This window comes from Vagococcus coleopterorum (genome assembly GCF_011303955.1).
GTDB lineage: Bacteria > Bacillota > Bacilli > Lactobacillales > Vagococcaceae > Vagococcus_D > Vagococcus_D coleopterorum.
The window spans coordinates 518,379-576,049 of the sequence record NZ_CP049886.1 but is presented as its reverse complement, the minus strand read 5'-3'; the positions used below and the strand labels follow the sequence as shown (position 1 = coordinate 576,049).

The following is a 57,671-nucleotide window of genomic DNA, read 5'->3' as shown; positions in this document are numbered from 1 at the left end:
TGGCGCTTCGCTCATAATTTCAAAAATTGTGTGGTTGTAATAATCTAGTCCACGTACCATGCGATGATCAATTGTATACTCGACATTCAAAGCATCTAACATCGTTGTTACTTGTTTGAAAAATGCTGATGACTCTTCAGACAAATAATCTAAGATAGATGGTGCATTGACTACAATTTCCTTATCTTTTGGATCTTTACTATCTAGTACGCGCAACGGATTTTCAACTAAACGCTTTTGTGAGTCAGCACTTAGGTTTTCTTTGAAGGGAGTTAAGTAATCAACTAACGCTTGGCGATATGTCTCGCGATCTTCTTTAGAGCCAAGTGAATTAATCACCAGATTTAAATGCTTAATTCCTAGCTGTTTATAAAAATCCAATGCCATCAACATTGTTTCTACATCTGTGGCGGGGTTCTCACTTCCGAAAACCTCAACGCCTAACTGATGAAATTGGCGTAAGCGTCCTGCCTGCGGTCTTTCATAACGGAACATCGGTCCCATATAATATGTTTTAAATGGTTTTTGAAATTCTGGGCCAAACAGTTTATTTTCAACAAACGTTCTTACCACGGGTGCTGTACCTTCAGGGCGTAACGTAATGTGACGATCACCTTTATCATAAAAATCATACATTTCTTTAGAAACAATATCAGTTGTATCACCCACGCTTCGCGAAATCACATCATAGTGTTCAAAAATTGGCGTGCGGACTTCATGGAACTCATAACGCTTGAATGTTTCACGGGCAACACTCTCGATAAATTGCCATTTTTCAACTGCTCCCGGTAAAATATCCGCTGTTCCTTTTGGTTTTTGATAAGCCATTGTTAACTCCCTCTTTTCTCGAATTGTATAAAAAAAGCCCTTGAATAATTATAAACAAGGACGAATGATGTCATACGTGGTACCACCTAGATTGAAAGATTTCTCTTTCCACTTAACGATTAACGCTCGTAACGGGACAACTTGATTATCCATCTCCAGAGTGTCTTTCATATTCTGACTTGTCTTAATCACTTTCAGCCAAGGTGATTTTCTCTTTAGAGACCACAAAATACTACTAGCTCTTTCATTGATTTTATATATTATCTTATATTAAAAAAATACTAAAAAAAACGCGAAAAGTCAAGAAAACACAGTCTTAGCTATCGATAAATACTTACATTCTGGAAAGTGACTCGAGAAATTGTTCATATTGCTATTTTTTTGATATAATTTCTCTATTAGACCGACAAGATTGAGAGGTGCCCCATGGAACTACCCGAAAAACAAAATCAAATCAAATTACTGTTTCTAACATCAATGGCTCTACTAGCGATTGCTTTATTAGTAACACTTGGGTTATCTTTTAGCAACTTAAACCCAACTAAAAATGTGATTATTTTATCTGAAACCGCAGAAATTAAATCCTCTCCATCAAAGAACGCCAAAACAATTCAAGAACTTCATCAAGGAGATATGTTACAAGTTTCCAACCAAAAACAGCATTGGTATAAAGTCAAAACTGACAAAAAACAAACCGGTTGGCTTAAAACCACTCAAACAAATTTTGGTGAGCCAATGCCTGGAACAAAACAAAATGCTGTCATCAGCGAGAAGAAAGTCCCTTTAACTCTAAAACCTAACAATGAAAGCAACGTCATCCAAACCTTAAAAAAGGGTTCTAAAGTTATTGTGACTGCTGAATTAACTGGCTGGACCCAAATTACCTACAATAAAGTACAAGGATGGGTGCCTAGCACATCGCTTAAAAAGCATGGTAAAAAAGATGGAGAAGCCGCACTTGAAAACAAGGTTTATACTCGTCAAAAAGGAACGGCCATTAGAAAAGAACCCAAGCAAACAAGTGACACTCTATCCGTTGCACCCTATGGCGAGAAGTTAATATTCTTATCTCAAGTTGATGATTGGTATCAGGTGCTTACTGATGATAAAAAAGTTGGTTATGTCCCTAACTGGGTTGCGACATTCTCTAAACCTAGTAAAACTGATCCTTACCAAATCAGTCCGTTAGCTGATAAAACAATCGTTTTAGACCCTGGGCACGGCGGAAAAGATAAAGGTGCTACAAGTAATAACGGTGAAGTGAAAGAAGCAACCTTGACTTTGGCCACTGCTAACTACATAAAAAAAGCACTTGAAGAAACCGGTGCAAAAGTCTTACTTACTAGAACTGATGACAGTGAACCAAAAATGCCTAATAAAAAGAAAGGGGCTAAATTTGATCTCGTGATCAGCTTACATTATGACTCAAGCGGAACAGATGATGGTGCTACAGGAACAACCGTTTATTACCACCATGCCAGCGATCAAGTACTTGCGCAAGCCGTTAATACTGAATTAGCCCAAGTACTGACAATTCCTAATCGTGGTATCGAAGCGGGGACCGCAGAGGACGCTCCAGATGGAGAATCCTCAAGTTTACGTTTGGACCTAGGCTATATGAATAATGACAGTGATGTTCGAGAATTCATTACGAAGACCTATCAAGAAGATTTAGCTAAATCTTTAACAAAAGGTTTAATGACTTATTACGAAATTAGATAATAAAAGAAGCAGCGCAATTGCGCTGCTTCTTTTATTTGTTTTCAGTATCTAAAATAATTGTTGTTGGACCATCATTTACCAAACTAACTGACATATCAGCGCCAAACTGACCTTCTGACACTTCTAATCCTTGACCACGAAGACCTTCATTAAAATAATCATATAATTTTGTTGCCTCATTTGGTCTTGCTGCATCGACAAAGCTTGGGCGATTTCCTTTTTTAGTATTCGCTAATAGAGTGAATTGGGAAACTGACAGAACTTCGCCTGATACTTCAGAGATATCATGATTCATTTTCCCTTCAGCATCTTCAAAAATTCGCATTTTAGCAATTTTATTCACTAAATAATCCGCATCTGCTTGCGTGTCTCCTGTTTTCACACCTACTAATAACAAAAAACCTTGTCCAATTTTTGCAATTGTTTGTTCTTCAACAACAACCGATGCTGATGTTACTTTTTGAATAACTACTTTCATATCACTTACTCCTTATCCTTTCATCCGTTTAACATTATGGACGTCTGGCACACTTTTAATTTTATCAACTAATCGTTCTAGGTGAGCTAAGTTTTGAATGGTCACCGTTAAATGAATTGTCGCCATTTTATTTTTGCTCGGTTTAGCTTCGACGCTCACAAGCTGTTTAGCTGTATTGCTAACAACTTGTAAAATATCATTTAATAACCCTACACGATTATACCCATACACCTCTAAGTCTGCCTGATAATCTTTGTTATGAATAGATTCAGAATCTTCCCATTCAACATCGATCAATCTTTCCGCCGCATGTTCATCTTGTACAATGTTTGGGCAATCGCTACGATGAATCGAGATCCCTCGGCCTTTGGTAATATAACCCACAATGTCATCTCCGGGAAGAGGATTACAGCATCGACTAATCCGCGTTAAAAGATTTTCCACTCCTTGAATAACGATACCATCCTCATGGCGAACTTTTATTTTACTAGGATTTTGTTTAGACCCTTGCGCTAACAATTTTTCTGTCACATGCGCTTGTTTTTCTTCTTCTCGTTGAGCACGTTCTTCTTCCGTCAAACGATTAGCAACCATTAAGGCAGTCACTTCTCCAAAGCCAATGGCAGCGTATACTTCATCTTCCGTTGTCATATTAAAACGACTTAATAATTGTTCAAATTTTTCCTTAGTTAATATTTCTTTTGGAACAAAATTCAACTCTTTAAGCTGCTTTTCTAAGGCTTCTTTCCCTTTTACAATTGTTTCTTCACGGTCTTGACTCTTAAAGAAGCGTTTTATTTTATTTCTAGCTCTTGATGTTGCTACCATTTTTAACCAATCACGACTCGGACCAAACGAATGACCTGAAGTGATAATTTCAATGATATCGCCATTTTTCAACTTATAATCCAAGGGAACTATTTTACCATTCACTTTAGCACCAGTTGTTTTATTACCAATTTCTGTATGGATGTTATAAGCAAAGTCTAACGGTACTGAGCCTTTCGGCAACTCTGAAACATCCCCTTTAGGTGTAAACACATATACTTTATCACTAAAAATATCGCCTTTTACACTCTCCATGAAATCTGATGCGTCATGGCTTTCGTTTTGCAGTTCGATAATTTCCTGGAACCAACTTAATTCTTTACGGTCTTTATCCACTAACGGTTTTTCTATCTTCCCAGCTTTATATGCCCAGTGAGCAGCCACCCCATATTCGGCAATCTCATGCATCTCTTCCGTTCTAATCTGAACTTCAACTGGATTCCCTTCGGAGCCAATAACCGTTGTATGCAACGATTGATACATATTGGCCTTTGGCATAGCAATATAATCTTTAAACCGACCAGGTAACGGTTTCCATTGTGTATGGATTGCACCTAAAACAGCATAACAATCTTTAATTGTTTCAACAATGACACGAATTGCTAACAAATCATATATCTCATTAAATTCTTTTTTTTGATTTTTCATTTTCAAATAAATTGAATAGATGTGTTTCGGACGCCCGTAAACTTCTCCTTCAATCCCTAACTCTTCTAACGCTTGTCGAATCACTTCCACAGAGTCAGCAATATATAATTCTCGCTCATCTCGTTTTGAGTCCATCAAATTAACAATACGATAATATTGATTTGGGTTTAAATATCTTAAGGCAGTATCTTCCAGTTCCCACTTGATTGTACTGATACCCAAACGGTGAGCTAATGGCGCATAAATTTCTAACGTTTCTTTTGAAATACGGCGTTGCTTATCTTCACGTAAATGTTTTAATGTTCGCATATTGTGTAGACGGTCAGCTAATTTAACCATGATAACACGTAAATCTTGTGCCATTGCTAGCAACATTTTACGATGATTTTCTGCTAGCTGTTCTTCATGTGATCGATATTTAATCTTACCAAGCTTCGTCACACCATCAACTAGCATAGCCACATCCGCACCAAATTCTTCCGTTAACTCAGCTAACGTTACATCGGTATCTTCAACCACATCATGTAAGAAGCCCGTTGCAACCGTGTAAGGGTCCATTTTCAAGTCAGCTAATATTCCTGCCACCTGAATCGGATGAATGATATACGGTTCACCTGATTGTCTAAATTGTTCAGCATGAGCTTTTTCAGCGAAGTGACAGGCCTTTTCAACAAATGCCACATCGGCTTCTTCCATATATTGACTCACTAACTCAATGACTTCTTGCCCTGTATAAATTGTCTCTTTTGACATATTGCCACTCCCTTTCTTGCTCTAGCTTTTATTTTAATTATCTTTATTATACAGCAATACCGTATTTATTGAAATTAGGACTCTTCTAGCATAAGTTATTTTAAAAACTTACGAATAAGACTGTCTTTTCTTTTGCTATAAGGAGCTGACATAATCGGCAAAATAAATTTAGGCTGTCTTTTTAAAACTGCTTTCTCATGAGAAAACTCTTTAAAACTTTGAATACCATGATAAGATCCCATTCCCGATTGCCCGACGCCACCAAAAGGTAAATGATGATTAGCTAAATGGAGAATCGTATCATTAATAGTCGCACCTCCAAATTGAACAGCGTTTAACAATAACGACTCCTCACTTCTTTCACCCACAAATGGATAAAAAGCTAATGGTGATTCTCCCGAACGAATAAAATCCAAGGCCTCTTCTAATGTTTCATAGGTCATCACAGGTAATATTGGCCCAAATAGCTCTTCTTTCATCGAAGCTAGTGGCTGAGTAATTTCTGCCTGAATAACTGTTGGCCCTATATATTTTTCCGACGCTTTGACTTCTCCACCATACACAACAAAGGAATTGTCTTCCTCAATTAACCGAGCTAAACGTTCGACTGTTTGTGAATTGACTAGCCTGCCGTAATCTTCTGAAGAAAAAGGATTCTTCCCGTACATTTTTTCGGTTTCTTTTATTAACTCAGACTTAAATAATTCCACTGATTCTTTAGGAACCAGACAATAATCTGGCGCAACACACGTTTGACCTACATTAAGAAATTTCCCCCAGGCCACGCGTTGAGCTGCCCGTTTAATATCAGCTGTTTGAGTAATGAGAGCTGGACTCTTACCGCCTAGTTCCAATGTCACCGGCGTTAGATGCTGACTTGCTGCCTTTAAAATACTTTTACCCACGGTTGCGCTTCCTGTAAAGAAAATTTTATCAAATCGTTCTGTCAAAAGCAGTTGATTACGCTCTTTATTACCTTCATAGAAATAGATCCAATTTGAGTTTAAATACTGCTGACTTAACTTGGTTAATACAGCGTTAAAATTTGGTGTTCGTTCTGACAAAGCAACCATTGCAACATTCCCAGCGGAAACTGCCCCCACAAGCGGATCTAAAGATAGTAGCAATGGGTAATTAAAGGCATTAATTATCAATGTTTGACCATACGGCATCGCCTGAGTCCAACTTTTTCCAGGCCATAAATAAAGTGGTGTCTTTTTTCTTTGTCGTTGACTCCATTTTTGTGTTTTTTTCAAAGTTAGCTGAAGACTTTGATAAACTAACCCTAACTCTGATAAATAAGATTCCTCTGGTGCCTTACCTAAATCTAAGGTTAAGCTGCTTAATAAGATTTCTTCATTATCACGTAACATAGTATCTAACAACCGCAACTGATCTAGTCTATTTGAAACAACTAGCGTCTCACCCGTCTCAAAATACTTTTTTTGATTTTTATAAACCGTTGATAACTCTGTCATCAGAGTCCCTCCTTTACTATTTATTTCTACGCAAAAAGCCGAGTTATCCTCGACTTATGTTAACAACTCTAACTGATAACTGATAGCACTTAATAAATAAAATGGCGCAGTTTCTGTCCTTAAAATCCGTGGTCCTAATGCGCAGACTTTTCCACCTGCCGTTTCAAAACTACCTACTTCTTGTGGAGTCAGACCGCCTTCAGGCCCAAAAACAACCAAAATAGATTCACCAGGTTTAACAACTGACAGTGTTTTAACTAACTGACCTTGTTCACCAGACTTCGCCGCCTCTTCATAGGCAATTAGAACATGATCATAGTCTTTTGCAAGCTCTAACAGTTCTTTTTCCGATGTTAGTAACTTAACTGTAGGTTGAAATTGGCGATGAGATTGTTCCGCTGCTTCTTTGGCAATTTTAACTAAGCGATCACCTTTTTTTGCTAGTTTCTTAGCATCCCATTTAACAACTGAAGATTTAGCTGGAAACCCAACAAATTCCGATGCGCCTAATTCCGTCCCTTTTTGTACAACCAACTCTAATTTATCCCCTTTAGGATATCCACTAGCAATCGTCACATGAACAGGTAGTTCTTTGTTCTGTGATTCCTTTGAAATTTCTTTAAATTCAACATCTTCTTCAGAAATATTAATAATTTCCCCAATAATCGCCCGTTGATCTGTAAATACTAAAAAACAGTGATCTTTCACTTTCATGCGCATCACATTAACAGCGTGGTGATAGTCATCCCCTGTTAACTTAAAACCATTTTCTTGGGCATCTGCATATGACTGTGTGACAAAGTAACGTTGCATAGTTATTCTCCTTCAAGAGGTTTTGTTAAAATAATGCCGAACCAATCTGCTTGTTGAAGGACTTCTGTCACTTCAAAACCGATGGCCGTTAACGCAGCTAAAACTTCCGCTTTTTTATCTTCAATAATTCCTGATACGATAAATTTACCACCTGGCTTAACTAAGTTCCATGCATCTGGAATCAATCTTAAAATAATATCCGCTAAAATGTTAGCTACAATAACATCCGCTTGAATATCAATACCTTTCAACAAATCATTTGCGCTAACTTTCACGTCAGCTGCTACCGGATTCATATCCATATTTTCTTGAGCTGCTGCCACAGCAACTTCATCTAAATCGTACGCATGAACCTCTTTTGCACCAAAGTGTTTACTAGCGATACTCAAAACGCCTGAACCCGTCCCAACATCCAGAACTGTTTCGCCACCACGCAACACAATTTCAAGGGCATGAAGACTTACCATTGTCGTTGGGTGTGTCCCCGTACCAAAAGCCATTCCTGGATCTAACTTAATAATTTTTTCATCAGCTGATTTCGCTTCATATTCTTCCCAGTTCGGAACAATCGTTAAATAACGACTAATGTTAACAGGGTGATAATATTTCTTCCAAGCAGTCGCCCAATCTGATTCAGCAACTTCACTCATTTCAATTTTATTTTCACCAATTGCTAAACCATATTCTGGTAATTTTGCAATTCGTTCTTTGATTGCCGGTAAGATTTCTGGTAAGAAAATTGTCTCAGGGAAATACGCTTTAACAATTGCCCCTTCTTTGACATGGTTTAAATTTTCTTTATCCAGTAATTCGCCATAAGCATCTTCCACATAATTTTGCACATCTAAAGCATCCTCAATCGCGACGCCGCTTGCTCCCATTTCAACCATTAGCGCTGAGATTGCTTCAACCGCTTCACTTGCTGTTGTAATTTTTAGTTCTGTCCACTTCATTGTTATACACTCCTAATATTTGGGATAAGCAATATAGTCTGTTGACTGATTCGCTTTTTCTAATAATGCATCAAATTCTGTTTGGTTCCAGTTCAACTCGAAGACTTCAGCAGCATCATCATCTAAGAAATCTAACAAATCACTTTCACCTTCAGTTAATACTTGACCTAAGTATTTTCCTAAAGCGACTAGCACGGCTTTTTTAATTCCTTTTTTACCTTCATAAGGAATTAGCGTTAGATACTCTTCGGCATTTGGCGTGAATTTATCTGGATTATATAACATCAAGCTATCTTCAAATTCAATAATATCTTCAGCAGTCTGAACACCCTCAGCATCATCAATCACTTGCTCGCCTTTATTCTCTGCATAAATAACAGCAATCACTTCAACAGTATGATTTTTGGTATTCCAATCAATAGCAAAATCATAATCCCCTAAGTTTTTTTCTAATTGCGCTTCTAAGAAGTACAACATATTTTCTTTTTTCATATTATTTTCTCCTCTAAGTAGCTGATAAACTCCCAGCATTCTGAACTCTTTATATTATAACGATTTACAATGGAAAAGGCGACCTTTACTAATTAAATCCAACAATTTATTTTGCTAATCACAAATTAACTCTGTGTTATAATTAAAATAAGAAAACACAAGGAGGTAATACCTTATGACTCAACCTCTTGCTTACCGAATGAGACCTAGAAATTTATCTGAAGTGATTGGTCAACAACATTTAGTTGGAAAAGGAAAAATTATCGAACGTATGGTTAGCGCCAAAATGCTGTCATCTATGATTTTGTACGGACCACCTGGAACAGGCAAAACCAGCATCGCCAGTGCGATTGCTGGTTCCACAAAATATGCTTTCAGAATGTTGAATGCCGCGACCGACACAAAAAAAGATTTGCAAGTAGTAGCCGAAGAAGCTCGCATGAGCGGAACCGTTATTTTATTACTTGATGAGGTTCATCGTCTAGATAAAACCAAACAAGACTTTTTACTACCTCACTTAGAAAATGGCCGAATCATTTTAATTGGGGCGACTACTGAGAATCCTTATATTAGTATCAACCCTGCCATCCGCAGTCGTGCACAAATTTTTGAAGTAAAACCATTAACAGAAGAAAATATTCATCATGCTTTAATCCAAGCTTTAGCAGATGACGAGCGCGGTCTTGGTCAATATGATGTTGAACTTGATGAAATGGCACTCGTCCACTTATCACGCGCTACAAATGGCGACTTAAGAAGCGCTTTAAACAGTTTAGAATTAGCTGTTAAATCAACGCCCCCTAATACTGACGGAAAAATAAGTATTAGTTTAGCAATTATTGAAGAATGCGTACAATTAAAATCAATGAGCCATGATAAAAATGGCGATGCCCATTATGATGTTATTTCAGCTTTGCAAAAATCAATTCGCGGAAGTGATGTCAACGCAGCACTTCACTATTTAGGACGATTAGTCGAAGCTGGCGATATGTTAATTATTTGTCGTCGGTTGATGGTTATCGCTTATGAAGACATCGGTTTAGGAAATCCTGCGGCGGCTGCCAGAACAGTTACAGCTGTTCAAGCTGCAGAAAAACTAGGTTTCCCAGAAGCTCGCATCCCATTAGCCAATGCGGTTGTCGACTTATGCTTATCCCCTAAATCTAATTCAAGTTATACAGCATTAGATGCTGCTATCGCAGACATTCGTTCAGGAAATACCGGTGATATTCCCGATCATTTAAAAGATAGTCATTACCAAGGGGCTAAAGCTTTAAACCGTGGTGTAGATTACCAGTACCCACATGCAACAGAGCAAGGTTGGTTGTCACAACAATATCTACCTGACAAAATTAAAAAGGCCCGCTATTATGAACCTAAACATACAGGTAAATATGAACAAGCCTTAGCTAGTCGATACGAAGAAATAAACCGTCTAAACAAACAATAAAAGAAACCCTTTCCATTGTTGATTTAAAGGGATTATGCTATTATGAGGGTGGGTAATCTGTGATGTGCGAATCGCGCCACTCTGTGTTGACCGAACATTTTTTAGTATTATGCCGGGATTCAACGAATTTAGGAATAAAACAAGCCTTTTCACTTGGTAGTTTGACGACTAGATAGCGAAGCCCACCTGCAAACTCGCGGGATCAATACTACGGAACGATCAACGGCATCGACGGATCTTACCCATTTTTATTTTAAAGGAGTTTTACTTATGCTTTCCATTATATTAATCATTTCAATCATTTTGTTATTAGCGATTGGTTTCTTTTTAACTCGTAAAGGAACGACCTTCATCAGCGTCTTAGCACCTGATGACAAAAAAGAAATGGCAACTAAAACCATTCTTTCATTCGGGAAAGCAACATTAGCATTAAGCATCCTAGGTTTAATTTGCTTAATTATCAACCAACAAACAATTACATTAATTTTTATTAGTTTAATGATGGTGATTTCAGCCATTTTTAGTATTAAATTAGCTAAACAATTATCCTAAAAACGAGGTGTTCACATGGTCCAAAAATTCCAAACAATTTTAGTTGCCGTAGATGGTTCTGAAGAAGCTGAATTAGCTTTTAAAAAGGCCGTCAACGTTGCCAAACGTAATCAAGCAAAATTAGTGCTGGCTCACATTATCGATACGCGTGCTTTTCAAACTATTTCATCTTTCGATGATGATTTAGCGGACCAAGCAACAGCGGTTGCAAAGGCAACCCTAGAACAATTAGTTGCTTATGCGAAAGATCACGGGCTATCAAAAGTGGAAGCTGTCGTGGAATACGGCACCCCAAAAACACTGATTGCTAAACAACTACCAAAAGATTATCAAGTTGATTTAATTGTTATTGGCGCAACTGGATTAAATACAGTTGAACGTCTATTAATAGGATCCGTTTCTGAATACGTCATTCGTCATGCAAAATGCGATGTCTTAGTTGTGAGAACTGACTTAGATAATAAATAGATAAAAAAAAGACCAAGTAGCTAAGCTACTTGGTCTTTTTTTATCTTTTATTTTAACGCTTCAACATCGCGAGCAATCATAACTTCTTCATCAGTTGGGATTAATAATACTTTAACTTTTGAATCATCAGTTGAAATTTCAACTTCTTTACCACGAACATTGTTTTTAGCAGGGTCAACTTCACAGCCAAACCATGTAATACCATTAATAATTTGTTCACGTACTTCAACACCATTTTCACCAATACCAGCAGTGAAGACAATAGCATCCACACCGTTCATCGCAGCGATGTAGCTACCGATGTATTTTTGGACACGGTTGTTAAAGATTTCTAGTGCTAATTTAGCATTATCTGAATCTGAATCTTCAACTTCACGCATATCACTTGATACGCCTGATAAGCCTAATAAACCAGATTTTTTGTTTAAGACATCGATCATTTCTTTAATGTCTGTCATACCTTCTTTTTCCATTAAGTATGGTAATAGTGAAGCATCGATATCACCAGCACGAGTTCCCATAGTTACACCTGCAAGTGGTGTGAATCCCATAGAAGTATCGATTGACTTACCACCATCAACAGCAGTGATTGACGCTCCATTACCTAAGTGACAAGTAATGATTTTAAGATCTTTAATATCTTTACCTAACATATCAGCAGCACGATCAGCTACATAACGGTGGCTAGTACCGTGAGCTCCGTATTTACGAGCTTGATATTTATCGTAGTATTCCATTGGGATACTGTATAGGTAGTTTACTGGAGGCATAGTTGTGTGGAATGATGTATCAAATACAGCAACGTTTACCGCACCTGGAACTAATTTTTGGAAAATACGGATAACTTTTGCTTCAGCTGGGTTGTGTAATGGTGCAAACTCAGCAAGAGCTTCGATTTTAAGTAAGGCTGCTTCGTCGATTAAAGCTGACTCTTTAAAGTCTTCCCCACCGGCAACAACACGGTGACCAGCACCTGTAATTTCATCAAATGATGCAATGATGTTTAACTCCATCATTTTATCGAAAATACGGTTTACTGCAAATTCGTGATCGTTAATATCTAATGTTTCGTTGAATTTTTGACCTTCACCGTATTTAATTGTGAAGATTGAATCGTTAAGACCGATTCTTTCTACGATACCTGAAGCGATAACTTCTTCTTGTGGCATTTCGAATAATTGCCATTTTAAACTTGAACTACCTGCATTGATTGCGATTGTTTTTGACATGTTTAAAACACTCCCTTATTTTTAATTTAAATTTTTGTTTTTCCATTCAGATACTTCTTTAAAAAACTGTTGCATTTGTTGCGCATCTTTTAACGATGGGACATCTGCTAACAGGACTTCCTTCGCTTGACGACTCTCTTCACCATGATTTTGAATGATGATGATTGATTTACGAGAATCTTTGTTTTTGAATAAAGCTGTCGGTAATTGTAAGATTCCTTGCAGATAAACTTTATCCGTAATCCACTCTTTAATCTTATCAGCTTGCTCAGTTTCCAAGAAGTTACTCGGCACTAAGAAGACCCCGAAGCCACCACCTTTAACGTAAGCCATGCTTTGTTCCATCAATAAATGATGGGCATATGAATGACCCTCTGCTACACCTGTCACAAAATTTTGCGCGTTTTCATCATCTGGATAATATCCAATTGGTAAATCTGCAATTGCAAAATCACTTGGTTCAAGCAACAGATTTTGTAAACTGTCTTGATGGAAAAGTTGAATTTCTTGTTCTAAAATCTGGCTGTTTAATGCAGTAATTGTCAATAATGTATCATCAACATCCACACCAGTTCCCCAAACTTTATAACCTGCTAATTCTAAGTTCGTCATAACAGTCATCATTAAATTTCCCATACCTGCTGTTAAGTCTAATAGCGTCAGACGTTTGTCATCCCCTAATAACTGCTCTGCTAAATAAACAAATAGGAAACCTAGTGAGTCGGGTGTTAGTTGGTGATTTGGCTGTAGCGGTTCCGCCATCGTTCCTTTTAACAAGACTAACTGCGTTACTTTTCGACGTTCTTCCTTAGCTAAATCCAAATTCTTAAACTCTGTGTAAAGTTCCGTTAATTTGGTTGCTGTTTCTGCATTAGGCAAACCATCTTGAACCTGAACTTGATAGTTATTAACAAGATTACCCGCCACTTCGATATAGCTATCGATAAATGTCGAATTTAGTGAACCTTGCATTAACGTCACACATTGATCAAGCAATTCAAATCCTTTTTCTACCTTGTTTTGAGGCATTTTTCCCACCTCTTTCTTCAATGTATTGTAACAATTTCTATTCCTTGTCTATTCTAGCTAAATCAGCACGATTATTCAAGGGATTTCAAGTTTTTATCATCATTAACTCATGATTTTAACTTTCTGTATTAGCACAAAACTAGTACACCATATCGAAACTGTATCACTCGCTTATTTCACAGAGTATTTAATGGCATCTTGATAAAGTGGAACTAATGATAAATAGGTTTCAGAAATGTAGTCTAGGGCTTTAGCAGGCTGTGATAACAGCGTCTCTGTTTTTAATAACACGCGACCAATTTGAAACTCACCTTTTTTGACATCACGCCAACGCTCCAACCCTTTGATTAAATTATCTGTATTAAATTCATGGTAGTTGTTCACAGTATGATCAAAGTTTAAAACAGTTCCTTCAGGCAATCCCTCAAATAAACTTGGCTGTTTTAAAAATGAATCAGCCATTTCTTTTTCATTGACTGGATTATCAATAAATGATAACCACATCACTAGGTAATCTTCCGTAATCCCTAATGTAAAATGCGGATATTTTTTATAGCCACGTTTATCGCCACCCATTGCACTCCATGTGAAATCTGGTGCATTCGTGGTACGACGACGATGTTGAGCAATGTGGACCAATAACTCTTCATCTAGCTCAGGTGCTAACTTTGAAACAACATAATCATCTACACTTTGAAATTTCGGTTGAATAACACGACGAATTTCTGCCATACGTGGTTCTAATCCCTCAACCTGAAAGACATTAAAATCTTCTTTAGTAAACATCTCTACCATTATTTCCCCACCTTTTCTTTTTACTTCTATCACTTTAGTCTAACAAAAAAAGCCCTCCTAATAAAGGAGGAGCTGTTTTTATTTTAAAGCTGCTTCAACATCAGAAATCATCAATTCTGTACATTCAATACCGCCACCGGATAAGTACCAAACATCAGGAGTTAGAGAGATGACTTTCTCATTTTTTCCTGCGGTTGTTTGTTTAACTAATTCATTTTCTGCAACATTGTTTTTTGATAAATCTCCACCAATCGCTTTTGTACGATCAATAACGAAGATAACATCGGGATTTTTATCTAAAACGTATTCATAACTCACGTCATTCCCATGTGTCGAAGCTTCTATGTTAGGATCTACAGCTGGGAACCCAAATGTATCATGAATAATCCCAAAACGTGATTGTTCCCCATAAGCTGATAATTTCCCTTCATTAACTAATGTTACCAACGATTTCAAACCACTTGCAGATGCTTTCTCGTTGATTGTAGCAATGTCTTTTTCAAGTGTTTCAATTTTTTCTTTCGCAATATCTGTTGCATCAAAAATTGTTGCTAACGTATTGATATTAGCCTTTGTCGACTCCCACGTTTTTGTATTATCAACAGATAAATATAAAACAGGAGCGATGGCCTCTAAATCCTCTTTGAAACTTTCTTGCCTACCAGAAATGATAATCAAATCTGGTTTTAATTGATTAATTTTTTCCAAGTCAGGTTCTTTCATTCCGCCAACTGATTCAACTTCTTTGAAACTATCTAAATACGCTGGAATACTTTTAGTCGGTGCTCCAATAACCACATCTGATTTCCCTAAAGATTTAATCGTATCTAATGAGCCCATATCAAAAACAACGACTTTCTCTGGATTCATAGGTACTGAAACTTCTCCTGTACTATCTGTAACAGTTACTGAGTTAGATGATCGTTCTTTTGAACCTTCCTCTGTTGTTCCGCAACCAATTAAAACAAGTAAACTTAAAAACAACATGCTTAATACTCTAAACAATTTGTTAGTCATTCTTCTCTACCTCTTTCTATTTTTTTGTTTCCCTTTTTTAAGGATTTGAAACCACTAAGATTCATTGAAGTATAAACAGAAGCGTTTACCTTCTAGTTCACAAACACGGATGTTCATTTCATATAGACTGTCTAAAACGTCTTTATTAATGACTTCATCCGTAGGACCTTGCTTGAACACTCGGCCATGTTTCATTGCAACGATTTGATCAGCATAACTTGCAGCAAAATTAATATCATGTAAAACAATAACCACAGTTTTTCCATGATTATCGACTAAATCTCGTAATGTTTTCATCATTTGAACAGCATAATTCATATCTAAGTTATTCAGCGGCTCATCTAATAAAATATAATCCGTATCTTGAGCCAATACCATCGCAATATAAGCACGTTGCAACTGACCACCTGACAAAGTGTCAATTTCTTCATTTTGTAACTCAACCAAGCCCAAATGTTCTAAGGATTGATCAATGATTGTTTGATCTTCTTTTGTTAATCGACCCTTACTATATGGAAATCGTCCAAAAGCCACTAAATCCCTGACTGTTATTTTTAAAGAAATGGCATTAGCTTGCTTTAAAATTGACAGTTTCTTAGCTAATTCATTTTGTTTCCAACTAGCAACCTCATCACCGTCAATGTAAATTTCACCCGTGTCTTTTTCTATCAACCGACTCATCATTGAAAGCAACGTACTTTTCCCGGCCCCGTTAGGTCCAATAAAAGCCGTTAACTTCCCTTTCTCTAAAGGAACGTCAACATCAGACACAACTATTTTTTTACCATAATTTTTAGACACTTTTTTAATATCCATCTATGTCGTCTTCCTTTCCTTTAAAATTTTAACAACAAAATAAATACCACCGATAAATTCAATCACTACACTCATCGTTGTATTCCATTTAAAGACTTGCTCTACAAAGAATTGACCTACAACTAATAGTAAAATACCAATTAAACTACCCACTATAAACAAAATGTGATGACGATAGGTTTTAATAAATTGATACGTTAAATTCGCAACAATAAATCCTAAAAATGTCACTGGACCAACCAGTGCAGTAGAAATAGCGATTAATAAGCTAATCGCCATTAACAAGCTGATTTGCAACCGTTTCACATTAATGCCTAAGCTGATAGCTTGTGATTTACCAAGGTGTAAGACATCTAACTTAGGTGATAATTTCCAAAGGAACAAGACCACCACCAAAGTAATAACACTTCCTATTTGCAATAAAGAAACATCCACGTTTGCAAAGCTTGCAAACAGCTTCCCTTGCAACTTATCGTATTCATTCGGATCTAGCATCACTTGCATGAAAGAACTTAAGCTTCCAAAAAAAGTTCCTAAAATCATACCCACCATCAGCAATAAGTATAAGTTCTCTTGTTCTCGACTAATCAAAAAGAAAAACAAAATAGTGCTAACTCCTACCATTAATAAGACATTAATAGCAAACATCAAAAAATTATTTTGCATTAACTCAATATGTTGATTGCCAAAGAAAAAGAATAAGCCTGTTTGCAGCACAATATATAAGGAATCAAACCCTAAAATACTTGGTGTTAAAAAGTGATTTTGCGTTAAGGTTTGAAAACTAATTGTCGCAAACGCCGTTGAAATACCAACTAATATAAAAGCCAATAACTTTTTACCTCTAAGCTGTAAGGCAAACTCCCAGTTGCCATATGTGTTATATGTTAAAAATAGCCAAGAAAAAATACCCACAACTAGAACTAAACAAAGAATCTTTAATAAAATAGATTGTTTTAAAGAGCTCATTTTTTAGCCCCCTTTAACAATAAAATAATAAAAATAACGCTACCAATCACTCCTACTGTCAAACTAACAGGAACCTCATATGGCGCAATCACTAATCGTGAAATGATATCACAAATAATTAGAAAGCAACTTCCTGCTCCTGCGGTAACCCAAATAGTTTGCTTCATTTGATCTCCAAAATACAAAGAAACAATATTCGGAATGATAACTCCTAAGAATGGCAAACCACCAATTGTCACTAAAATCAAGCTACTCGCCAAGGCAACCAACCCTAAACCAAAAAGTTGAATGACTTGATAATTCAAACCAATTCCCGTCGCGAGATCTTTTCCCATCCCAGCAATCGTAAAGTGATAGGCATAGAAGTAAGCCACAATTAGCAATGGTACGGTTAAATAGATTAACTCATATCCGCCACGTGACAGTACTGAAAAATTACCTTGTAGCCATGATGACATATTTTGAATCAACTCTAATTGATAAGCAAAGAAAGTAACCACAGACCCCACAATGTTCCCAAACATTAAACCTACAAGGGGAACCATCACTTGATTTTTTTGAGGTAATCTTTGGATCAACTGGATAAATAACACGGTTCCTAAAAATGCAAAGATAAATGCCACAAATGAGCGCACTAATGTTGAGCCATTTGGAAAAAAGACCATCGCTACTAAAATACCAAGACGAGCACTATCCATTGTCCCCGCAGTTGTTGGCGATACAAATTTATTTTGAGTCAAATGTTGCATGATTAATCCACAAACAGCACTTGTCGCACCGGCGATAATCAAACTAACCGTTCTTGGCACACGTGTCGACCATAACACCAATGATTGATTATCATTGAGCTGAAAAACATCTGACACCGGGATACTTTGAACCCCAATAAACAATGATACTCCCGCCAACGACAACAGCATCACAAGTAAACTATATTTTTTCATAAGAGAATCCTCTTCAAAATCCGTAATTGAGAATGATTTTCAATCTCATAATTAGTTTATTTGAAATGAGAGATAAAAACAAGAGGTTATCTCTGATTTCTCACAAAACTATTACTTATATAAGGCTATCTGACAAGAATTCAGCCCATATGCTATACTGAAGTTAATAAATAACAAAGGAGACGCTTAAATGTGCCCCAAAGACGTGAATGATTACCTTGAAAAAGGTCTTTACGGTTCCCCTCAAATTAAACCTGAAGAAAAAAATACTTACCTCGGAACTTTCAGAGAACGTATCTATCTCGCCATGACTGTTAGCGAGATGAAAAAAAACGAAAATGTCACTCTATTAAAAAAATATTTACAAGATAATCCTGGCCACCAACTTCTATTAAATGGAGATTTAGATTTCTCTGATCAAAGTGTCTACATGGCTGTTGCCCAAAAAAATAATATTTCCTTTAAAATTGTCGATACTGATAAAGACTTAACTTTAGAAGATATTGGCCTTGTTTACGCAACAAATGAAGCAGTTAATCAAGAAAATATCTCAATTGAGCGATTCAAATCAAAAACTACAACCGAGAAGAATACGTTAGAAGATGAACCAACAGAAAATTTTTTCAAGCGGATTTGGATGAAATTATTCAAAAAATAAAAAGCCCTTAAAAGGGCTTTTTATTTTTGTTTTAAATCTAAACTAATCGTTTCAAATGTCCTTGGATCAAGATTGGTCACTGTCACACCTAGCAACCTAATGCTTTGATTGCTTTCAGCAAACTCTTCCCAAATCAATTGAGCATGAAAAAAAATATCCTCAGCAGTCTCTACATACTCAGACAACGTCCGTCGTCGAGTAATCGTTTCGTAATTATCATATCTTACTTTTAAAACAACCGTCTGCCCATGTTTTTGATGATTTTTTAACGCCTTGGACACGTCGTTAGACAACTCTCTCAATTGTAATATTACCTGGTTTTCACTAATTAAAGGTTTACTATATGTATTTTCCCGACCTATCGATTTTCGTTGACGATTCGGGTTAACAGGAGCATTGTGAATCCCGCGTACTTTTCGATAAAGTTCATATCCCATCTTCCCAAATTCTTGAATCAAAGACATTTCTTCAACCTTATACAAGTCTGAACCTGTAAAAATACCCAATTCATGCATTTTGATAACTGTTTTTTTACCTACACCATGAAACTTTTCAATTGGCATCTCTTTTAAAAAGGCTTCAGCATCTTCGGGTAACACTAATGTTAACCCTTTAGGTTTTTCAAAATCCGAGGCTAGCTTTGCCAAGAATTTATTATAACTAACACCGGCCGAACAAGTTAACTGAAGTTCCTCCCAGATGTCCCTTTGAATCATTCTAGCGATTTTAATCGCACTCGTTGAGCCAACTTTATTTTCTGTCACATCTAAGTAAGCTTCGTCAAATGCCAATGGCTCTATGATATCCGTATAACGATGAAAAATTTTGTGAATCTGAGCGGATATTTCTTTGTAATGAGAAATGTCCCCAGGAATAAAATTAGCTTTAGGACATAGTTCATAGGCTTTTTGCGCGCTCATAGCTGAATGTATACCATACTCACGAGCAGCATAGTTGGCTGTTGTGACAACCCCTTTACCGCCTGTCTCTTTAGGGTGACGTGCAATGACTAAGGGTTGCCCTTTTAATTCCGGGTGATCACGTTCTTCCACCGATGCATAAAAGGCATCCATATCTAAATGAATTATTTTTCGAGACACATCATTCTTCAGCGGGAATCTTAACTCATTCGCCATTGTACTCACCTCTTCTCAATTACCATTATATGCGAATGTACGTTCTTTTTCAAACGAAAGAAAAGACCTGAAAGTCAGGTCTTATTTATCTAGAATACTTCCAATTTTAGTTGTCATCAAATCAATAGCGACTTGATTTGAGCCACCTTCTGGAATAATAATATCAGCGAACTTTTTAGTGGGTTCAATAAATTGTGTAAACATCGGTTTTACAACTGTTAAATATTGATCAATAACAGAATCTAAGGTACGGCCACGTTCTTCCATATCTCGTTTAATACGACGGATAATACGAATATCATCTTCGGTATCCACATAAACCTTAATATCCATTAAATCACGTAGGTGTTCATCTTCTAAAATCAAAATTCCTTCGACAATAATTACTTCTTTAGGTTCTTGATGAACGACTTTATCGCTTCGAGTATGAGCTTCATAATCATAAACCGGTTTATCTACCGCTTTATAGTTAATTAGATCCGTCAGTTGCTCAATCAACAATTCTGTATCAAAGGCAAACGGGTGATCATAATTAGTTTTCAATCGGTCTTCATAGCTTAAATGGCTTTGATTTTTATAATAGGCATCCTGTTCAAATAACATAATAGAATGATCTTTAAATTCATTTAAAATCGCTTTGCTAACACTTGTTTTTCCACTACCAGAACCGCCAGTAACACCGATGACGATTGGTTTCTTTGCTTCGCTCATCCTATTAAACCCTTCTTTCATTGAACTGTATTATCTCTATCTATACTAAGCTATCAAGCTTCTTTTTTCAATCACAAATTTAATATCTCCGCTTTTTTATCAAAAAATAGGCTATTCATTTACGTCTGATTATTAGCCATAAAAATAACAGATTTATTGAGGGTTAGGGTTGAAGAATGGCCTTAAAGATTCTAATTCATTTATCGTTAACGGTCTTGCCTCACCCACAAGTAAATCATCAGGTAAATTTAGCGGCCCTAACGCAATGCGTTTTAAGAACGTCACTTTGCCATCACGAGTTAAAAACATCTTTTTAACTTGGTGGAATTTTCCTTCTTGTATTTCAACACGCGCTTCACTAACCTCTTTTGAACTACTTATTATTTTTAAAATAACCGGCTTACAAGTTGTCCCATCATGAAATTTGATTCCTTCTAAAAAAGCTTCCTGATCATTCTTTGTTAAAGAAGTGTTGACCTGAACACGATAGATTTTAGTGACTTTCTTATCTCCCATTGCTAACTCATACGCCAATTGACCGTTATCCGTTAACAATGTTAACCCTTCTGTATCTCGGTCTAAACGTCCAACAGGAAATAAACCCGTCACCTCTATCCCTTGAGCTTTAACACTATCCAAAACTGTTTGATGCTCCGCATCGCTTACTGCTGTCACTACTCCCTGCGGCTTGTTTAATATAATATAGCGATGAGGGTCTCCCGATAGCTGTTGCAAACCAACATAAATTCGGTCTAATCCTGGATCAACATTGTAGTGACCGCATCGAATAATTTCATCATTAACCATAACTTCACCCGTTAATAACGTACGTTTCACTGATTTACGTGAGCCGATTTTATTTTCTTCTAACAGCTTATCTAAGCGCATGTTAATCCCTTTCAAAAAAACGCCCACCAGTTGATGAACGTTTTGTTTTTATTTCATTAATAAACCAGTCATTCTTTGGATGCAGAATGCTACGGTTCCGCTCGTATCATCTTGCTCTTTTTCTGACAGATCAAAAGCTTCACAATCAACTTTACCAGATTCTGGATCAATAGCATCGACCATTTTTTGACAAGCGACAACATATTCTGCATATGATTTTTCTAATTTCTTATGGATCCCCATTACTTTGACAGGTGGTTTTTGACCATTAATCATTGTTGAAAGTTCTTTATACTTAGCGGTTCCTTCTGAAAACTTTTCATGAACCTCAGCTAACGTGCCTTTGGTTAATTTTGTTTCATCTGTATCTAAAGCCGTTCTTACTTCTTCAAAGTAAGGATGCATTTCTGTTCCGATTTCTTCTGTTTCTGTTACCACTTTATTGATTACTTGAACGTATTGTCCTAAATTTGGTTTCATCGACAAATCCTCTTTTCTATTAGTTATCTTCCTCTTATATATTACACTGTTTCTTTGTATAAAAAAAGCTCCCTAGTGAAATTCACTAGGGATACTCATTATTTATAAATTGTTTTTCTTTGTACAAATTTAACGATTTCTACAATCGGAATGATTGATAATGATGCACCAAAGACAACTGCCCATTGGTAACCATCTAAATGACTTACACTGAATAAATCATTAAATCCTGGAATCACAATCGTTGCTGCTAATAATGTGAATGATAAAAGAATCGCGTAGTTAAAGAACTTATTACGGAAAGCTCCCACTTTAAACAACGATTCGTGAACCGATTTCACGTTAAACGCATGGAACAATTGGATTAATCCCAATGTTGCATATGACATAGTCAAAGCATCACCATGAATGGCATTATAATCTCCTGTGTGGACTGGATATGAAATAGCAAACCAATAAACACCAAGTGTAATTGCCGCTTCAAGAATACCTTGATAGATAATACTACTCATAACCCCACCAGATAAGAAGTTCGAGTCACGTCCACGAGGTGCGTGATCCATCACATCTTTTTCAGCTGGTTCTAAACCTAAGGCAATCGCAGGGAAGGTATCTGTCACAACGTTAATCCACAATAAGTGAACTGGTAACAAGGTATCCCAACCTAATAATGTTGCAATGAATAAAGTAAGTACTTCACCTAAATTGGCTGCTAATAAGTATTGAACTGTTTTTTGGATGTTAGAAAATACTTTACGTCCTTCTTCAACCGCTACAATAATAGTTGAGAAGTTATCATCTGCAAGAACCATGTCGCTGGCACCTTTTGAAACTTCCGTCCCAGTGATACCCATCCCAATACCAATATCGGCTGCTTTTAAAGCAGGGGCATCATTGACACCGTCACCAGTCATAGCAACTACTTTGCCAGCATCTTGCCAAGCTTTTACAATTCTCACCTTATGTTGTGGTGATACACGGGCATAAACTGAGTATTTTGTTACTAACTTGTCAAAATCAACATCCGAAATCTCGTTTAATTCGGCACCCGTAATAACTGCATCCTCTTGATTTTCACCAAGAATACCTAAACGTTTTGCAATTGCTGTGGCCGTATCACGGTGATCACCTGTAATCATAATCGGACGAATACCGGCTTCTTTAGCAACCTTAACGGCTTTAGCTGCTTCTGCACGCTCAGGATCAATCATACCGACTAAACCAGAGAATACTAACTCTTTTTCAAGTTCTTCTGATGTAATATCAGTTGGCATTGTATCAACGAAACGATACGCCATCGCCAACACACGTAATGCTTGTTTACCTAATCCTGTGTTAGTTTCTAAAACTAACTGACGTTGAGCTTCATCCATAGGAACAATCTTGTCATCTAAGTCATAAAACGCACAACGTTTTAACAATTCATCTGGTGCCCCTTTAGTAGTAATGGCAAAACGACCATCTGGTAATTCATGAACAGTTGTCATTAATTTACGAACTGAATCGAATGGTAATTCAGCCACACGTGGTTCTGAAACAACTTTTTCACGAACATCAAACCCTTTATCTAAACCAAACTGAACTAAGGCCGTTTCAGTTGGATCTCCAATTAGTTCGCCTTCTGAAGAAAACTTCGTATCATTACAGTAATTCATAATTTTCAACGTTTTATTTGTATCTGATAATTCTGTTGCCGCATCTTTTAATTCATTATTTGAAAAGATTTTTTCAACTGTCATTTGGTTCAATGTTAACGTACCTGTTTTATCTGAACAAATAATATCAGTACTACCAAGTGTTTCCACAGCTGGTAATTTACGAACTAAGGCATTTCTTTTAGCCATTTTTTGTGTACCTAAGGCTAGGACAATTGTGACAATTGCTGGCAAACCTTCAGGAATTGCTGCTACAGCAAGTGAAACTGATGTTAATAATAACTCAACCCATGTATGATCACCTTTCATCATTCCCACACCAAACATGATGACACAGATTGCTAGGATAGCAACTGTCAGGGTTTTTCCTAATGAGTTTAAGTTTTGTTTTAACGGCGTGTCTGTTTCATCGGCTTGTGCTAACATGCTGGCAATTTTACCAACTTCAGTGTGCATACCTGTGCCCACAACAACACCTGTCCCACGACCATAAGTTACATTACTATTCATATAAGCCATGTTGATACGATCGCCAATTGGCACATCGTCACCTTCTAAAGCTACGGCTTCTTTTTCTGAAGGAACTGATTCACCCGTTAAAGCTGCTTCTTCAATTTTTAAAGAGTTCGATTCAAACAAACGTAAATCTGCCGGAATCACATCTCCCGCTTCTAAAGCGACGATATCACCTGGCACTAACTCTGTACTCTTAATAGAGTTAATGTGTCCATCACGTAATGCGTTTGCGTTCGGTGTCGACATGCTTTTCAGTGCTTCGATTGCCTGTTCAGCCTTCGCTTCTTGAACCACGCCGAAAATTGCCATAATGACAATCACGACTAAAATCATAATCGCCTCTACTTTATCTCCAGTGAAGAAAGAAATTAAAGCTGCTGCAATTAAAACCATAATCATGAAGTCTTTAAATTGGTCTAAAAATTTTGAAAATAAAGATTTCTTTTTTCCTGCATCTAGTTCATTGTAGCCATATTCGTACAAGCGTTTTTTAGCTTGCTCAGAAGTCAGTCCTTCTTCGGATGCGTGCACTACTCTAAAGACATCTGCAATTTTTTTGTTATAGAATGATTCATTTGATTGAACTTTCTTTTCTTCTGCCATTTTTCTTCCCCCTAGTAATCGTCCAATCCACAAGCAAATAAAAAGAGACTCATGTATGCTAAAGAAGCACACACAAGTCTCACTAATTAAGACAACACCAGAAAATATTGTTTTCAGTGATGGTGATGTTGTCACGGCAATGCCGCCAGTTACTCCCTTATGGATATGTCACCATAAGTATAAACAATTTTCAGAAAACATGCAATATTTTGTCTTTACTGAACATTAATAACTTATTTAATTATCTTGCTCCACCATAAATGGTGTCCAAAAATCATTAGCTGTCCCTTGTTCCATCCCTTTAACAAATTTTTGTCGGACATCCGGATAAGTTTCTGAAATTCTGGATACAAAGCGCTTCACTTCTTCGCGCTTTGTTTTTTTATCAACTGGGCATGGGTTGAAAATAATCGGCAATTCTTCACGATTGACCAAACGAATAATTTCTTTTTCTTCCAAATACAACAGTGGACGAATCATCGTAATATCCGCACGACTTAGATACGTACGTGGTTCAAAACTTGCCATCTTCCCATGAAACAAAAAGTTCATAAAATAGGTTTCAATCGCATCATCTAAATGGTGACCTAATGCCAATTTATTGCAGCCTAAGTCTTTTGCCGCCTTATTCAAAATCCCTCTTCTCAAATTAGCACATAGGGCACACGGCGATTTTTCCTCTCTAATATCAAAAACGATTGTAGCAATATTCGTAGGAACCACTTCTAGTTGATATCCTAATTCTTCAACAAACTTTTCCATGGGCGAAATATCCATTCCCATTGCCATATCTAAACTAATAGGAACTATATCAAAATCAAAGCCAAGACGTTTTTCTCGTCGAATTCGGTCTAAAAAATAAAGTAGCGAGGTGCTATCTTTTCCACCACTCATCCCAATAGCTACTTTATCACCTGGTTCAATCATGCCATGATTTAAAATTGCTTTACGAATTGGATTATAAAAATGTTGATTATCTTTTTTTATAAACGCCATACTTAACTCCTTTAACTTAAATAGGAAAAGAAACCATCATCCACAGACAATAGTTTCTAGCCTACTTTATTTTTTCCAAAAAGTATCCGTTGGTGTAATCGGCAAGTGACGCTTGTGAGCTGTTTTGGCATACCAACCCTCAATCGTTTTCGCTGCTTCTTCAGAAATCTCACGGCCTTCTAAATAAGCATCAATTTCAAGGTACGTTACACCTAACGCAACTTCATCAGCAATCATTGGTTTGTTTTCTTCTAAATCAGCCGTTGGAACTTTTTCGTATAGGGACTTGTCAGCTCCTAATTCCTTCAACAACTCTTTACCTTGTCCTTTTGTTAGGCCGGCTAACGGCAAAATATCTGCCCCGCCATCACCAAATTTGGTAAAGAAACCAGTCACACTTTCAGCAGCATGATCAGTCCCGATAACAGCACCACTATTATGACCAGCGACTGCATATTGGACGATCATCCTTTGACGGGCTTTTATGTTTCCTTTATTAAAATCAGAAATAGTTTGTCCTGCTTCGGCTAACTCAGACATCGTTCCCATAACCGCTTCTTTAATATTTACTGTAAGAGATTGATCTGGCTCAATAAATGCCAGTGCTTTTTGAGCGTCTGATTCATCTGCTTGCTCTCCATACGGCAAGCGAATAGCGATAAACTGGTAAGCATTATCTCCTGTCTCATCGCGCAATTCTGTCATAGCAAGTTGAGCTAATCGGCCGGCCAAAGTCGAATCTTGTCCACCGCTGATGCCCAACACTAACGTTTTTAGAAATGGATAGGACAATAAATATTCTTTTAAAAAGTCAATACGTTCTCGAATTTCAGCTCCAGCATCGATCGTTGCTTTAACACCTAGCACCTGACTGATTTCTTTTTGCATAGACATAATGACACCTCACAAATTTATTTTTACAAATCTTTTACTTTATTACGGACTTCAGCAATGCATGCCATTTTTTGATCATATGCTGCTTGAGATAAATCAACTGGATACAATTGCGGGTTAAGAACACGTTTGTATTCCTCCCAAAGGCTATCATAATTGGCAATCGCTGTCTTTTTAATTTCAGCTAAAGTTGGTTGTTTATATATTAATTTACCATCTGTATAAATATCCATTAACAATGGACGCGCAATAAAGTTAGTCACCGTTTTATTAATATAAGTATGAACTGGGTGGAACATATAGAGTTCATCTAATTCACGAGGATCCTCTTCCCATAAAGAAATGTAATCCCCTTCTGATTTACCATTCTCTTTTTGAGTGATTCTCCAAATTTGTTTTTTACCAGGTGTCGAAACTTTTTCTGCATTTCCTGATAACTTGATCGTGTCGACCATTTGACCATTGTCATCTTCAATAGACACCAATTTATATACAGCTCCTAATGCTGGTTGATCATACGCTGTGATTAACTTAGTTCCAACACCCCACACATCAATTTTGGCGTGTTGCATTTTCAAGTTCAAAATTGTGTCTTCATCTAAATCATTTGATGCGTATATTTTTGCGTCTGGATAGCCTGCTTCATCTAGTTGTTTACGAACTTTTTTAGAAATATATGCCATGTCGCCACTATCTAATCGAACACCTTTGAAATTGATTTTATCTCCCATTTCATCAGCAATTTTGATGGCATTTGGCACACCAGATTTCAACGTATCATATGTATCTACTAAAAAGACACAGTCTTTGTGTGTTTCAGCATACGCTTTGAACGCTTGGTAATCATCACGATAAGATTGTACTAATGAGTGAGCGTGTGTCCCGCTTGTAGGGATACCAAAAACCTTGCCAGCTCGGACATTACTAGTTGCATCACACCCACCAATATAAGCCGCACGCGTTCCCCAAAAAGCTGCATCTAGTTCTTGTGCTCGGCGAGAACCAAACTCCATTAATAATTCATCTCCAACAACTGATTTAATGCGGGCAGCTTTTGTTGCAATCAAGGTTTGGAAATTCACAATATTTAAAATAGCTGTTTCTACTAATTGACATTGTGCCAAAGGCCCTTCAACTTGGACTAATGGCTCATTATGAAAAACTAATTCACCTTCAGCAACCGCACGAACTGTACAGTCGAATTTAAAGTTTTTTAAATAGGTTAGAAACTCTTCTGGATATTCTTCAACTTCACGTAAGTAAGCAATATCTGAGTCTGTAAATGTTAATTGTTCAAAGTATTCAATTAAACGTTCCAAGCCTGCAAAAACAGCGTAGCCGTTATTGAATGGTAACTTTCTAAAATAACATTCAAATACCGAGTGACGTTCAGCACGCCCTAATTCCCAGTAGGTTTTCATCATATTTATTTGGTACAAGTCTGTATGTAACGTCAAGCTATCATCAGTGTATTTCGTCATTTCTTACAAGCTCCATTTCCATCTGTTTAATCAGATTAAAAAGTTTTATTAATATTATTGTACCACTTTCACAAATGAGCACAATCGAAAAGAACTAATGCCACAACAAAAAAACCTATCTCACAAGGAGATAGGTTTCAAACTTTTTAAATAAAAATTATTTAAGAGTGATTGTAGCGCCAACTTCTTCTAAAGCAGCTTTAAGTGCTTCAGCTTCTGCTTTATCAACGCCTTCTTTAACTGGTGCAGGAGCGCCATCAACTACAGCTTTAGCTTCTTTTAAGCCAAGACCAGTTGCTTCACGAACTGCTTTGATAACTTTAACTTTTTGATCTCCAGCTGCAGTTAATTCTACAGTGAATTCAGTTTGCTCTTCAGCAGATGCTACAGCAGCACCAGCAGCAGCTACAGGAGCAGCAGCAGATACGCCAAATTCTTCTTCAATTGCTTTTACTAAGTCGTTTAATTCTAAAATGCTTGATTCTTTTAAATCAGCAACGATTTGTTCAATGTTTAATGCCATTTTAAATTCCTCCATATAGGTTTTATAGTTTTTGTTTTTTTTGTGTTACATGTTAAAAAGCTAGGCTGCAATTAAGCAACTTCTTCTTCTTTTGATTCTGCCACAGCATTGATAGCGTACGCCACGTTGCGGACAGGAGCTTGTAGTACTGAAAGTAGCATTGAAAGCATACCTTCGCGACTTGGTAGTGATGCCAAAGCTTTAATATCTTCAACTGAAGATACGCTACCTTCGATAACGCCGCCTTTAATTTCTAATGCTTCTGCATCTTTCGAGAAATCATTCATGATTTTCGCTGGTGCAACCACGTCTTCATTACTGAAGGCAACCGCAGTAGGTCCAGTGAAAACTTCACCCATTCCTTCTAATCCAGCTGCTTCAGCTGCACGAGATAAGATAGAGTTTTTGATAACTTTCATTTCAACATTTGCATCACGTAATTGTTTACGTAAGTTTGTTACTTCTTCAACGGTTAAACCACGGTAATCTACTACGATTACTGAAGCTGCCTCTTTGAATTTAGCAGAAACTTCTTCAACAAGTTGCGCTTTTTTAGCAATAATTGCTTCGCTCATTTTAATTTCACCTCCTGAGTTTTTGATGGTGGAGCCTTCTTACCCGAAGGTACAAAAAAACTCCATGCCACCTTGGACATAGAGGGACTATTGACTAATCAATATTGTCCTCGGTAGGAAATTAAGGCAATGCCACCTACTGTCTTCGGTACGTCATATAAAATTATAAGACTTAACCTAGTAACTTTACCATAGGAAAAGCAACTAGGTCAAGGCTATTTCGCAACTAATTAGATAGATGCTGTATCGATTTTAACACCAGGTCCAAATGTAGTTGTTACTACTAAGTTCTTCATGTATGTACCTTTAGTTGCAGCTGGTTTAGCTTTAACAATCATATCATGAATAGTTTGGAAGTTTTCAACTAATTTAGCATCATCAAATGACACTTTACCAATTGGTACGTGGATGTTTCCAGCTTTATCAACACGGTAAGTTACTTTACCTGCTTTAACTTCTTCAACAGCTTTAGTAACGTCCATAGTTACAGTACCAGTTTTAGGGTTAGGCATTAAACCTTTAGGTCCTAAGACACGACCTAATTTACCAACTTCACCCATCATGTCAGGTGTCGCAACGATAACATCGAAATCGAACCATCCTTGTTGGATTTTGTTAGCCATATCAGAATCACCAACGTAGTCAGCTCCTGCTGCTTCAGCTTCTTTAGCTTTTTCACCTTTAGCGAATACTAAAACTTTTTGAGTTTTACCAGTTCCGTTTGGTAATACAACGGCACCACGGATTTGTTGATCCGCTTTCTTAGGGTCAACGTTTAGACGGTAAGCAACTTCAACTGTTGCGTCGAATTTCGCTGTGTTTGTTTCTTTAGCTAATGCGATAGCTTCTTTTAAATCATATACTTTAGTTGTGTCAACTTTTTTCAATGCTTCTTGCATTTGTTTACTTTTTTTAGCCATTTTAAATGTTCCTCCTTGAGTGTGGTTATAACGGTAGAACCTCCCACGAATCTATATCTTTCAATACAAATCGACTGAGAAGCTACTTCCGGTGGTTACAGTTAGCGTTAATAATCAAAATGATTAGTAATCTAATGTAATCCCCATGCTTCTTGCAGTACCTTCAACCATGCGCATTGCTGATTCAGTGTCAGCTGCGTTTAGGTCCTCCATTTTTAGAGTAGCGATTTCTTTAACTTGGTCGCTTGATACTGATGCAACTTTAGTTTTGTTTGGCTCGCCTGAACCTTTTTCAATACCGGCAGCTTTTTTAAGTAATACTGCAGCTGGTGGTGTTTTTGTAATAAATGTGAATGAACGGTCTTCGTATACTGAGATAACTACAGGAATAATTAAACCTGCTTGATCTGCTGTACGAGCATTGAATTCTTTAGTGAATCCCATGATGTTAATACCTGCTTGACCTAACGCAGGACCTACTGGCGGTGCTGGTGTTGCTTTACCTGCAGGGATTTGCAATTTAACGATATTTTCTACTTTTTTTGCCACGTGACATACCTCCTTGAGTCCGTGATGTGGTTTAATGGAGATTGAGATTTCTCCTCCCACCCTCTTTTGTTCAACAAAAGATTACGCGTTTCCGCGCACTAGACTATTATATAAGATTAACTTAGGGATATCAAGTCTTTATTCAAATAAAAAGCGTCTATCTTACTACTCTTTAAAATTAAAAATCACTTGCCTTCTAAGCATTCTTTCACCTCAAACTCTTAGAATTCTTAAAGAGCTATCCAATTATTAAATCACACACAATATGTTAAGATAGACATATAATCAAACATAAATCATTACTATAGATAAAAGGAGTTTTTTATTATGTCAGCAGGACAATTCAGAAGTGTTTTTGATATTATCGGACCAGTTATGATTGGCCCAAGCAGTTCTCACACTGCCGGCGCAGCCCGGATAGGCAAGATTATGCGTGAACTTTTTGGTGAACAACCAGATTCCGTTGATATTCTATTATATGAATCATTTGCCAAAACATATCGAGGACACGGCACCGACATTGCTTTAGTTGGTGGTTTATTAAATATGGCTCCCGACGATGAACGCCTAGCAGGGTCATTGAAACTTGCTCATGATGCTGGGATTGAAATCGCATTTATCCCTAAAGATGAACCAGCAGACCATCCAAATACTGTTGTTATGCGATTAAATAAAGGTGACCATAAAGAAGTTATGACCGGCATTTCAATCGGTGGTGGTAATATTGAAATTACAGATGTTAATGGCTACCCTGTAACTATTAGTGCCGGAGTTCCAACATTCGTCATTAAACACCAAGCTGACTCGACTTTTAACAAAACTATTATGGATACACTTGCACAAGACGGCATTAAAGTTGCCGTGTCTCGTACTAGTGAATCTCAAAATACAGCAGAACTACTAAGCGTTGTGGAAGTGGATCAACCCACCGCAGGAAAAGCTACTGATAAATTAACAGTACTTCCGTTTGTCAACGCCATCACATTCTTAAACTAACCAACTGGAGGAATCGCTCATGTTCAAGACTATTGAAGAATTAGTCGCACTTGCTAACGAAAAAGGGAGCGTTGCTGAAGCAATGATCCAATTAGAAATGGAAGTTTCTAAAGCAAGTCGCGAAGATATTATTAAACACATGCAAAAAAATCGTGACGTGATGATGAAATCAATTCAACGCGGAACCGCTGGCGTTAAATCAGTAACTGGTTTAACTGGTGGAGACGCACCTAAGATGAACGCTTATCTTGAAAGCGGAAAATTCTTAAGTGGCGAATCTGTCTTAAAAGCTGTTCGTAATGCTGTCGCGGTTAACGAAGTGAATGCCGAGATGGGTCTAATCTGTGCCAACCCTACTGCTGGTAGTGCAGGAGTTGCTGCCGGAGTATTAGGAGCTGCCGTTGAAGACTTAAATCTGACAGATGAACAACAAACTGATTTCTTGTTTACTGCTGGTGCATTCGGCTTAGTCATCGCTAACAACGCTTCAATCAGTGGTGCGGCTGGCGGCTGTCAAGCCGAAGTCGGTTCTGCAAGTGCTATGGCTGCGGCGGCTCTTGTTGCTGTCAATGGCGGTACCCCTGAGCAATCAGCCCAAGCAATTGCTATTGGATTAAAAAATATGATGGGATTAATTTGTGATCCTGTTGCTGGGTTGGTTGAAGTGCCCTGCGTTAAACGTAATGCACTAGGCGCTTCTCAAGCTTATATCACAGCTGACATGGCCTTAGCTGGCATTACAAGTGTTATCCCACCAGATGAAGTAGTCATTGCAATGGGTAAAGTCGGTGAACAAATGCCTAGCGCCTTCAAAGAAACTGCTGAGGGTGGTCTGGCTGACACACCTACTGGTCGACGTTTGGCAAAAGAAATTTTTGGATAAAGCAAAAAGCTATCTCAAATGAGATAGCTTTTTTATTTTTAAATTATAGTTTATCAATTTGTTCAAAGTCTAATTCAGTAGCTGTTTCACGACCGAACATATCAATGTTAACTTTCAATTGTTGACGCTCATGGTCAATCTCAGTAATCTCACCAACTAAACCTGCAAAGGCTCCATCAATAATCTTGATTACTTCTCCCAACTCAATATCAAGCTCTTTATGACGTGTGCTTAATCCAAGTTTACGTAAGATTAATTCGATTTCTTCTTTTAATAGAGGGGATGGTTTACTTCCAGCACCATGGGATCCAACAAACCCTGTTACTCCAGGTGTGTTACGAACCACATACCAAGAATCATCGGTCATCACCATTTCAACTAAAACATAGCCAGGGAAAGTTTTATTAACGGTTACTTTCTCCTTACCATTTTTCACTTCACGCTCTTCTTCTTCTGGAGATACTACACGGAAAATAAAATCTTCCATGCCCATGCTTTGTGCACGAGACTCAATATTTTCTTTTACTTTATTTTCATAGCCAGAATACGTGTGTAATACAAACCACTGTCTTTCAAAAGTTTCCATTTCTAGCAGCCTACTTTCCTGTAAAATAAAAAAACCCCAGTTTTCCCCGAAGCTTTCTCTCAACATTAGTATAGCATTCTCTATTTTATTTCGCCAGTCTTTTAAAAATAAAAAGAGCCACCCTTACAGGTGACCACTACACAAATAGTCCAATAATAAATTGAATACCCAAATCTACGACACCAAAGAAAATAGCGAATAACACTGTTGTTTGAATGACAATGCTAACATCTTTTCTTAAACGCTTGCCCGTTGGCCAAGTCACATTTTTCATTTCATCACGAACACTTTTAATAAATTTAAACATACGATACCCCCTACTTTGTTTCTCTGTGTAAAGTATGCCCTTGACAATACTTACAGAATTTTTTAATTTCTAAACGTTCAGTTCTTTGCCCGTCATTAACAGACTTAGAATAATTTCTTGATCCACAGGCAGAACAAGCTAATGATGTTTTTCTTACAGCCATATTCAGTTCCCCCATCCTGTTCAAAGTTTATAATTTTACATTACCATCAAATAATTAAGCTGTCAATCTAAGCCCGGTTTAAATCAGTGCTTTATCCTTAGAAATCAATGGTTTCTCTTTGGATTTTTATGAGTTTATGTTAAGATAATCATAACAAGAAACTCAGAAAGAAGGACCTCGTATGCTAATCAAACAAGTCTGTATTACAAAGTCCGACTTAACAACTGTCGGCGAAACTTGTTCACTTGCTGATGCATTACTTATTTTAGAAGATTCTGGCTACCGTTGCGTGCCTGTTCTTGATGGTACCGAAAATATTTTTCGCGGTAATATTTACAAAATGCATATCTACCGCCACAAATCAGAAGGCGGTGACATGTCATTACCTGTCACGCACTTAATTAAAAATGCAACAAAGTTCATCAGTATCAATTCTTCATTCTTCAAAATTTTCTTTTCAATCAAAGAACTTCCTTACATCGCTGTTCTTGATGAAAAACAAAACTTTTACGGTATTTTAACCCACAGTAAATTGTTAAACATCCTTGCTCAATCTTGGAACGTTTCTGAAGGACGTTACGTTTTAACCGTCGCCTCAGATGGTCACCAAGGTGACTTGGCCGCTGTCTCAAAAATCATTTCGAAGCTATCTCAAATCACAAGCTGTATTACTTTAGACGCAACGGAAGAAGGCTATTCACGGCGGATGTTATTCACTTTACCCGCTGAAACCTCAGATGAAATTCTTAAAAATATCGTTAATAAAGTGGAACGTAAAAAATATAAAGTCGTTGAAATTGAAGACTTACGAAAAACAACAGCAGAAACAAAATAAAAAAGACACCCCATGGGTGTCTTTTTTATTTGATTAAACGATAGATGGCATCTGCATAGATAACTGTCGCATTGATCAAATCATCAACTGACATAAATTCGTTAGCTTGATGCATTGTATCCACACTATTAGGGAACATTGCTCCATAAGCAACTCCTCGTTCTAATAGTTGACCAAACGTTCCACCACCAATAACTTGGCCGTGGCCTTTTAATCCAGTGTGCTCTTCATATACAGCTAGTAATGTCTTAACCATTTCATCATCTTCTGAAACATAATGAGGTTGACGCTCAGAAATAATTTCTGTCGAACCATTTAACGGTTCAACTAAGCCACTTATCGCTGCCGCCATCGTTGCAGCTGATGTTCCTTTCGGATAACGAATATTAACCGTCACGGTATTAACTTTTTTACCAGCCTTAAACTCAAACAAACCAGCATTAGCTGTTGTTTCTCCCATAATATCATCAACATGCTTAATTCCTAAGTTAGCCCCTGTTGTATCTTCATGAATTAAAGTTGTAATAGCTGTTAAATATGCTTTAGCTCCCTCTCCAAAATCAAACTGGTCCAAGAACGCTGCTAAATATGTTCCGCCATTAATACCTGATGCCGGACTAGCACCGTGGGCAGATTTACCTTTAACAATGACGGTAGCTGTTCTACCATCAATTTCAACAGACCCAGTAATTGGATTCGCTTCTGCAAATACCGCAAACTGTGCTTCAAGTTCTGCAGCCTCCACATCTTCAGCAAACCTAATAACCGCTGTCGCTGATTCTGGCACCATATTAACACGGAAACCCGAATTAAAACTTTCCAAATGGTAATCCCCGCCATTTGTTCCAGAAAACTTCAGATTAATAGATGTATTCCCTTTTTCACCATTAATGATTGGGAACTCAGCATCCGGTGCAAAACCAAAATCAGGCTTTTCTTCTACTTCCATATAGCGAGTCATACACTTCCAACCACTTTCTTCATCTGTACCAATAATGAAGCGTACGCGTTTAGAAATAGGCAACCCTAATTCTTTAATTATTTTCAGCGCATAATAAGCACCCATTGAAGGGCCTTTATCATCACTTGCACCACGTGCATAGATTTTACCATCACGAATTTCTGGTTTAAATGGATCCGTTTCCCAACCAGTTCCCACCGGAACCACATCCACGTGACCAAAAATCCCCATCAACTCATTACCTTGACCATACTCTAAATGACCAGCTATATTTTCAATGTTTTTACTTTCAAAACCATCTCGTTCTCCAATTTCCAAAAACTTAAGTAAGGCAGCTTTGGGACCAGGACCAACTGGAGCATCAGTCGTTGCTTTATCATCTTCACGAACACTAGGTACGCTTAACAAATCAAATAAATCTTTAAATAAATCTTCTTTTCTAGACTCTACTTCTTTACGCCAATCAATTGTCATAACAGTCACTCCATTTCCTATTTATACTTCTATTATACTACTAGAATTACAGAATAGCTTATAAAAAAACAACCTCTTTAGACTTTTCAGTCACAGAGAGGTTGTTTCAATTTTAACGATTAAGCCCAATCACCATTACGGAAGATTGGCACAACTGTCCCATCTTCACGAATACCATCAACGTTCATTTCAGCTGAACCGATCATGAAGTCAACGTGTTTTTGACTACGGTTAATCCCGTTAGCAATTAATTCGTCTTCTGACATTGTTGTACCACCTTGTAAGTTGTGAGCATATGCTGCCCCAACTGCTAAGTGATTTGATGCATTTTCATCAAATAATGTGTTAAAGAATACGATACCTGATTGTGAAATTGGAGAAGGATCACTTACTAAAGCAACCTCACCCAAACGTTTTGAACCAGCATCAGAAGCAACTAATGATTTGATTACTTCTTCGCCTTTTTCAGCAGTTACATCTACAACTTCACCATCTTTAAATGTCCATTTCATGCCTTCAATGATGTTACCACCATAGCTTAATGGTTTAGTACTTGATACATATCCATCAGCACGACGACAATCTGGAGCTGTAAAGACTTCTTCAGTTGGCATGTTCGCTGTGAAAATTTCACCACGTGCATTTTCACTACCAGCACTTACCCAGATGTGACCTTTTGGTAAACCAATTGTTAAGTCAGTTCCTGGAGCAGTGTAATGTAAGGCATCAAATTGTTCTTTATTCAACATGTCAGCTTTTGTTCCTAATGTTTCTTTGTGCTCTTTCCAAGCAACTACTGGATCATCTGCATAAACACGTGTTGTTTTGAAGATTTGGTCCCAAAGTGCGGCAACTTGTTCTTCTTCTGTCGCTAATTCTGGGAATACTTTAGCGGCCCAAGGGCCTTCTGATGCTGCAACGACTGTCCAGCTAATTTTGTTAGCTTGGCTAGCTTTACGCAAGTCAGCTAATGCACCTGCATCGTAACTTTGGTAAGCAGCAACATGTTCAGGATCTAGACCACCAAGAGCATCTGGGTTAGCAGAAATGACACTAATACGGCTGGCACCTTTGTCTAACCAGTCATGAGTTTCATCAACCACATAAGCAGGAACCTTTGCTAACACATCTTTCGGTGTGTTTTTAACAGTTTCACGCAAGATTTCATCATCATTCCATTTTACAATTACTTGATCAGCACCCTTTGCATAAGCTGCTTCAACAATTAAACGAGCTAATTGAGCTTGATTAACTGAAATTTGTAAAACAACAGTGTGATGCTCCATTACGTTAACACCATTTTCAACAATTAGTTCTGCATATTTTTTTAAATTTTCATCAAACGTTGACATCTACATCACGATTCCCTTCTATTATTGACTAATTAAGCTTTGTTTTTGTGATTTTTTTCATAACGACCATATAAAACTAAAGCTACGATCGTGAAGAAAATTGGTCCAGCAATTTGCCAGATTGTTTGCATTGGGTTTCCATCGATTGTTGGTTGAATGATATTGAATAAGTTAGCGAAACCAACCATGAACAATACTAGTGCTACTGCAATAGTTGTAACAGCAGGTTTTTTATAAGCTAAGTAAGGTTTTTCAATATCTTTATTTTGTTTGAATTTCAAGAATGCGAAAGCTAAGAACATGTATGGTAATGTCATTGCAACGTTAGTCATACCTGTTAAAATTTCGAAGAATGCTTTTGCTGAATCGCCACCGAATGATACTAGAGCGATAATCGCAATAACAATAACTGCTTGAACTTTCATAGCATTTACAGGCATACCATTCTCAATTTTAGAGAATTTAGCAGGCCAGATTTCTTTTGGCGTACCTTCAATTAATTGTTTTAATGGAGAGAAGATCAATGTGAAGAACGCTCCTGAAAGGGCCATAAACATTGAAAGTCCCATGTAACGAGTAGTGAAGTGACCTAAACTGATTTGAGCAGATTCAGATAAGCTTAACGCTTTACCTAATTCAACACCCATTGTATTTAACATTTCATATGCTACGTTACCTAACGTGATTTGCTTGCCAGCAGCGGCAGCACCATCTACGAAAGTTTCCCAGTTAATGAATGCACCTGTAATGAAGATACCTACTGCATAACCGATTGAAATAACAATCGCAGCCATAGTTAACCCTTTAGGGAAGTTTTTCTCTGGATTTTCAGTTTCATTTACTAATCCACCAACGGCTTCAATACCACCGTAAGCAAAGATTGCGAATACTAAGAAACTTAAAATTTGAATCATAGATTTATAATCTGGGTTTGGAGATGTAAAGAATGCGCTAAATGATACTGGCTCAGCCATGTGACCATTAGCAAAAAGAATAATCAATCCACAAGTTAATACTACTACGTTAATTAATAGTACTGCAGTACCTGCTAACGATGTGAATTTAGAAATTTTATCTAAACCTTTTGAAGCAATAAATGTTAATAAGATAATCCAAATAATAGCTAAAATACCTAACGTTTGAACGCCGTTTAATCCGAATAAACTCCAAGATTGTGTTTTATCTTCACCGAAGATTAAACTTGATAACGGAATCCAAATACCAATACCAACGTTTACCATCCAAATTACGTATGAAGCATACCACATGAATGTTCCGACAAAGGCATATTTTTCACCAACAGATTTTGACATCCAAGCGAAAATCCCACCTTTTTCTTCTTTAAACGCGGCACCAAATTCAGCCATCATGAAAGCATAAGGGATGAAGAATGTTGCAGCTGCAAGCACGTACCAGAAAATTGAGGCATACCCCATTAAGTAGAATGCTCTTGTTACGTTAGTAAAACCAAATACTGATGTAAAAATCATCATGATAAGTGCCATCATTGATAACTTTTTACTTTGAACAACTTTTGACATGTAAATCCTCCTTTTAATTTGCTTCTTTTCCTGAAAGAACGCATTTTGATAACGCTTTCATATCAGGTGTATCCTTATTGTAGAGCTTACCGAACACAAAAGCTATAGTAAAATTATTTTTGCTTAGCGTTCTTTCTGTATTTTAATTTATACCTCATTTAAATGCAATCTTTTTATTATCGATCAGACACAAATGTTGGTAAAACAACGTTTTGAAGATGTCCCCTATCTTATGAAGATTAGATTGAAATCCTTTTATTTTTCAAAAATCATCATTATTTTATCATTTTATACCTCGCAAGTATAAAAGCCATACGAAATGTATGGCTTAAAAAACAAATTCCTTCTCTGTTAATTCTATATAGTGTCCTTCATCTAAATCTCTCGGCAAAATCATTTCCCCCATCGAAAGTCGATGCAGTGCCACCACTCTTTTTCCAACCGCAGCAAACATCCTTTTCACTTGATGATACTTACCTTCTGATATTGTCACTTCAATAGTCGACTCGGATTTTTCTTCATTAATATTAATAATTTTCAAACTTGCTGGCTTACATAATTCATCTCCAGAAATAACGACCCCTTTTTTAAAAGTTAAAACATCGTCTTCTGTAACAATACCTGAGATGGTCGCTCGGTATGTTTTTGAAACATGTTTTTTAGGTGACAATAAATTATGACTCAACTCGCCATCATTAGTAATTAACAATAATCCAGTTGTATCTTTATCTAGCCTGCCAACCGGAAATAAATCTGCGCGAAAATCTTCTGCATCTAACAAATCTAAAACTGTTTTATGGTTTCGGTCCTCCGTTGCAGAAATGACTCCTTTTGGTTTGTTTAATAGATAATAAAAATATTTCTGATATTTTACAATCTCGCCATTAACCATTATGACATCTGAAGCTTCATTAATATTAAATTTACCATCTTTCACAACATTTCCGTTAACCACTATCACGCTTTTTTTCAGAAGTGGTTTTACTTCTTTACGACTTCCAAAACCTGTATGACTTAAGAATTTATCCAGTCTCATCTTTCTCCTCCAAAAAGAAAGAGAACAGCTACTATATAGCATGTTCTCTAACTAATCTATAACGCTTTAATTTTTAGCTTACGGCGTAATCCAGCAACTTTATCACCTAATAAACGATCTGCTAATTTTAACTTTAAAGCCATATAGCCATAAACCACCATACCTACTAATCCAACAATCAAGACAATAATTAACGATTGAATTTTACTATCTGGTGATAAGAAAATGTATAGTAAGCTTCTTGTTAAAAAGGCTACCAACGTCATAATTAAGCTTAATCCTAAAATTAATAACGTACGCTTCATTGTCAGAACAATATCAAAATCTGTCATGCGTTGAATATGTGCCGTTGTTAAGTATGAAGCAACTAAGAAACAAATAGCTGTCGATAATAGCGGACCATAAACATGGAACACCGCAATAAATGGATATTGTAAAACAACTTTAATAACAAAACCAATAGCCAAGAATAGCATCGCTTGTTTATTTTCATACAACCCTTGTAGCGTTGTAGAAACCAACATGTAGAAACCTAAAATAATTCCTACGTAACATGCTTGAACCAAGACAGAAGAACCTAGTGTATCCGGCTCATAGAATAGTGTATTTAATGGATAGGCTAAAATAATCATTCCTAACGTTGCAGGAATCATGACAAAGAAAAACAACTGGAAGTTATCACTAATTAAGCGTGCTACCCCTTTTTTATCTTTCAATGTAAAAGCTTCTGTTACCAAAGGTAAACTTGTTACCGCTAACGACGTAGCAATAGAAATTGTAATCATCGTCAATTTATCTGGGTTTGCACTAAAGACAGAAAATAGCTCTTTGATTTGTGTCCCCGTATAATTTGTTAAATGTCCCATCGCTTTTTCAAATGTGTATTGGTCAAATATCTTAACAATCGTAATCGCTGACCCAATAATGATGAACGGCATTGCCTCAATCATCATATTTTTTAATAACTCTGATGTAGAAATTGTTAATTGGTTGCTACTATTCTCTTCTAGCATCTTCATGCGAGCAGAACCTTTGAAATAATAGTACCCCAGCGCTGCCATAGCAGCGATCATACCGATGAACGCAGCAAACGTTGATTGTGTTACCGCCGCTACATAATCACCCTGTCCAACTTTCATAATAATAAATGTCGCTAATAACATGTAGAAAACACGAGCAAATTGTTCCGCCATTTGAGAAATAGCAGATGGCATCATATCATGGTAACCTTGGAAAAACCCTCTAATAACACTCATACAAGGGAAGATTAACAAACCAAAACTTAAAGCTCTCATAGTCGGAATTAAATCAGCTTCTCCTGCTGCTAAAATCGGTGCGGCAAAGTACATGATAGCCGCGAAAGCAATTCCTAGCCCCATCATTACAACCATTGATTTTTTAAATAGTTTTTTACTCAGCCCATATTCGTTTAAAGAATTATAGTGTGAGATTTGCTTGGCAATCGCTCCGGGGATCCCAGCTGTAGCGATCATTAAGAATAAGGCATAAATATTGTAGCCTTTTGTAAATAAGTTATTGGCTACTTTAGCATGATCGCCCATCCAAGCGTACCAAGGAATAATATAAATAGCACCCATCAACCTCGATACAACACTCCCCACGGTCATCCAAAGTGATCCGCGAACCATTTTTTGTTTAGCATCTAGCTCATGAGTAGCTGTTGCTTTCTTTTTGGTAATTCCCATTATCTCTGTTCCAACTTTCTTCCAAGTCTTTTCTCCTATTTTACCAAATAAATTGAAAATAGTTAAGCTATGAACAATCTTTTGATTTCTAGAACCAAAAAAAAGAGCTAAACACCTTATAAACAAAGGATTTAGTCTCTTTTATTTTTTTGTTTTTTATCTAATTTGCAACGATATTAACTAATTTATTCGGAATTGCAACAACTTTACGAACCGTTTTGTCAGTTAATTGCTCAGAAACTTGTTCATCTGCCATTGCCATTTTTTCAAGTTCTTCTTTTGGCAAGTCACGGGGGATCGTTAATTTCGCACGAACTTTACCGTTGATTTGAACGACAATTTCAATTTCATCTTCTACTAGGAAAGATTCATCAAACGTCGGCCACTCTGCATAAGTTAAACTTACTGAATTTCCTAAAATAGCCCATAATTCTTCACCCATATGCGGTGCAATCGGCGCTAATAATTGAACAAATCCTGAAATAAGTTCTTTAGGTAACATTTCTTGTTTATTCGCTTCATTTACGAATACCATTAACTGTGAAATGGCTGTATTAAAGCGTAAGTTTTCATAATCTTCCGTAACTTTCTTAACTGTTTGGTGGTAAACCTTAGCTAATTCTGGATTTTCTCCATCAGTAACAGCCTCTCTTAATTGATTATCATCTGTTACTATTAAACGCCACACGCGATCTAAGAATTTACGACTACCTTCAAGACCGTTCTCACTCCAAGCAATAGCAGCATCTAATGGACCCATAAACATTTCATATAAACGTAATGTATCTGCTCCATATTTAGCTACCACATCATCCGGATTAACTACATTTCCTTTTGATTTAGACATTTTTTCATTATTACTTCCTAAGATCATTCCTTGATTATATAATTTTTGGAATGGTTCTTTTGTCGGCACTACACCTAAATCATATAAGAACTTATGCCAGAAACGTGCATACAATAAGTGAAGAACAGCATGTTCTGCTCCCCCGATATACATATCAACTGGTAACCATTGGTTAAGTTTTTCAGGATCTGCTAACATCTCTGTATTATTCGGATCAATGTATCTTAAGTAATACCATGAACTACCTGCCCATTGCGGCATTGTATTTGTTTCACGACGTCCTTTAAGTCCAGTATCTGGATCAACAACATTTACCCACTCATCAATATTGGCTAATGGTGATTCACCAGTTCCACTTGGTTTGATATCTGTCGTTACAGGCAGAACTAATGGTAATTCAGACTCCGGTACAGTAGTTGTTGTGCCATCTTCCCAGTGAATAACTGGAATAGGTTCTCCCCAATAACGTTGACGTGAGAATAACCAGTCACGTAGGCGGAAACTAATCTCTTTCTTACCACAGCCTTTTGTTTCTAGCCATGTTAACATCTCAGAAATCGCTGTTGGTTTATCCATCCCATTCAAGAACTCAGAATTAATATGTTCGCCGTCGCCTTCGTAGGCTTCCTCTGCAACGTTACCACCGGCAACAACAGGTACAATTTGCAAATCAAATTCTTTCGCAAAGTCATAATCACGCGGATCGTGAGCAGGCACTGCCATGATTGCACCTGTACCGTATGTAGATAGTACATAATCAGCAATCCAAATTGGCATCTCTTTTCCATTAGCTGGATTAATAGCGTAAGCACCTGTAAATACACCAGTTTTTTCTTTCGCAAGATCTGTACGAGCTAATTCTGACTTTTTAGATGCTTCATCAATATAAGCTGAAACAGCAGCCATTTGTTCAGGTGTGGTAATTTCTTTAACCAGTTCTAACTCAGGAGCAAGCACTGCATAAGTAGCGCCAAATAACGTATCTGGTCTTGTTGTGAAGACTTGGAAAGACTTATCTGTATCTTTAATTTCAAAAGTAACATTAGCCCCTTCCGAACGTCCAATCCAATGACGTTGCATATCTTTGATATTTTCAGGCCAGTCTACTTCTTCCAAGTCATCAATCAAACGATCTGCATATGCTGTAATTTTCAACATCCACTGTTTCATAGGTACGCGATAAACTGGGTGACCTCCACGTTCAGATAAACCATCAATAACTTCTTCATTGGCCAGTACTGTACCTAATGCGGGACACCAGTTAACTGGAATTTCCGCTTCATAGGCTAAGCCTTTTTCAAATAATTTAGTAAAGATCCATTGTGTCCACTTGTAGTAGCTCGGATCTGTCGTATTAATTTCACGTTCCCAATCATAACTGAAACCTAATGAATCAATTTGTTTACGAAAAACTTCGATATTTTGCTGAGTAAAGATAGCAGGGTCGTTCCCTGTATCTAAAGCATATTGTTCAGCAGGTAAGCCAAATGCATCCCATCCCATCGGGTGTAAAACATTATAACCTTGGCTACGTTTCATACGTGACAAAATATCTGTTGCTGTATAACCCTCCGGATGTCCTACGTGGAGCCCTTGTCCTGATGGATACGGGAACATGTCTAACGCATAGAAACATTCCTTATTTGCATCTTCTGTTGTTTTAAACGTTTTATTCGCCGCCCAAAATTCTTGCCATTTCTTTTCTGTCTTTAAATGTTCGTATGCCATTTACTCTTCCTCCATTCATTTAATGAAAAAAGCACCCTATAAAAGTCCTCAAATAGACTTTTATAGGACGCTAGAATTTACTTAACGTGGTACCACCTATATTCATAGCTTATACAGCTACCTCATAAACACGATAACGAGTGCACCGGCTAAAAAGCTTAACTCAAAGGTAAGTTCAATATTCCTCACTACGTATTCTCAGCACCATACGCTCTCTGAAAGTGATTCTTTATTTACTACTCCTTATCTCAGTTACAATGCTAATTGTAGCAAAGAAAACTATGCCATGCAAGCTAGTCCTTCCCTCTACCTAGAGCTCTCTAAGACTTTTGACTGATTTGTTGTTTAACCTATTGTCCAGCTAACTTTTACCAGTTATATTTAAAGTACGGAATTTAACTATTTTAATTTCTAACTACAGATAAGGAGTACGCAAATGAATAAAGAACATTTTTTAACCGAATTAAAAATTCAGTTACGCGGTCTTTCTCCAATAGATAAAGAAACTATTTTGAAAGAATACGAAGACAAATTTGATGCCTTATTGGCTGATGGATTAACAGAACCTTACGCTTCAAAAGAGCTAGGTTCTCCACGAGATATCGCTAAAGATATTTTACTAGATCACAATATTAACCCTGCTGCTGATTTCACTAATACAAATGACTGGGAAGAATTAGACGCTAACTATAATGATGCCGCGTATAATGAAGGAAATAAACCTTCATTCTTCATTCGCTTCTGCCAAGTGGCTGGGATCATCCTATTTAACGCTTTATTAATGATTTGGTTAATCTTGGCAGGACTAGCTTTATTGTTCTCAGGATGGATACTTGTCATCACTTGTTTATTCGCCCCAATTCTGGGTTTAATTGCTTTAGCTCTAACCGGTGGAGCAGCCGGACTATTCCAACTATTTATTAGTATCGCACTGTGTGGCCTTGGATTCTTAGGACTAATGGTTGCCATACCAGTGACAACCTATTCACTTAAATTTTTATATCACTATGTCGCTTGGACATTAAACGTATTGCGAGGTGAGCGCTAATGAGAAAAAAATATATTGTCTTCTTAAGCCTAGGATTAATCTTATTAACATCTGGATCTGTGGGAGCAGCTGTTTTATTTAAAAAAGTTCAGCACGAAGTTATTACTGAAATTAATGAAGACTATAAAGTCACATCTATTGATACTCTAAAAAATGTATCGATTCAATATGATGGTCAAACTAACTTCACTGTACGACCTTCACAAGATGATCAATTTCACTTAATCCATACAAATTACGAGTTTAATGGAACCGAATCTGTTGACTGGGAATTTAAAGAAGATGACGAAAACTTAACCCTTTCGATTACACACCAATCAACTCAGGAAAAATTACCTGGCATTTCCTTTGATTTCTTCCGCGGCTACAGCGATGTCCAATTATTGGTTCCAAAAGGAATTGATAATTTGAAATTGACTACCATAAAAGATACCTTTACGAATGTCTTTGGGCTAAACGTTAAAACTATTGCCGTTGCACCTTCACGTGGCATTGAACTTTCAGATATTACCGCTGATTCAGTTAAAGGAAAATCAGACCATGGTCTGATTTCAATTAGTGACTCTACTATTATAGACTCTATTGATTTAACTAGCGACTCAGGTGCCCTAAGTGTTGATGAATCAACTGCTAAAACTGTTGTTATGACAACAACTAGCGGCAATCCAAAGGTTGATGATTCTGCTGCTGATTTTAAAGTAACGACTAAAAGTGGTGACATCGCTTTAAACGCTGTTAAAGGACCTATCACCTTAGATACCATCAACGGATCAATCGATTGGTACCAAAATCGGAAAACATTCCCAGCGACAATCAAAAATCTACATGGCACAACAAACTTAACCTATGTCAATAAACCTAAAAATACTATTATTCACGCCGAATCAAAAGCAGGCGATGTTTTTATCGATGGTAAACACAGCAAAGACCTGAAGTTTGGTGACGGAGAAAATAAAATTGATTTAATCAACGAAACTGGTAATATCCGTATTTTCTTTGATAATCGCGATTTTCTTGATGATGATTTTGACGATCACGATGATATAGACGATGCGCATGATATCGATTAACCTCACTCTACTTAAAAAATCATGATATAATAGTAAAACCATTTAGTCTAAACTAAATGGTTTTTTCTATGCAAAGGAGTTAACACAATGATTAAAAATAAAACAAATACTTACTTACTTGCCACATTAATTTTAGTTGCTTTCATGGTTTTAGGTTATACCGTTAAATTTTATCCAGAAACCCTCACTGCATTTGATCAACCTGTTGCTCATTTTTTACAACAAACAATTACACAGACTAAAACGGAAACTTTTAAAACCATCACATTTTTCGGTAATGTAGCGACTATTTCAATTTTACTACTACTAATCACAATCTTACTAATCCTTTTTAAACGATACAGCGAAGCCATTTGGCTTGTTTTCAATACAGCAATCGGTTCTGGCTTAGGGAATTATCTAGTCAAGTTTCTATATCACCGTCCTCGACCACTGACTGAACATTTAGTACCTGCTGATCATTATAGTTTCCCAAGCGGACACGCAATGGCAAGCATATTGTTTTATGGAAGTTTGATTATTGTTATTCAGTTGATTATGAGTGCAAGTTCATTTAAAAAAATCATTCAGTCTCTTCTCGTGATTTTAATCCTGCTGATTGGTTGGAGCAGGATATATTTAAACGTTCACTATCCAACCGATATTATTGGTGGCTATTTATTAGGGAGTGCATGGTTAATTGCTACACTACCTATTTTCACAAAAATACGTTTTATTTGGCGGTTTAAAAATAAACAAAATTAGGAGCGAAGACATGGATACAGGTTTGGGTTATTTTGGAAATGAACAAAAACGTTACCACACTTGGAATCACGAACTAAGAAATCATTTCGGCGAAAAAGTTTTTAAAGTCTCAATTGATGGTGGATTCGATTGCCCAAATCGTGATGGTACTGTTGCCAAAGGGGGATGTACTTTTTGTAGTGTTTCAGGTTCAGGAGATATGATTTTAGCACCAACTGAACCTCTTGTTGATCAATTTGAAAGAGAAGTCGCTCGCATGCATAAGAAATGGCCCGAAGTGACAAAATATCTCGTTTATTTTCAAAACTTTACGAATACACACGCTCCTGTAGAAGTAATTCGCGAACGTTTTGAACAAGTTCTAACTTTACCTGGTGTTGTTGGTATTTCAATCGGCACTCGACCAGACTGTCTTCCACCTGAAGTAGTTGAGTATTTAAAGGAACTCAATGATCGGTTCTATTTATGGGTGGAGCTAGGTCTTCAAACGACATATGAAGAAACCAGCGACACAATTAACCGTGCCCATGATTATCAAACTTACTTGGATGGTGTTGCTAGCTTACGTGCTCATAATATTCGAGTGTGTACCCACCTTATTAACGGTCTTCCAGGAGAAACAACTCAGATGATGATTGAAAATTTAAAACGAACAATTCAAGATTCTGATATTCAAGGAATTAAACTGCATCTCATGCACTTAATGACAAATACCAAGATGGTTAGAGATTATGTTTCCGGTAATCTGACGTTGATGGAAAAAGATGATTACGTGACTGTCATCTGTGATCAGTTAGAAATGATTCCTAAAGAAATTGTCATCCACCGCCTAACAGGCGATGCTCCACGAGAGACATTAATCGGACCCATGTGGAGCTTAAAAAAATGGGAAGTATTGAATGCTATTGATGATGAGTTAGCACGTCGCCAAACCTGTCAAGGGTCTAACAACTGCCGAAAGGATGAACCTATATGCTGATTCCCTCCGTTAAATACAGCCACACTCTTCTAAAAGAAATTATTAAACCCGGTGATACTGTTGTTGATGCAACTGTCGGAAACGGATTCGACACCCTATTCTTAGCTGAATTAGTCGGGACAGATGGGACTGTGATTGGTTTCGACATTCAAGCACAAGCCATTGAAACGACTCTTATGAAACTAAAAGATACCCAGTTAGATAAGCAAGTCAGCCTATATCAACAAGGTCATGAAACAGTTTCTTCAGTTATATCTAAGGAAGATAAAATAAAGGCAGCTATCTTCAATCTTGGCTATTTGCCAAAGGCCGATAAAAATATTATTACGCAAGGACCAACAACAATTCAAGCCATTGAAACCTTAATGGAACACTTAACACCACTAGGTAGAATTATTATTGTTGTTTATTATGGTCATCAAGGTGGCCCCGAAGAAAAGAACCAAGTAATGGAATTTGTAAAAACGATTCCTCAATCTCACTTTAATGTTTTATCTTATCAATTTATCAATCAAAAAAACCAGCCGCCTATTTTATTAGCAATCGAAAAAAAAGCAAAGGTCAATGCTCCTTAGAGCAGACCTTTGCTTTTTATTTTAATAAATGTTCAGATTTTTGGAATTGGTTAAAAATAAAAGCTACTATTAACAAAATAATTCCCACAAAGTAAACATTGTGTAATCCCGTGTACAAAATATTCCTTAAGGGTTCTACTACATCTGCAGCTAATTGGCTAAATGATTCATGATCAGAAAGTTGATCAATCATATCTCGTTTTAAACCTAGTGCAGATTGAGCGGCAATTTCTTTATTGTAATGATTATTTAAAACCACTCCAAAAATAGAAATCATAATCGTTTGTCCAAGAGTTCTACATAACGTATTAAAGGACGTAGCTACCCCAATACTATCAGCATCAACACTACTTTGCGCTTTAACTGTTGTTGAGGTAATCGTAATACCTAACCCAATACCTGTCCAGGCAGAAATGATACAAAAAATCCAAAATGGTGTGGTCACTGGTACTCTGGCTAAAGCAATCCCACCAATAATAATAATACTTAATCCAATGGTTAAGGCGCGTTTTGTCGTTGTTTTTTCAAGAAGTCGTCCCGCTACAAATGATCCGATAACCCATGTGAAAGATAATGGAGCTAACGCCATTCCACCTAAAGCAGCCGGCAAACCAAGAACTCCTTGCATCCACATTGGAATATAAACATCTACTCCCATTAAGAACCCACTCACTAAGGCAGCAATTAAATTAATAATCATAAATGTTTTATTCGCGAATAAGTCTAATGAAATAACTGGATCAGTGGCTTTTCTTTCAATTTTTACAAAGAGCAAACCAAAAATTAAAACTGCTGCAAAACATAAGTAAGTAGCCAAGCTTGCTCCACCAGGTTCGCTTAATGTCTGGAAACCATATAAAAGAGCTAACAATAACAACATTAATGTTAATGAACCAGCATAATCCACTGGTTGTTTTTTATGTTCACTTTTAGGTTCTACCAAAAATACCATTGTTAGAATAACCAATAAAATGCCAATTGGAACATTTACAAAGAAAATCCAATGCCATCCGATGGTATCTACAATAAATCCACCACATAGCGGACCAACTACACTAGCAATTCCCCAAAAAGCACTACTTAAACCTAAAATTTTAGCACGTTTATCTAATGGATAAATATCTGCAATAATTGTCATTGCAACAGGCATAATTGCCCCCGCACCAATCCCTTGGATCGCTCTAAAAATAATTAACTGCAACATGCTTCCTGATAACCCACACAGTGATGAACCAATAATAAAAACAACAATTCCAAATAGGAAAACAGGCTTACGCCCTACCCTATCAACTAATTTTCCGTAAATTGGAGTCATCATAGCATTTGTTAATAAATAAATCGAGAAGACCCAACTCATTATTTCTCCGCCTTTTAACTGACCAGCAATTGTTGGCATAGCTGTTGATACAATCGTTGCTTCGATTGCTGTCATAAAGATTGCTATAAATACTGTTAAAGTCACTACTTTAACATTTGTTTCTCTTTTCTTTACTCCCATTCCTTCACCCTCACTTTTCAATATAAAAAGGGACGTCTCTCAATGAAAGAAAACTTTCATTAAGAGCCGCCTCTATTACTCTGCTAAACTCTCTTTTAAGGCATCAACTTTATCAGTCTTTTCCCAAGTGAAGTCTGCATCTGTACGACCAAAATGTCCATATGCTGCTGTTTTACGATAAACAGGTTTACGTAAATCCAACATGTCTATAATTCCAGCAGGACGTAAATCAAAATTCTTGCGAACCGCTTTAATAATCAAATCTTTATCTACTGTTTCTGTCCCAAATGTTTCAATCGAAATTGAAACTGGTTGTGCGACACCAATTGCATAAGCTAATTGCACCTCGCACTTACTTGCCCACCCTGCAGCAACAATATTCTTAGCAATATAACGTGCAGCATAACTTGCTGAACGGTCAACCTTTGTAGCATCCTTACCAGAAAATGCACCTCCACCGTGACGAGCATATCCACCATATGTGTCAACAATGATTTTACGACCTGTCAATCCTGAATCTCCTTGAGGTCCACCAATAACGAATCGTCCGGTTGGATTAATAAAATATTTTGTTTCTTCATCTAGCAGCTCTGAAGGAATCACATCTAAGATAACTTTATTCTTTATATCATTTTGAATTTGTTCAAGAGTAACATCTTCATCATGCTGACTACTAATAACTACAGTATCAACACGTAATGGTTTGCCATCTTCTGTATACTCAACTGTGACTTGTGATTTGGCATCTGGTCCTAAATACTCTAGTTTGCCAGACTTTCTAATGTCAGCTAACGCTTTTGTTAGTTTGTGGCTTAAAGAAATTGCCAATGGCATTAATTCCTCAGTTTCATCGCAAGCATAACCAAACATTAAACCTTGGTCTCCAGCACCGATATCTTTTTGATCTGATTCAGACCTTGATTCTAATGCCTCGTCAACTCCCAAGGCAATATCAACAGATTGTTCATCTAGTGCAACCATAACAGCACAGTTGTCACCATCAAAACCATACTTCCCTTTCGTATAACCAATTTCTTTGATTGTGTCACGAACTACTTTTTGGATATCAACATAAGCAGACGTTGTAATTTCTCCAAAGACTAAAACTAAACCAGTCGTAACAGAAGTTTCACAAGCTACACGAGCCATTGGATCCTGTTCCAACAATGCATCTAAAATCGCATCACTTATCTGATCTGCAACCTTATCTGGATGCCCCTCTGACACTGATTCTGATGTAAATAATAATTTTTCTTTCATTTCCTATTCCCCCTTCATATATTCGGTTACAAGGCATTTTTAGCTATCGCTAAATCCTATCGGGAATCTTGCACCTGTTTCAGTATAACAAAATCTTGTAGCAAAAGCACGATGAAAACGCAGACATAAACACATAAAAAAAAAGAGCATACGCTCTTAAAGATGACCCGTACGGGAATCGAACCCGTGATACCGCCGTGAAAGGGCGGTGTCTTAACCGCTTGACCAACGGGCCTATTTAATTAATAACTACGGAGAAGGAGGGATTTGAACCCTCGCGCCGCGTAAACGACCTACACCCTTAGCAGGGGCGCCTCTTCAGCCACTTGAGTACTTCCCCATATTTAAATCAATGGGCCTAAATGGACTCGAACCATCGACCTCACGCTTATCAGGCGTGCGCTCTAACCAGCTGAGCTATAGGCCCCAATGACATATGGTTTGCTTTAAAAGCAAAGCGGGTGAGGAGAATCGAACTCCCATCATTAGCTTGGAAGGCTAAGGTTTTACCACTAAACTACACCCGCAAATAAAAATAAAACGGTCTGGACGGGACTCGAACCCGCGACCTCCTGCGTGACAGGCAGGCATTCTAACCAGCTGAACTACCAAACCAAAAACCAATCTCAATCTCTTGAGAATTGCGGGAGCAGGACTTGAACCTGCGACCTTCGGGTTATGAGCCCGACGAGCTGCCAACTGCTCCATCCCGCGATATTATAAAAAGGAGGATAAGGGATTCGAACCCTTGCGTGCTTTTACACACCTGACGGTTTTCAAGACCGTTCCCTTCAGCCGGACTTGGGTAATCCTCCAAAAGTAGTACATGACCCGTACGGGAATCGAACCCGTGATACCGCCGTGAAAGGGCGGTGTCTTAACCGCTTGACCAACGGGCCTTATTTAAAAAGATATTAATGGGCCTAAATGGACTCGAACCATCGACCTCACGCTTATCAGGCGTGCGCTCTAACCAGCTGAGCTATAGGCCCTAATAATATATAGGTTTGCTTTAAAAGCAAAGCGGGTGAGGAGAATCGAACTCCCATCATTAGCTTGGAAGGCTAAGGTTTTACCACTAAACTACACCCGCTAAAAATGGCTTGAGACAGAATCGAACTGCCGACACCTTGAGCTTCAATCAAGTGCTCTACCAACTGAGCTATCAAGCCAACTAAATAAATCAACGGTCTGGACGGGACTCGAACCCGCGACCTCCTGCGTGACAGGCAGGCATTCTAACCAGCTGAACTACCAAACCAAAAACCAATCTCAATCTCTTGAGAATTGCGGGAGCAGGACTTGAACCTGCGACCTTCGGGTTATGAGCCCGACGAGCTGCCAACTGCTCCATCCCGCGATATTATAAAAAGGAGGATAAGGGATTCGAACCCTTGCGTGCTTTTACACACCTGACGGTTTTCAAGACCGTTCCCTTCAGCCGGACTTGGGTAATCCTCCAAAATAAAAAATGGACCTTGTAGGACTCGAACCTACGACCGAACGGTTATGAGCCGTTTGCTCTAACCAACTGAGCTAAAGGTCCAAGCTCTGATATTGCTAATCGCGGCAGAGGGGATCGAACCCCCGACCTCCCGGGTATGAACCGGACGCTCTAGCCAGCTGAGCTACGCCGCGAAGATAATAATCGGGAAGACAGGATTCGAACCTGCGACACCTTGGTCCCAAACCAAGTACTCTACCAAGCTGAGCTACTTCCCGCAATTATTATAATGCACCCAAGAGGAGTCGAACCTCTAACCGCCTGATTCGTAGTCAGGTACTCTATCCAATTGAGCTATGGGTACAAGTGATTTGATCTTAATCAAACACTAATGCCGAGGACCGGAATCGAACCGGTACGGTGATTACTCACCGCAGGATTTTAAGTCCTGTGCGTCTGCCAGTTCCGCCACCCCGGCTGGAATTAACTACTGGCTTTTTTGCTTCTTTCAAAACAAAAAGCGGAAGACGGGGTTCGAACCCGCGACCCCCACCTTGGCAAGGTGATGTTCTACCACTGAACTACTTCCGCTAATGGTGCCGGCTAAAGGAGTTGAACCCTCGACCCTCTGATTACAAATCAGATGCTCTACCAACTGAGCTAAGCCGGCTAGATAAATGCGGGTGAAGGGACTTGAACCCCCACGCCGTTAGGCGCTAGATCCTAAATCTAGTGCGTCTGCCAATTCCGCCACACCCGCAAATTTCTTTAATGACCCGTACTGGGCTCGAACCAGTGACCCTCTGATTAAAAGTCAGATGCTCTACCAACTGAGCTAACGAGTCATATGGAGGTTAACGGGATCGAACCGCTGACCCTCTGCTTGTAAGGCAGATGCTCTCCCAGCTGAGCTAAACCTCCATGGGATAAAATAATACTAAGCGTGGCAACGTCCTACTCTCACAGGGGGAAACCCCCAACTACCATCGGCGCTAAGAAGCTTAACTACTGTGTTCGGCATGGGAACAGGTGTATCCTTCTTGCTATCGCCACCACACTTGTGATGTATTATTTTCTTTTGAGTAATTGCTCACTCAAAACTGGATAGTAAAGTTTAATCAAAACATTCCTTGAATCCTACGTTTTATTCTTGGTTAAGTCCTCGACCGATTAGTACTAGTCCGCTCCATACATCACTGTACTTCCACTTCTAGCCTATCTACCTGATCGTCTCTCAGGGGTCTTACTTTCCGAAGAAATGGGAAATCTCATCTTGAGGGGGGCTTCACGCTTAGATGCTTTCAGCGTTTATCCCGTCCACACGTAGCTACCCAGCAATGCCCTTGGCAGAACAACTGGTACACCAGCGGTGTGTCCATCCCGGTCCTCTCGTACTAAGGACAGCTCCTCTCAAATTTCCTACGCCCGCGACGGATAGGGACCGAACTGTCTCACGACGTTCTGAACCCAGCTCGCGTGCCGCTTTAATGGGCGAACAGCCCAACCCTTGGGACCGACTACAGCCCCAGGATGCGACGAGCCGACATCGAGGTGCCAAACCTCCCCGTCGATGTGGACTCTTGGGGGAGATAAGCCTGTTATCCCCAGGGTAGCTTTTATCCGTTGAGCGATGGCCCTTCCATGCGGAACCACCGGATCACTAAGTCCGTCTTTCGACCCTGCTCGACTTGTAGGTCTCGCAGTCAAGCTCGCTTATGCCTTTGCACTCTACGAATGATTTCCAACCATTCTGAGCGAACCTTTGAGCGCCTCCGTTACTCTTTAGGAGGCGACCGCCCCAGTCAAACTGCCCATCTGACACTGTCTCCCACCACGATTAGTGGTGCGGGTTAGAATGGCCATAACACAAGGGTAGTATCCCACCAACGCCTCAACCAACACTAGCGTGCTGGCATCTAAGGCTCCTACCTATCCTGTACATGTGTCACAGACATTCAATATCAAACTACAGTAAAGCTCCATGGGGTCTTTCCGTCCTGTCGCGGGTAACCTGCATCTTCACAGGTACTAAAATTTCACCGAGTCTCTCGTTGAGACAGTGCCCAAATCGTTACGCCTTTCGTGCGGGTCGGAACTTACCCGACAAGGAATTTCGCTACCTTAGGACCGTTATAGTTACGGCCGCCGTTTACTGGGGCTTCAATTCTGAGCTTCGCCGAAGCTAACCCATCCTCTTAACCTTCCAGCACCGGGCAGGCGTCAGCCCCTATACGTCATCTTTCGATTTTGCAGAGACCTGTGTTTTTGATAAACAGTCGCTTGGGCCTATTCACTGCGGCTGGTCCGGAGACCAGCACCCCTTCTCCCGAAGTTACGGGGTCATTTTGCCGAGTTCCTTAACGAGAGTTCGCTCGCTCACCTTAGGCTACTCGCCTCGACTACCTGTGTCGGTTTGCGGTACGGGCAGTAATCATCTAACTAGAAGCTTTTCTTGGCAGTGTGACATCGGAAACTTCGGTACTTAATTTCCCTCCCCATCACAACTTGTTCTTAAAAGAGTAAGCATTTGACTCACCCTAAAACTCATTGCTTGGCCGTGCACTTCCATTCGCACGGATTTCTTAGCCTACTGCGTCCCTCCATTGGTCAAACAATAATTACTGGTACAGGAATATCAACCTGTTGTCCATCGCCTACGCCTATCGGCCTCGGCTTAGGTCCCGACTAACCCTGGGAGGACGAGCCTTCCCCAGGAAACCTTAGTCATACGGTGGACAGGATTCTCACCTGTCTTTCGCTACTCATACCGGCATTCTCACTTCTAAGCGCTCCAGTAGTCCTCACGATCTACCTTCAACGCCCTTAGAACGCTCTCCTACCAATGCACCTAATGGTGCACTCCACAGCTTCGGTAATATGTTTAGCCCCGGTACATTTTCGGCGCAGGGTCACTCGACTAGTGAGCTATTACGCACTCTTTAAATGGTGGCTGCTTCTAAGCCAACATCCTAGTTGTTTATGCAACCCCACATCCTTTTCCACTTAACATATATTTTGGGACCTTAGCTGGTGGTCTGGGCTGTTTCCCTTTCGACTACGGATCTTATCACTCGCAGTCTGACTCCCGGATATGAATATATGGCATTCGGAGTTTATCTGAATTCGGTAACCCGAGATGGGCCCCTAGTCCAAACAGTGGCTCTACCTCCACAATTCTTAATCCGAGGCTAGCCCTAAAGCTATTTCGGAGAGAACCAGCTATCTCCAAGTTCGATTGGAATTTCTCCGCTACCCACAGCTCATCCCCGCACTTTTCAACGTACGTGGGTTCGGTCCTCCAGTGCGTTTTACCGCACCTTCAACCTGGCCATGGGTAGATCACATGGTTTCGGGTCTACGACAACATACTCATTCGCCCTATTCAGACTCGCTTTCGCTACGGCTCCGACTCTTCATCTTAACCTCGCATGCTATCGTAACTCGCCGGTTCATTCTACAAAAGGCACGCTATCACCCATTAACGGGCTTTAACTTGTTGTAGGCACACGGTTTCAGGATCTATTTCACTCCCCTCCCGGGGTGCTTTTCACCTTTCCCTCACGGTACTGGTTCACTATCGGTCACTAGAGAGTATTTAGCCTTGCGGGATGGTCCCCGCGGATTCCGACGGAATTTCTCGTGTTCCGCCGTACTCAGGATACTCATAGGTGTGCAGTCCATTTCGCCTACGGGGCTTTTACCCACTACGGCTGACCTTTCCAGGTCGATTCGACTATCAACTACAGCTACCATATTTGAGTCCTACAACCCCAAGAAGCAAGCTTCTTGGTTTGGGCTCTTACCGTTTCGCTCGCCGCTACTAAGGTAATCGAATTTTCTTTCTCTTCCTGCAGGTACTTAGATGTTTCAGTTCTCTGCGTCTCACCTCATATACCTATGTATTCAGTATATGATGACAGCCTATAACAGCTGCCGGGTTTCCCCATTCGGAAATCTCTGGATCATAGCTTACTTACAGCTCCCCAAAGCATATCGGAGTTAGTCCCGTCCTTCATCGTCTTCTAGTGCCAAGGCATCCACCGTGCGCCCTTATTAACTTAACCTATGTTGCTAACAATGATGTTAGACTTTCAGTTTCCACTCTGTAGCGATACAGGCTCCACTGATCCTTTAAACAGCGTTTTGAACTTTGTTTAAAAACTCTTATGAATAGCACTAAAGTACTATCACAACGCGGTGTTCTCGGTTTGTTTTGATTAATTTCTTTAACTATCCAGTTTTCAATGAGCAAATGTTGACAACCAACGTTGTCAATGGAGCCTAGCGGGATCGAACCGCTGACCTCCTGCGTGCAAAGCAGGCGCTCTCCCATCTGAGCTAAGGCCCCTAATTTTAAGAGTAGACCTCTCAAAACTGAGCAAAGTAAGAACGAACCTGTAGGATTCCGTTATATTCCTTAGAAAGGAGGTGATCCAGCCGCACCTTCCGATACGGCTACCTTGTTACGACTTCACCCCAATCATCTATCCCACCTTAGGCGGCTGGCTCCAAAAGGTTACCTCACCGACTTCGGGTGTTACAAACTCTCGTGGTGTGACGGGCGGTGTGTACAAGGCCCGGGAACGTATTCACCGCGGCGTTCTGATCCGCGATTACTAGCGATTCCGGCTTCATGTAGGCGAGTTGCAGCCTACAATCCGAACTGAGAATGGCTTTAAGAGATTAGCTTGGCCTCGCGACCTTGCGACTCGTTGTACCATCCATTGTAGCACGTGTGTAGCCCAGGTCATAAGGGGCATGATGATTTGACGTCATCCCCACCTTCCTCCG

At 38.4% G+C, this 57,671-nt stretch carries 51 protein-coding genes, 25 tRNA genes, 3 rRNA genes, 1 other RNA gene, 1 riboswitch and 3 other annotated features (2 of these 84 cut by a window edge); of the genes, 15 read left to right on the top strand and 65 right to left on the bottom strand.

The features are described from left to right. Positions 1–828 carry the 5' portion of a histidine--tRNA ligase gene (hisS, locus tag G7081_RS02985; protein ID WP_166007264.1) on the bottom strand. The gene continues 474 nt to the left of window position 1, outside the view, so only the first 828 of its 1,302 coding nucleotides appear in the window; it begins with the start codon at positions 826–828; its stop codon lies beyond the left edge, outside the window. Between the two features lie 53 nt (positions 829–881). Next, positions 882–1,085: a binding site (T-box leader), on the bottom strand. 169 nt (positions 1,086–1,254) lie between these two features. Here hisS and G7081_RS02980 point away from each other — a divergent pair. Beyond that, positions 1,255–2,550, top strand: coding sequence for an N-acetylmuramoyl-L-alanine amidase family protein (locus G7081_RS02980; RefSeq protein WP_166007262.1), 1,296 nt, complete (start codon positions 1,255–1,257; stop codon positions 2,548–2,550). Between the two features lie 31 nt (positions 2,551–2,581). Here G7081_RS02980 and dtd read toward each other — a convergent pair whose 3' ends face one another. From dtd to G7081_RS02950, 6 genes are all read right to left on the bottom strand, one after another. Next, positions 2,582–3,028 (bottom strand): D-aminoacyl-tRNA deacylase, encoded by a 447-nt coding sequence (dtd, locus tag G7081_RS02975; RefSeq protein WP_166007260.1) that lies wholly within the window; start codon positions 3,026–3,028, stop codon positions 2,582–2,584. A gap of 12 nt (positions 3,029–3,040) precedes the next feature. Further along, a complete protein-coding gene (locus G7081_RS02970) occupies positions 3,041–5,257 on the bottom strand; it encodes a RelA/SpoT family protein (RefSeq protein ID WP_166007258.1) in 2,217 nt (738 codons plus the stop codon). Positions 5,258–5,352: 95 nt separating this feature from the next. Next, a complete protein-coding gene (locus tag G7081_RS02965; protein ID WP_166007256.1) occupies positions 5,353–6,735 on the bottom strand; it encodes an aldehyde dehydrogenase family protein in 1,383 nt (460 codons plus the stop codon). A 54-nt stretch (positions 6,736–6,789) separates the two neighbouring features. Then, positions 6,790–7,548 (bottom strand): 16S rRNA (uracil(1498)-N(3))-methyltransferase, encoded by a 759-nt coding sequence (locus G7081_RS02960; protein ID WP_166007254.1) that lies wholly within the window; start codon positions 7,546–7,548, stop codon positions 6,790–6,792. 2 nt (positions 7,549–7,550) lie between these two features. Further along, positions 7,551–8,501, bottom strand: coding sequence for a 50S ribosomal protein L11 methyltransferase (gene prmA, locus G7081_RS02955; protein ID WP_166007252.1), 951 nt, complete (start codon positions 8,499–8,501; stop codon positions 7,551–7,553). A gap of 12 nt (positions 8,502–8,513) precedes the next feature. After that, positions 8,514–8,993, bottom strand: a complete 480-nt coding sequence (locus tag G7081_RS02950; protein ID WP_166007250.1) for a DUF3013 family protein — start codon at positions 8,991–8,993, stop codon at positions 8,514–8,516. Between the two features lie 175 nt (positions 8,994–9,168). Here G7081_RS02950 and G7081_RS02945 point away from each other — a divergent pair, with 175 nt between their 5' ends. The 4 genes from G7081_RS02945 to G7081_RS02930 all read left to right on the top strand — a co-directional run bounded on the left by G7081_RS02945 (position 9,169) and on the right by G7081_RS02930 (position 11,463). After that, the gene (locus G7081_RS02945; protein WP_166007248.1) at positions 9,169–10,443 is read left to right on the top strand and encodes a replication-associated recombination protein A; all 1,275 of its coding nucleotides are present in this window, start codon (positions 9,169–9,171) and stop codon (positions 10,441–10,443) included. Between the two features lie 51 nt (positions 10,444–10,494). Further along, a non-coding RNA gene (gene ssrS, locus G7081_RS02940) (6S RNA) lies at positions 10,495–10,685 on the top strand. A 28-nt stretch (positions 10,686–10,713) separates the two neighbouring features. Then, positions 10,714–10,995 carry a hypothetical protein gene (locus G7081_RS02935; protein ID WP_166007246.1) on the top strand — a complete coding sequence of 94 codons (282 nt, stop codon included), beginning with the start codon at positions 10,714–10,716 and terminating at the stop codon, positions 10,993–10,995. 15 nt (positions 10,996–11,010) lie between these two features. After that, the gene (locus G7081_RS02930) at positions 11,011–11,463 is read left to right on the top strand and encodes a universal stress protein (RefSeq protein WP_166007244.1); all 453 of its coding nucleotides are present in this window, start codon (positions 11,011–11,013) and stop codon (positions 11,461–11,463) included. Between the two features lie 47 nt (positions 11,464–11,510). Here the strand turns inward: G7081_RS02930 and G7081_RS02925 are convergent, their stop codons facing one another. From G7081_RS02925 to G7081_RS02895, 7 genes are all read right to left on the bottom strand, one after another. After that, entirely contained in the window at positions 11,511–12,692 is a 1,182-nt protein-coding gene (locus G7081_RS02925; RefSeq protein WP_166007242.1) for an acetate/propionate family kinase, read from the bottom strand. A gap of 21 nt (positions 12,693–12,713) precedes the next feature. Further along, a complete protein-coding gene (locus tag G7081_RS02920) occupies positions 12,714–13,721 on the bottom strand; it encodes a class I SAM-dependent methyltransferase (protein ID WP_166007240.1) in 1,008 nt (335 codons plus the stop codon). A 171-nt stretch (positions 13,722–13,892) separates the two neighbouring features. After that, on the bottom strand, positions 13,893–14,507 hold the full coding sequence (locus G7081_RS02915) for a DUF1054 family protein (protein ID WP_166008370.1): 615 nt from the start codon (positions 14,505–14,507) through the stop codon (positions 13,893–13,895). Between the two features lie 87 nt (positions 14,508–14,594). Further along, positions 14,595–15,533, bottom strand: coding sequence for a siderophore ABC transporter substrate-binding protein (locus G7081_RS02910; RefSeq protein ID WP_166007238.1), 939 nt, complete (start codon positions 15,531–15,533; stop codon positions 14,595–14,597). 54 nt (positions 15,534–15,587) lie between these two features. Continuing rightward, on the bottom strand, positions 15,588–16,349 hold the full coding sequence (locus tag G7081_RS02905) for an iron ABC transporter ATP-binding protein (RefSeq protein ID WP_166007236.1): 762 nt from the start codon (positions 16,347–16,349) through the stop codon (positions 15,588–15,590). Continuing rightward, positions 16,350–17,318 (bottom strand): iron chelate uptake ABC transporter family permease subunit FitB, encoded by a 969-nt coding sequence (fitB, locus tag G7081_RS02900; RefSeq protein WP_166007234.1) that lies wholly within the window; start codon positions 17,316–17,318, stop codon positions 16,350–16,352. Continuing rightward, positions 17,315–18,262: an ABC transporter permease gene (locus tag G7081_RS02895; RefSeq protein ID WP_166007232.1), complete on the bottom strand. Its 948-nt coding sequence runs from the start codon at positions 18,260–18,262 to the stop codon at positions 17,315–17,317. The genes fitB and G7081_RS02895 overlap by 4 nt, the downstream gene beginning before the upstream one ends. A gap of 190 nt (positions 18,263–18,452) precedes the next feature. Here G7081_RS02895 and G7081_RS02890 point away from each other — a divergent pair, with 190 nt between their 5' ends. Continuing rightward, a complete protein-coding gene (locus G7081_RS02890) occupies positions 18,453–18,920 on the top strand; it encodes a YueI family protein (RefSeq protein ID WP_166007230.1) in 468 nt (155 codons plus the stop codon). A gap of 20 nt (positions 18,921–18,940) precedes the next feature. Here the strand turns inward: G7081_RS02890 and dinB are convergent, their stop codons facing one another. The 5 genes from dinB to G7081_RS02865 all read right to left on the bottom strand — a co-directional run bounded on the left by dinB (position 18,941) and on the right by G7081_RS02865 (position 24,909). Continuing rightward, positions 18,941–20,056: a DNA polymerase IV gene (gene dinB, locus G7081_RS02885; protein ID WP_166007228.1), complete on the bottom strand. Its 1,116-nt coding sequence runs from the start codon at positions 20,054–20,056 to the stop codon at positions 18,941–18,943. Between the two features lie 81 nt (positions 20,057–20,137). Next, a complete protein-coding gene (gene udk, locus G7081_RS02880) occupies positions 20,138–20,767 on the bottom strand; it encodes a uridine kinase (RefSeq protein ID WP_166007226.1) in 630 nt (209 codons plus the stop codon). A 153-nt stretch (positions 20,768–20,920) separates the two neighbouring features. After that, entirely contained in the window at positions 20,921–21,655 is a 735-nt protein-coding gene (locus G7081_RS02875) for a 16S rRNA pseudouridine(516) synthase (RefSeq protein WP_166007224.1), read from the bottom strand. A 48-nt stretch (positions 21,656–21,703) separates the two neighbouring features. Further along, on the bottom strand, positions 21,704–22,135 hold the full coding sequence (locus tag G7081_RS02870; protein ID WP_166007222.1) for a hypothetical protein: 432 nt from the start codon (positions 22,133–22,135) through the stop codon (positions 21,704–21,706). A gap of 98 nt (positions 22,136–22,233) precedes the next feature. Next, positions 22,234–24,909 carry a cation-translocating P-type ATPase gene (locus G7081_RS02865; RefSeq protein ID WP_166007220.1) on the bottom strand — a complete coding sequence of 892 codons (2,676 nt, stop codon included), beginning with the start codon at positions 24,907–24,909 and terminating at the stop codon, positions 22,234–22,236. A gap of 55 nt (positions 24,910–24,964) precedes the next feature. On the opposite strand from G7081_RS02865, the gene G7081_RS02860 reads away from it, so the two are divergent. After that, the gene (locus G7081_RS02860) at positions 24,965–25,138 is read left to right on the top strand and encodes a hypothetical protein (protein WP_166007218.1); all 174 of its coding nucleotides are present in this window, start codon (positions 24,965–24,967) and stop codon (positions 25,136–25,138) included. An 8-nt stretch (positions 25,139–25,146) separates the two neighbouring features. On the opposite strand, the gene G7081_RS02855 is transcribed toward G7081_RS02860, so the two are convergent. From G7081_RS02855 to rplK, 7 genes are all read right to left on the bottom strand, one after another. Further along, positions 25,147–25,905 carry a tRNA 2-thiocytidine biosynthesis TtcA family protein gene (locus G7081_RS02855; protein WP_166007216.1) on the bottom strand — a complete coding sequence of 253 codons (759 nt, stop codon included), beginning with the start codon at positions 25,903–25,905 and terminating at the stop codon, positions 25,147–25,149. A gap of 66 nt (positions 25,906–25,971) precedes the next feature. Next, positions 25,972–26,799: an ammonia-dependent NAD(+) synthetase gene (gene nadE / locus G7081_RS02850; RefSeq protein ID WP_166007214.1), complete on the bottom strand. Its 828-nt coding sequence runs from the start codon at positions 26,797–26,799 to the stop codon at positions 25,972–25,974. 23 nt (positions 26,800–26,822) lie between these two features. Then, complete coding sequence (locus G7081_RS02845) at positions 26,823–28,280, bottom strand: nicotinate phosphoribosyltransferase (protein ID WP_166007212.1); 1,458 nt, start codon at positions 28,278–28,280, stop codon at positions 26,823–26,825. A 157-nt stretch (positions 28,281–28,437) separates the two neighbouring features. Continuing rightward, complete coding sequence (gene rplL / locus G7081_RS02840; RefSeq protein ID WP_166007210.1) at positions 28,438–28,803, bottom strand: 50S ribosomal protein L7/L12; 366 nt, start codon at positions 28,801–28,803, stop codon at positions 28,438–28,440. Between the two features lie 71 nt (positions 28,804–28,874). After that, positions 28,875–29,378 (bottom strand): 50S ribosomal protein L10, encoded by a 504-nt coding sequence (gene rplJ, locus G7081_RS02835; protein WP_166007208.1) that lies wholly within the window; start codon positions 29,376–29,378, stop codon positions 28,875–28,877. A 44-nt stretch (positions 29,379–29,422) separates the two neighbouring features. Next, positions 29,423–29,545: a sequence feature (ribosomal protein L10 leader region), on the bottom strand. A 63-nt stretch (positions 29,546–29,608) separates the two neighbouring features. Beyond that, positions 29,609–30,298: a 50S ribosomal protein L1 gene (rplA, locus tag G7081_RS02830; protein WP_166007206.1), complete on the bottom strand. Its 690-nt coding sequence runs from the start codon at positions 30,296–30,298 to the stop codon at positions 29,609–29,611. 123 nt (positions 30,299–30,421) lie between these two features. Continuing rightward, positions 30,422–30,847: a 50S ribosomal protein L11 gene (gene rplK, locus G7081_RS02825; protein ID WP_166007204.1), complete on the bottom strand. Its 426-nt coding sequence runs from the start codon at positions 30,845–30,847 to the stop codon at positions 30,422–30,424. A 327-nt stretch (positions 30,848–31,174) separates the two neighbouring features. On the opposite strand from rplK, the gene sdaAB reads away from it, so the two are divergent. Continuing rightward, positions 31,175–31,843, top strand: a complete 669-nt coding sequence (sdaAB, locus tag G7081_RS02820) for an L-serine ammonia-lyase, iron-sulfur-dependent subunit beta (RefSeq protein ID WP_166007203.1) — start codon at positions 31,175–31,177, stop codon at positions 31,841–31,843. 19 nt (positions 31,844–31,862) lie between these two features. Beyond that, positions 31,863–32,726, top strand: coding sequence for an L-serine ammonia-lyase, iron-sulfur-dependent, subunit alpha (gene sdaAA, locus G7081_RS02815; protein ID WP_166007200.1), 864 nt, complete (start codon positions 31,863–31,865; stop codon positions 32,724–32,726). 43 nt (positions 32,727–32,769) lie between these two features. Here the strand turns inward: sdaAA and nusG are convergent, their stop codons facing one another. From nusG to rpmG, 3 genes are all read right to left on the bottom strand, one after another. Then, positions 32,770–33,312 carry a transcription termination/antitermination protein NusG gene (gene nusG, locus G7081_RS02810; protein ID WP_166007198.1) on the bottom strand — a complete coding sequence of 181 codons (543 nt, stop codon included), beginning with the start codon at positions 33,310–33,312 and terminating at the stop codon, positions 32,770–32,772. 136 nt (positions 33,313–33,448) lie between these two features. Then, positions 33,449–33,619 carry a preprotein translocase subunit SecE gene (secE, locus tag G7081_RS02805; protein WP_166007196.1) on the bottom strand — a complete coding sequence of 57 codons (171 nt, stop codon included), beginning with the start codon at positions 33,617–33,619 and terminating at the stop codon, positions 33,449–33,451. 10 nt (positions 33,620–33,629) lie between these two features. After that, positions 33,630–33,782, bottom strand: a complete 153-nt coding sequence (gene rpmG / locus G7081_RS02800) for a 50S ribosomal protein L33 (RefSeq protein ID WP_166007194.1) — start codon at positions 33,780–33,782, stop codon at positions 33,630–33,632. Between the two features lie 181 nt (positions 33,783–33,963). Here rpmG and cbpA point away from each other — a divergent pair, with 181 nt between their 5' ends. Beyond that, entirely contained in the window at positions 33,964–34,617 is a 654-nt protein-coding gene (cbpA, locus tag G7081_RS02795; protein ID WP_166007192.1) for a cyclic di-AMP binding protein CbpA, read from the top strand. Positions 34,618–34,642: 25 nt separating this feature from the next. Here cbpA and pepV read toward each other — a convergent pair whose 3' ends face one another. From pepV to leuS, 6 genes are all read right to left on the bottom strand, one after another. Next, the gene (gene pepV / locus G7081_RS02790; RefSeq protein ID WP_166007190.1) at positions 34,643–36,052 is read right to left on the bottom strand and encodes a dipeptidase PepV; all 1,410 of its coding nucleotides are present in this window, start codon (positions 36,050–36,052) and stop codon (positions 34,643–34,645) included. A gap of 119 nt (positions 36,053–36,171) precedes the next feature. After that, positions 36,172–37,404 (bottom strand): aminopeptidase, encoded by a 1,233-nt coding sequence (locus G7081_RS02785; RefSeq protein ID WP_166007188.1) that lies wholly within the window; start codon positions 37,402–37,404, stop codon positions 36,172–36,174. Between the two features lie 32 nt (positions 37,405–37,436). Next, complete coding sequence (yjeM, locus tag G7081_RS02780) at positions 37,437–38,945, bottom strand: glutamate/gamma-aminobutyrate family transporter YjeM (RefSeq protein WP_166007186.1); 1,509 nt, start codon at positions 38,943–38,945, stop codon at positions 37,437–37,439. Between the two features lie 328 nt (positions 38,946–39,273). After that, positions 39,274–39,981, bottom strand: coding sequence for a pseudouridine synthase (locus G7081_RS02775; protein ID WP_166007184.1), 708 nt, complete (start codon positions 39,979–39,981; stop codon positions 39,274–39,276). Between the two features lie 56 nt (positions 39,982–40,037). Further along, positions 40,038–41,681: a putative polysaccharide biosynthesis protein gene (locus G7081_RS02770; RefSeq protein WP_420824508.1), complete on the bottom strand. Its 1,644-nt coding sequence runs from the start codon at positions 41,679–41,681 to the stop codon at positions 40,038–40,040. 166 nt (positions 41,682–41,847) lie between these two features. Further along, positions 41,848–44,262: a leucine--tRNA ligase gene (gene leuS, locus G7081_RS02765; protein WP_166007180.1), complete on the bottom strand. Its 2,415-nt coding sequence runs from the start codon at positions 44,260–44,262 to the stop codon at positions 41,848–41,850. 60 nt (positions 44,263–44,322) lie between these two features. Next, positions 44,323–44,521, bottom strand: a binding site (T-box leader). Between the two features lie 177 nt (positions 44,522–44,698). On the opposite strand from leuS, the gene G7081_RS02760 reads away from it, so the two are divergent. The 5 genes from G7081_RS02760 to mnmM all read left to right on the top strand — a co-directional run bounded on the left by G7081_RS02760 (position 44,699) and on the right by mnmM (position 48,678). Further along, the gene (locus tag G7081_RS02760) at positions 44,699–45,310 is read left to right on the top strand and encodes a DUF1700 domain-containing protein (protein WP_166007178.1); all 612 of its coding nucleotides are present in this window, start codon (positions 44,699–44,701) and stop codon (positions 45,308–45,310) included. Next, positions 45,310–46,380 (top strand): DUF4097 family beta strand repeat-containing protein, encoded by a 1,071-nt coding sequence (locus G7081_RS02755; RefSeq protein ID WP_166007176.1) that lies wholly within the window; start codon positions 45,310–45,312, stop codon positions 46,378–46,380. Before G7081_RS02760 ends, G7081_RS02755 begins: the two co-directional genes overlap by 1 nt. An 87-nt stretch (positions 46,381–46,467) precedes the next feature. Next, positions 46,468–47,124, top strand: a complete 657-nt coding sequence (locus G7081_RS02750; protein WP_166007174.1) for a phosphatase PAP2 family protein — start codon at positions 46,468–46,470, stop codon at positions 47,122–47,124. Between the two features lie 10 nt (positions 47,125–47,134). After that, positions 47,135–48,103 (top strand): tRNA modification radical SAM protein MnmL/YtqA, encoded by a 969-nt coding sequence (mnmL, locus tag G7081_RS02745; RefSeq protein ID WP_166007172.1) that lies wholly within the window; start codon positions 47,135–47,137, stop codon positions 48,101–48,103. Further along, positions 48,097–48,678: a tRNA 5-(aminomethyl)-2-thiouridylate-methyltransferase MnmM gene (gene mnmM / locus G7081_RS02740; RefSeq protein WP_166007169.1), complete on the top strand. Its 582-nt coding sequence runs from the start codon at positions 48,097–48,099 to the stop codon at positions 48,676–48,678. The genes mnmL and mnmM overlap by 7 nt, the downstream gene beginning before the upstream one ends. 16 nt (positions 48,679–48,694) lie before the next feature. On the opposite strand, the gene G7081_RS02735 is transcribed toward mnmM, so the two are convergent. The 30 genes from G7081_RS02735 to G7081_RS02590 all read right to left on the bottom strand — a co-directional run. Further along, on the bottom strand, positions 48,695–50,176 hold the full coding sequence (locus G7081_RS02735; protein ID WP_166007167.1) for an MDR family MFS transporter: 1,482 nt from the start codon (positions 50,174–50,176) through the stop codon (positions 48,695–48,697). Between the two features lie 75 nt (positions 50,177–50,251). Beyond that, positions 50,252–51,436: a methionine adenosyltransferase gene (gene metK, locus G7081_RS02730; protein WP_166007165.1), complete on the bottom strand. Its 1,185-nt coding sequence runs from the start codon at positions 51,434–51,436 to the stop codon at positions 50,252–50,254. Continuing rightward, positions 51,434–51,515, bottom strand: a riboswitch (SMK box riboswitch). Its footprint overlaps the gene before it by 3 nt. Before the next feature lie 84 nt (positions 51,516–51,599). Further along, a tRNA-Glu gene (locus G7081_RS02725) sits at positions 51,600–51,671 on the bottom strand. A 17-nt stretch (positions 51,672–51,688) separates the two neighbouring features. Next, positions 51,689–51,776 (bottom strand) — tRNA-Ser (locus tag G7081_RS02720). A 13-nt stretch (positions 51,777–51,789) separates the two neighbouring features. Next, a tRNA-Ile gene (locus G7081_RS02715) sits at positions 51,790–51,863 on the bottom strand. A 29-nt stretch (positions 51,864–51,892) separates the two neighbouring features. After that, positions 51,893–51,963 (bottom strand) — tRNA-Gly (locus G7081_RS02710). Positions 51,964–51,977: 14 nt separating this feature from the next. Then, a tRNA-Asp gene (locus G7081_RS02705) sits at positions 51,978–52,051 on the bottom strand. A gap of 26 nt (positions 52,052–52,077) precedes the next feature. Beyond that, a tRNA-Met gene (locus G7081_RS02700) sits at positions 52,078–52,150 on the bottom strand. Between the two features lie 11 nt (positions 52,151–52,161). Next, positions 52,162–52,251 (bottom strand) — tRNA-Ser (locus tag G7081_RS02695). A 12-nt stretch (positions 52,252–52,263) separates the two neighbouring features. Beyond that, a tRNA-Glu gene (locus tag G7081_RS02690) sits at positions 52,264–52,335 on the bottom strand. 19 nt (positions 52,336–52,354) lie between these two features. Further along, positions 52,355–52,428: transfer RNA gene (locus G7081_RS02685), tRNA-Ile, on the bottom strand. A gap of 30 nt (positions 52,429–52,458) precedes the next feature. Beyond that, positions 52,459–52,529, bottom strand: a tRNA-Gly gene (locus G7081_RS02680). 6 nt (positions 52,530–52,535) lie between these two features. Continuing rightward, positions 52,536–52,608 (bottom strand) — tRNA-Phe (locus G7081_RS02675). A 15-nt stretch (positions 52,609–52,623) separates the two neighbouring features. After that, positions 52,624–52,697, bottom strand: a tRNA-Asp gene (locus G7081_RS02670). A 26-nt stretch (positions 52,698–52,723) separates the two neighbouring features. Next, positions 52,724–52,796, bottom strand: a tRNA-Met gene (locus tag G7081_RS02665). Positions 52,797–52,807: 11 nt separating this feature from the next. Continuing rightward, a tRNA-Ser gene (locus tag G7081_RS02660) sits at positions 52,808–52,897 on the bottom strand. Positions 52,898–52,908: 11 nt separating this feature from the next. Then, positions 52,909–52,982: transfer RNA gene (locus tag G7081_RS02655), tRNA-Ile, on the bottom strand. Between the two features lie 18 nt (positions 52,983–53,000). After that, a tRNA-Met gene (locus G7081_RS02650) sits at positions 53,001–53,074 on the bottom strand. Between the two features lie 10 nt (positions 53,075–53,084). After that, positions 53,085–53,158, bottom strand: a tRNA-Pro gene (locus tag G7081_RS02645). Between the two features lie 12 nt (positions 53,159–53,170). Further along, positions 53,171–53,244: transfer RNA gene (locus tag G7081_RS02640), tRNA-Arg, on the bottom strand. 28 nt (positions 53,245–53,272) lie between these two features. After that, a tRNA-Leu gene (locus tag G7081_RS02635) sits at positions 53,273–53,358 on the bottom strand. A gap of 41 nt (positions 53,359–53,399) precedes the next feature. Beyond that, positions 53,400–53,471: transfer RNA gene (locus tag G7081_RS02630), tRNA-Gly, on the bottom strand. Positions 53,472–53,474: 3 nt separating this feature from the next. Next, a tRNA-Thr gene (locus G7081_RS02625) sits at positions 53,475–53,550 on the bottom strand. A gap of 8 nt (positions 53,551–53,558) precedes the next feature. Further along, a tRNA-Leu gene (locus G7081_RS02620) sits at positions 53,559–53,640 on the bottom strand. A 12-nt stretch (positions 53,641–53,652) separates the two neighbouring features. Further along, positions 53,653–53,725, bottom strand: a tRNA-Lys gene (locus tag G7081_RS02615). A 3-nt stretch (positions 53,726–53,728) separates the two neighbouring features. After that, positions 53,729–53,801, bottom strand: a tRNA-Val gene (locus tag G7081_RS02610). 20 nt (positions 53,802–53,821) lie between these two features. Beyond that, positions 53,822–53,937: ribosomal RNA gene (gene rrf / locus G7081_RS02605) — 5S ribosomal RNA — on the bottom strand. 93 nt (positions 53,938–54,030) lie between these two features. Then, positions 54,031–56,944, bottom strand: a 23S ribosomal RNA gene (locus tag G7081_RS02600). Between the two features lie 211 nt (positions 56,945–57,155). After that, positions 57,156–57,228, bottom strand: a tRNA-Ala gene (locus G7081_RS02595). 73 nt (positions 57,229–57,301) lie between these two features. Next, positions 57,302–57,671, bottom strand: a 16S ribosomal RNA gene (locus G7081_RS02590); it runs 1,189 nt beyond the window's last position. Together the 16S, 23S and 5S rRNA genes with 25 tRNA genes alongside form the textbook arrangement of a ribosomal RNA operon.

What these genes read in the sequence shown, in the direction of transcription:
- nadE (WP_166007214.1), bottom strand. Translation starts at nt 26,799, where the DNA reads ATGTCTATGCAAAAAGAAATCAGTCAGGTGCTAGGTGTTAAAGCAACG.
- yjeM (WP_166007186.1), bottom strand. Translation starts at nt 38,945, where the DNA reads ATGTCAAAAGTTGTTCAAAGTAAAAAGTTATCAATGATGGCACTTATC.
- G7081_RS02870 (WP_166007222.1), bottom strand. Translation starts at nt 22,135, where the DNA reads ATGAAACCAAATTTAGGACAATACGTTCAAGTAATCAATAAAGTGGTA.
- G7081_RS02915 (WP_166008370.1), bottom strand. Translation starts at nt 14,507, where the DNA reads ATGTTTACTAAAGAAGATTTTAATGTCTTTCAGGTTGAGGGATTAGAA.
- G7081_RS02980 (WP_166007262.1), top strand. Translation starts at nt 1,255, where the DNA reads ATGGAACTACCCGAAAAACAAAATCAAATCAAATTACTGTTTCTAACA.
- G7081_RS02775 (WP_166007184.1), bottom strand. Translation starts at nt 39,981, where the DNA reads ATGAGACTGGATAAATTCTTAAGTCATACAGGTTTTGGAAGTCGTAAA.
- G7081_RS02860 (WP_166007218.1), top strand. Translation starts at nt 24,965, where the DNA reads ATGCTAAAGAAGCACACACAAGTCTCACTAATTAAGACAACACCAGAA.
- rplJ (WP_166007208.1), bottom strand. Translation starts at nt 29,378, where the DNA reads ATGAGCGAAGCAATTATTGCTAAAAAAGCGCAACTTGTTGAAGAAGTT.
- sdaAA (WP_166007200.1), top strand. Translation starts at nt 31,863, where the DNA reads ATGTTCAAGACTATTGAAGAATTAGTCGCACTTGCTAACGAAAAAGGG.
- G7081_RS02945 (WP_166007248.1), top strand. Translation starts at nt 9,169, where the DNA reads ATGACTCAACCTCTTGCTTACCGAATGAGACCTAGAAATTTATCTGAA.
- G7081_RS02865 (WP_166007220.1), bottom strand. Translation starts at nt 24,909, where the DNA reads ATGGCAGAAGAAAAGAAAGTTCAATCAAATGAATCATTCTATAACAAA.
- G7081_RS02970 (WP_166007258.1), bottom strand. Translation starts at nt 5,257, where the DNA reads ATGTCAAAAGAGACAATTTATACAGGGCAAGAAGTCATTGAGTTAGTG.
- G7081_RS02965 (WP_166007256.1), bottom strand. Translation starts at nt 6,735, where the DNA reads ATGACAGAGTTATCAACGGTTTATAAAAATCAAAAAAAGTATTTTGAG.
- dinB (WP_166007228.1), bottom strand. Translation starts at nt 20,056, where the DNA reads ATGGCGAATGAGTTAAGATTCCCGCTGAAGAATGATGTGTCTCGAAAA.
- fitB (WP_166007234.1), bottom strand. Translation starts at nt 17,318, where the DNA reads ATGAGCTCTTTAAAACAATCTATTTTATTAAAGATTCTTTGTTTAGTT.
- G7081_RS02935 (WP_166007246.1), top strand. Translation starts at nt 10,714, where the DNA reads ATGCTTTCCATTATATTAATCATTTCAATCATTTTGTTATTAGCGATT.
- udk (WP_166007226.1), bottom strand. Translation starts at nt 20,767, where the DNA reads ATGAGCGAAGCAAAGAAACCAATCGTCATCGGTGTTACTGGCGGTTCT.
- G7081_RS02760 (WP_166007178.1), top strand. Translation starts at nt 44,699, where the DNA reads ATGAATAAAGAACATTTTTTAACCGAATTAAAAATTCAGTTACGCGGT.
- sdaAB (WP_166007203.1), top strand. Translation starts at nt 31,175, where the DNA reads ATGTCAGCAGGACAATTCAGAAGTGTTTTTGATATTATCGGACCAGTT.
- metK (WP_166007165.1), bottom strand. Translation starts at nt 51,436, where the DNA reads ATGAAAGAAAAATTATTATTTACATCAGAATCAGTGTCAGAGGGGCAT.
- secE (WP_166007196.1), bottom strand. Translation starts at nt 33,619, where the DNA reads ATGTTTAAATTTATTAAAAGTGTTCGTGATGAAATGAAAAATGTGACT.
- leuS (WP_166007180.1), bottom strand. Translation starts at nt 44,262, where the DNA reads ATGGCATACGAACATTTAAAGACAGAAAAGAAATGGCAAGAATTTTGG.
- G7081_RS02785 (WP_166007188.1), bottom strand. Translation starts at nt 37,404, where the DNA reads ATGTCAACGTTTGATGAAAATTTAAAAAAATATGCAGAACTAATTGTT.
- prmA (WP_166007252.1), bottom strand. Translation starts at nt 8,501, where the DNA reads ATGAAGTGGACAGAACTAAAAATTACAACAGCAAGTGAAGCGGTTGAA.
- G7081_RS02735 (WP_166007167.1), bottom strand. Translation starts at nt 50,176, where the DNA reads ATGGGAGTAAAGAAAAGAGAAACAAATGTTAAAGTAGTGACTTTAACA.
- G7081_RS02845 (WP_166007212.1), bottom strand. Translation starts at nt 28,280, where the DNA reads ATGACGAAATACACTGATGATAGCTTGACGTTACATACAGACTTGTAC.
- G7081_RS02930 (WP_166007244.1), top strand. Translation starts at nt 11,011, where the DNA reads ATGGTCCAAAAATTCCAAACAATTTTAGTTGCCGTAGATGGTTCTGAA.
- pepV (WP_166007190.1), bottom strand. Translation starts at nt 36,052, where the DNA reads ATGACAATTGATTGGCGTAAAGAAGTAGAGTCTAGAAAAGAAGATTTA.
- G7081_RS02890 (WP_166007230.1), top strand. Translation starts at nt 18,453, where the DNA reads ATGTGCCCCAAAGACGTGAATGATTACCTTGAAAAAGGTCTTTACGGT.
- dtd (WP_166007260.1), bottom strand. Translation starts at nt 3,028, where the DNA reads ATGAAAGTAGTTATTCAAAAAGTAACATCAGCATCGGTTGTTGTTGAA.
- cbpA (WP_166007192.1), top strand. Translation starts at nt 33,964, where the DNA reads ATGCTAATCAAACAAGTCTGTATTACAAAGTCCGACTTAACAACTGTC.
- mnmL (WP_166007172.1), top strand. Translation starts at nt 47,135, where the DNA reads ATGGATACAGGTTTGGGTTATTTTGGAAATGAACAAAAACGTTACCAC.
- G7081_RS02925 (WP_166007242.1), bottom strand. Translation starts at nt 12,692, where the DNA reads ATGTCAAAAACAATCGCAATCAATGCAGGTAGTTCAAGTTTAAAATGG.
- G7081_RS02855 (WP_166007216.1), bottom strand. Translation starts at nt 25,905, where the DNA reads ATGGCGTTTATAAAAAAAGATAATCAACATTTTTATAATCCAATTCGT.
- G7081_RS02910 (WP_166007238.1), bottom strand. Translation starts at nt 15,533, where the DNA reads ATGACTAACAAATTGTTTAGAGTATTAAGCATGTTGTTTTTAAGTTTA.
- G7081_RS02875 (WP_166007224.1), bottom strand. Translation starts at nt 21,655, where the DNA reads ATGCGCTTAGATAAGCTGTTAGAAGAAAATAAAATCGGCTCACGTAAA.
- G7081_RS02750 (WP_166007174.1), top strand. Translation starts at nt 46,468, where the DNA reads ATGATTAAAAATAAAACAAATACTTACTTACTTGCCACATTAATTTTA.
- mnmM (WP_166007169.1), top strand. Translation starts at nt 48,097, where the DNA reads ATGCTGATTCCCTCCGTTAAATACAGCCACACTCTTCTAAAAGAAATT.
- rplL (WP_166007210.1), bottom strand. Translation starts at nt 28,803, where the DNA reads ATGGCATTAAACATTGAACAAATCGTTGCTGATTTAAAAGAATCAAGC.
- G7081_RS02950 (WP_166007250.1), bottom strand. Translation starts at nt 8,993, where the DNA reads ATGAAAAAAGAAAATATGTTGTACTTCTTAGAAGCGCAATTAGAAAAA.
- G7081_RS02905 (WP_166007236.1), bottom strand. Translation starts at nt 16,349, where the DNA reads ATGGATATTAAAAAAGTGTCTAAAAATTATGGTAAAAAAATAGTTGTG.
- G7081_RS02920 (WP_166007240.1), bottom strand. Translation starts at nt 13,721, where the DNA reads ATGCCTCAAAACAAGGTAGAAAAAGGATTTGAATTGCTTGATCAATGT.
- G7081_RS02895 (WP_166007232.1), bottom strand. Translation starts at nt 18,262, where the DNA reads ATGAAAAAATATAGTTTACTTGTGATGCTGTTGTCGTTGGCGGGAGTA.
- G7081_RS02755 (WP_166007176.1), top strand. Translation starts at nt 45,310, where the DNA reads ATGAGAAAAAAATATATTGTCTTCTTAAGCCTAGGATTAATCTTATTA.
- rplA (WP_166007206.1), bottom strand. Translation starts at nt 30,298, where the DNA reads ATGGCTAAAAAAAGTAAACAAATGCAAGAAGCATTGAAAAAAGTTGAC.
- nusG (WP_166007198.1), bottom strand. Translation starts at nt 33,312, where the DNA reads ATGGAAACTTTTGAAAGACAGTGGTTTGTATTACACACGTATTCTGGC.
- G7081_RS02960 (WP_166007254.1), bottom strand. Translation starts at nt 7,548, where the DNA reads ATGCAACGTTACTTTGTCACACAGTCATATGCAGATGCCCAAGAAAAT.
- rpmG (WP_166007194.1), bottom strand. Translation starts at nt 33,782, where the DNA reads ATGGCTGTAAGAAAAACATCATTAGCTTGTTCTGCCTGTGGATCAAGA.